Below are 56,973 nucleotides of genomic sequence, written 5' to 3' on the forward strand. Positions count from 1 at the left end.
CCCGCTGAACGCGCGCGCCGACAGGTAACTCGTCTCGGCCAGTTTCAACGCCGCCTCCGCCGCCGTCGCCGACGAGTACCCCCGGCCCGTGGTGACCATCCGCCGCACGAACCGCAGCCGGGCGACCGCGTCGTCCACCGGTTCGGCCAGCGCCCGCGCGGCCAGGTCCCCGATTCCCGCGACGCACGCGCCCGTGCCGCCGCGGATCGCGTCCACCAGCAGGTACAGCGCCAGCAGGCTCGCGGTGTAGGTCTTGGTCGCGGCCACCGCCCGCTCCTGGCCCGCGCCGATGTCGACCGCGAACTCGGCGACTGTCGCCAGCGCCGAGTCCGGGGTGTTGGTCACCGCCACCGTCACCGCCCCGCGCGCCCGCGCGGCCCGGGTCGCCTCGACCAGATCGGGCGACCCGCCGCTCTGGCTGACCGTCACATACAGAACGTCGGTGAGATCCGGGGTGGCCCCGTACAGCGTCGTGGTCGACGGCGAGGCCGATCCGGCGGGCAGGTGCAACAGCACCTCGGTGAGGTACTTCGCGTAGAGCGCGGCGTGATCGCTCGACCCACGCGCGGCGAACAGCGCGAACCGCGGCCGCCGCCGCACGACCCGCGCGGCCACGTCGGCGATCTCGGCACGCCGGGTGACGATCCCGGCCAGAACCCCGGGCTGTTCCGCGATCTCGGCCCGCATCAGCTCACCCTTGGTCATCACCACTCCTTGAGGTCTAGACCAATCTTACCAGCGCGGCCGTTCCACTGAGGGTGAACCAGTCGGGGTGTGATCGCGAGAACCACCCGGGGCAAGGCATTCTGTAGCTGTCGGGCAAGACTTCAGGAGGACGCCATGCTGGAGATGTCCACGGCCGACGGGCCGGACACGGTGGCGCGCGCGCAGCGGGAGCCCAAGTACTGGGGACTCAAGCGGCACCTGCTCGACCTGCTCGGGTCGCTGCCGCCCGGTTCGCCCATCCCCACCGAGCGCTCGCTGGCCACCGAGTTCGACGTGTCCAGGACCACGGTGCGCCAAGCGCTCGCGGAGCTGACCGTCGAAGGCAGACTGCTGCGCGTCCAGGGCAAGGGCACCTTCGCCGCCGAGCCCAAGGTCGCCCAGCGGCTGCAACTGTCCTCCTACACCGAGGACATGCGCGCCCAGGGCCGCGAGCCGTCGTCGAAGCTGCTGGAGGTCTCCGAGATCCCCGCCGAGGCCGACCTCGCCCGCCTGCTCGCCGTCCGCGCTGGCGCGAAAATCCTGCGCCTGCACCGCCTGCGCCTCGCCGACGGGGAGCCGATGGCCATCGAGACCACCCACTTGCCGCTGGGCCGTTTCCGCGGCCTGCGCCGCTACGTCACCGGCGGCGGCTCCCTCTACCAGGTCCTGCGCGAACGGTTCGACGTCGACATGGGCCACGCTGAGGAGACCATCGAGACCGCGCTCGCCGGTCCACATGAGGCGGAGCTGCTCGGCGCGGACGTGGGGATGCCGATGCTGCTGCTTTCCCGGCACTCGTTCGACACCGAGAAACGCCCGGTGGAGTGGGTGCGGTCGGTGTACCGGGGCGACCGGTACAAGTTCGTCGCGACGCTGAACCGCCCGTGACCACGGCGGCGGCCGACATCCGCTGGGGCAGTCCGCCCGCCAGGGGTGTCCTCGCCACCACGATCCTCGGCTCGGGCATGGCGATGCTCGACGGCAGCGTGGTGAACGTGGCGCTGCCCCGCATCGGCGCGGAGCTGAACGCCTCGGTCTCCGGTCTGCAATGGATACTCGACGGCTACCTGCTGGCGCTGGCCTCGCTGATCCTCATCGCGGGCTCCCTCGGCGACCGCTACGGCCGCCGCCGCGTCTTCCTCGTCGGCGTCGTCTGGTTCGGCGCGGCGTCGGTCCTGTGCGGACTGGCGCAGACCACGGAGATGCTCGTCGCCGCCCGCGTCCTGCAAGGCATCGGCGGCGCGCTGCTCACCCCCGGCTCGCTGGCCATCCTCCAAGCGGTCTTCCACCGCGCGGACCGCGCCCGCGCCATCGGCGCCTGGTCCGGCCTCGGCGGCCTCGCCGCCGCGGCGGGCCCGCTGGTCGGCGGCCTGCTGGTGCAGGCGTGGTCGTGGCGGCTGGCGTTCCTGGTCAACATCCCGGTAGCCGTCGTCTGCGTGTGGCTGGCCCTGCGCTTCGTCCCGGAAACCCGCGACGAGCAGGTCACCGGCCACCCGGACGTCCTGGGCTCGGTGCTCGGCGCGCTCGGTCTCGCGGGCCTCACCGCGGCCCTGGTCGAAGCCCCGGTGCGCGGCGCCGACTGGCTGGTCCTCGGCGCGGGCATCGCGGGCGCGGCGGCCCTCACCGCGTTCGTCATGCTCCAGCGCCGCCAGACAGAGCCGCTGGTGCCACCCACGCTGTTCGCCAACCACACCTTCGTCGTGTCCAACGCGCTCACGTTCGTCGTCTACGCGGCCCTGGGCGGCGTGCTGATGCTCATGGTCCTCCAATTGCAGACCTCCCTCGGCTACTCACCCACCGCGGCGGGCGTCGCGGGCCTGCCCATCACCCTGATCATGCTGCTGCTCTCGGCGAGATCCGGCCGCCTGGCCGTCCGCCACGGCCCCCGCTGGTTCCTGGTGACGGGCCCCCTGATCGTGGCCGCCGGAATGCTTCTGCTCCTCCGCGTCGAACCAGGAGCCTCCTACCTGGGCGCCGTGCTCCCCGCGGTCATCGTCTTCGGCCTAGGCCTGGCGGTAGTCGTGGCCCCCGTCACAGCCACCGTCCTGGCCGCCGCCCCCGACCGCTACGCGGGCGTCGCCTCCGGCGTCAACAACGCCATCGCCCGCACCGGCAACCTCCTGGCAGTGGCCGTCCTACCGGCCGCGGCAGGCCTAACCGGCGCCGCCTACGCCGACCCGGTAGCCCTAACCGCCAGCTGGCATACAGCCCTCTGGATCTGCGCAGCCCTGTCAGCGGTAGGCGGCCTCCTAGCCCTCAGCATCCGAGACAACGTCTTGGCCGACACCGCCGCGACCACCACCGAGTCACCGCGCCCAGGCGAGTGCCTGCACTGCGGCGTGGAGGGCCCGCCGACCCACGCCGTGCCCGCGAGAACCTGATCAGCGCCTCCCATCCACCAGACCCCCGGGCGGATACGGCAAGCGCCCACGCACATCGGACTGTTGATGTAAACGGCCAGTCGGCTTAATTCCATTCGTACGACTGCTTGAGCCGGAACCAATCGCGCTGAAGGTGCTAAGGTCAATCGTCTCGGATGCCTGGGGGGTTTCGGTGAACGACGGGGTTTTTTCGCCGCGTCCTGTGCGGGTCGCGGTTGCCGCTCATGGTGAGACGGCAGCAGCGGCCTTGGCCGCTCTCATCATGCGGTCTTCAGCAGTGGAATTAGTGGGATACGCCAGCACGTACGGCGAATTGCATCCACTCGTGACCAGTTGCCTGCCGGAGGTTGTGCTCATCGACTCCGGGCTTGCCTGTGCGCATCCCGAGATTGGGCTGGGTGAGTACGCGGGAGCGGTTTTGATGATCCTCTCCGCAGGTCACTGGCCGCCTGCTCAACTCACGTTGAAGACGACGGGATTGGCATCAATCTGGGATTCTCCCGCAGAGTTGACCGAAGCGATTCGTCACGTGCGCAGTGGCATCGAGTGGGTGTCTCCGAACGTGCTAACCAGGTCTGAGCGGCAGCGGGTCGGGGTCTCCAGTCGCGAGTCTGAAGTGTTGGTGTTGATCGCCGACGGAAACTCACTCACCGAGATTGCCAAGCGGTTATGGATCACCGAACGTACAGTCAAATATCATGTGGCCAGTCTGAAACGAAAGTTGTCCGCGCGTGACCGGGCTCACCTTGTTGCTCTCTCGTTTCAGGCGGGGTTGCTGCATGTCAACTGTCCGGAGAGACAGTGTCTTGCCCCTATTCGTTCCGTACGGTCTCCGAGGGCGTCCGCATCGAGTGGTGCGGATGTAATTCTGGAGGGAACATGAACATTTTCGCCAAGGCGGTCGTGCTGGTTGCGGGTGCCACTGCGGCCACGGTTCTGCTCGGCGCGCCTGCCAGCGCGGACAACGGTGACAATCAGCCGGGCTGTCAGAACACCGAAATCTGCTTCTGGTACGACACCTACAGCACTATCGAAAAGCAGTTCTGGAACACCAACTGGTCGCACTCCAATTACAAGTTCATGATCAACGGATCGAGCTATGTCGTCTCGAATCAGAACCTGCACGACAATGCGCACGACATCACCAACAAGGACACCCAGTGCTGGGTGTCGGTGGGCAACATCGACCAGTACGGCAACTGGGTGTGGCAGCATTACGCCAACGACTGGAGCAGACGCTTCCTCGGGGCGTTAGCCAACAAGAACGACGCCCACGTTCGAGACCACAACCCGAACTGCTCGTAGCAGACCCCGGAGGGGTCGATCACCGATCGGCCCCTCCGCCACCACTGTAGAGGTTCCTATGAAGGCAAGGCTGCTGACCGCGCTCGTGGTGACCGCGAGCGTCACGTGCGTGGGCTGCTCGACCGGGGATTCCCGCCCGGTCGGGGGTGACGTGCCGATCGTCGGGGAGAAGGTCGGTGTCGACGTGTTCCACGGCGACAAGTTCGACCTTGTCGACTACGTGACCAACAAGCTGATCGGCGACTGCATGGCCGGACAGGGCTACCCGCAACTGCGGGATGCCGGGATCACCCCGGGCAGTGGCGCGTTCTCCGGCCTCAACCTGAATGGGCCCGAGTTCGCCCGGGTGGACCTTGACCACGCCGAGCGCACCGGGTTCGGGCACGACCAGAAGCCGACCGGCCAGCGGGTGATCAGCAACGATCCCGGATTCGACAAGGCGAACGAGGCGTGCCGCGCCGAGGCCAACGGCAAGGTCGGCGGCGAGTACTTCACCGTCCTGGGACAGATGACCGACCTGTTCAATCAGATGTCCGGCGAGCACCAGAACCGGATGTCGTCCGGTGACAGCGCCGACGAACTCGCTCCCGTGCTCGACAGCCTCGTGAGCTGCCTTGAGCGGTCCGGCTTGCGGCCGGTGAAGCCGGGGGAGCGGACTCTGGCCGCTTTCCGCGTCGGCGTTCCGCAGGGCCATCTGACTGGGCCGGAGCCCGCCCAGCCCAAGCGCGTCCCGGGCACCGTCGAGGTCTTGCCGCCGCAGCCTGCGCGGAAATATGTGCCGACGCCGGAGGAGTCGAAGACCGCGGTGGCGGCCCTCAACTGCGCCAACGAGTTGGGTTACCGAGAGAAGGTCGCGAGCGTGCAGTCGCGTGAGCTGCGGCGGCTCATCGGTGCGAACGAGACCGCGCTGCGGGATTTGACGGCCAGAATCGACGGCATCGCAGGCGAGGCCGCCAAGCTGGTGAACGGGTGACCGGAAAGCCCGCCCGCCGACGCTGGGTCGTCGCCGCGGTTGTGATCACCGGTGTGGCGGCCCTGGCGATCACGGCGGCCGGGTTCGTCGGCCCGCTCGTCAAGTCGCCGCGGCAGGCCGCCGCCGACGCCGCGCCGCCCCCGGCCTCCCTGGTGACCGCCCGAGCCGAGTCCCGCGTGCTTTCCGAGACCGTGGTCCTGCGGGGAACGGTTGTCGAGGCGCCGTCGACCAAGGTCGCCCCTCCCACCGGGCTAGCGGGCCCGGACGCGGTGGTGACCGACGTCTTCATCCGGCCGGGCGACGTGCTGCGGGAGGGCAAAGCGTTCCTGGAGGTGGCGGGCGCGCCGTTGTTCGGGCTGGTCCTGCCGTTTCCGCTGTACCGGGACATCACCGACGGAATGAGCGGGCCGGACGTGCGCGAACTGCAGAAGTCCCTCGCCAGGCTGGGATTCGCGACCGCCCAGGACGGCGTCTTCGGCGTCGCCACGCAGAGCGCCCTCGCTCGCTTCTACCAGGCGCGCGGTTACGAGTCGCCCACGTCGGCCGCCGCGGCCAAACCACCGGCCGCCGACGCGCCCGTGGTCACTCCGCCCGCCGACAAACCGACCGTGCGGCGTGCCCACATCGTGCGGCTCGACCGCCCGGACCCCGTCGTCTCCGCGGTCTCGGTCGCGGTGGGCGACGTGCTCGCCGATCCCGCCGCCCCGGTCGTGGAACTCGACGCGGGCACCACCACCATCACCGCGCTCGCCACCGCCGTCCAAGCGGCCCAGGCCACCCCGGGCACTCAGGCCAGGATCACCGACGACGTGCGGGGCCTTCAGGCCAAGGCGGCGGTGCGATCGGTCGGGACCGAACCGAAGCAAACCGAGGCGGGAACCGGACTTGAGGTGCTTCTGGTGTTCACCGAGGCGCCCATGGCGCCCACCGCCAACCACACCGTCCGCGTCACGCTCGGCGAGTCCGAAGACGCCACGGCGGTGCTGGCTGTGCCGGTGACGGCGGTCTACTCCCGCCCGGACGGGAGCCGTTTCGTCACCGTCGCCGCCGACGCGGGCAACGTCGCCGATGTGGCTGTCCGCACCGGCCGCGCCGCGGGAGGCTGGGTGGAGATCATCGCTGAGCAGGGCGGGGTACAGCCGGGCGACGACGTCGTCGTCGGGTCCGAACTCGCCTCTGGCCCGGCCAAGTGAGCGCGGCGCTGCTGACCTTGACCGGAATCGCCAAGTCCTACCACGACGGCGCCCCGGTGCACGCCCTGCTGCCGACCGACCTGCGGGTGGACGAGGGCGACTACGTGAGCGTCACCGGGCCGTCCGGGGCGGGGAAGTCGACGCTGCTCAACGTGCTCGGGCTGCTCGACCTCCCCACCGAGGGCTCTTACGAGGTCGCGGGCGTCGAGACGGTGCGCGCGGCGGAATCGCTGCGGGTGGCGATCCGCGGCCAGTGGTTCGGCTTCGTGTTCCAGTCGTTCGCGCTGCTGGCGGGACGCACGGCGGTGGAGAACGTGGAACTGGGCATGCTCTACCGGGCGATCCCCGCCAGGCGCAGGCGCGCGCTCGCCATGGCCGCGCTCGACCGCGTCCGCTTGGCGCACCGGGCGCACGCCGACCCGCGGACGCTGTCCGGCGGCGAACGCCAGCGGGTCGCGATCGCGCGGGCGATCGCGGCCAGCCCGCGGGTGCTGTTCTGCGATGAGCCGACCGGCAACCTCGACAGCGGCAACACCGACAACATCCTCGACCTCATCGGCGACCTGCACGCCGACGGCCAGACGGTCGTGGTCGTGACGCACGACAGCAAGGTCGCCCGCCGCGGCGTCCGGCACGTCCACGTCGCGGACGGCATCGTGCGCGAGGCGCCCGCCGCCCAGCGTCACCAGCGGGGGAGGTGAGGCGTGGGCCGCGCCGAACTCGGGCTTGACCGCCCCAGGCTCACCGTCGCCGACCTGCTCCGGGAAGCGTGGCTTTCGCTCGCCGGGCATCCGGCGCGGTCCTTGCTCACCGCTCTGGGGACGGTGCTCGGCGCGGCGGCGTTCGTTGCGACGCTCGGGCTTTCCTCGACCCTGGCCCACCAGGTCGCCGACTCCTTCGACGTGCGGCGCGCGACCGAGGTCACCGCGCGCGGTGCGCGGGCCGACGCCCCGTCCTGGCAGGAGCCCAGCGCGCTGGCCAGGCTCGGCAGGCTCAACGGGGTGCGCGTCTGCGGGGCCCGGGTGATCCTGCCGGAGCGGCCGGTTTCGCGGTCCCTGGGCGAGGGGGCGACCCCGCTTCAAACCCAGGTTTCCGGGGTGGACGCAGGGGCGCTGGCGGTGATCTCTCCCCGGGTGGTGCTCGGCCGCGCCTTCGACAGCTACCACGACACCGACGCCCAGCCCGTGGTGATGCTGCCCGCCGCGGTCGCCCGCGGCCTGGGCGTGCACCGGGTCGGGGTGGCCGTGTTCATCGAGGACCGCCCGTACACGGTGATCGGCATCTTCGACGACGTGGCGCGCAGGCCGGAAGCGCTGGTGTCGGTCCTGGTGCCCTACGCCGTCGCGCAGCCCATGGCAGCCCTGTCCAGCGGCGAGGTCAAGCGGGACGTGGTCATCGAGACCGAGCCGGGGGCGGCGCAGTTGGTCGGCGCGCAGGCCGCGTTGGCGCTCGCGCCGGAGGACCCCGCCAGGGTCGAGGTTGTCGTCCCGCCCGATCCCCGCACGCTGCGCCAGGAAATCGAGGGCTCGGTCGCCCGATTGGCGCTGGTCCTGTCCCTGGTGGCGCTGGGCATCGGCACCGTGTCCATCGGCAACGCCGCCACGGCGGGCATCGTCGCCCGGACCGCGGAAATCGGCCTGCGCCGGGCGGTCGGAGCGCGTCCCCGGCACATTTTCAGCCAGCTCATCGCCGAGACCACGCTGCTGGGCACGCTTGGCGGCTTCCTGGGCGCGGTGGGCGGGATCGTGATCACCGTGGTGGTGGCACTGGCCAACGGCTGGCAGCCGGTGGTGGACGTCACCACGGCGCTGTCCGCCACGGCCGCGGGCGCGGGCGCGGGTCTGCTGGCCGGACTGCTGCCCGCCTGGCGGGCCACCCGAATCCAGCCCGTGGTGGCGATCGCGCGTTGAGCGGACCCTGCTTTCCGTTCCGGTGAAGCGCTGGCCGAAGCACGTGGCCGCCGCCGCGATCCGGGTGGCGGCGGGCGGCCCGACCGGCTCAGCCGCCCAGCACGCCGCCGTGCTTGGGCCGCGCCTTCGCCGTGGCCCACTGGGTCAGGCCAGCAGCGCGGCGAGGGCCGCCGGGTCGACGTTGCCGCCGGAGACCACCGCCACGGTCCGCCCCCGAGGCAACTCGCCAGCATGGTGCAGGTAACCGGCCGTAGCGACCGCCCCACTGGGCTCAGCGACCAGATTCGCGCGATGAGCGAGCACGGCGACGGCGTCCCGGATCTCGTCCTCGGCGACAGTCACGATCCCGTCCACGAGCGCCCGCTGGTGCGCGAACGTCAGTTCCGATGGCTGGCTGCGCAGCCCGTCGGCGATCGTGCGGTCGCGGTCCTCGACCGGCCACGACACCAAGTGACCAGCTCGAAGGCTAGCCGCGGTGTCCGCCGCGAGCTCCGGCTCAACCGCCCACACCTGGGCCCCCGGCCGCAGCCCCTTCATCGCCGCCGCGACCCCCGAGATCAGCCCGCCGCCGCTGACCGGCACGAGAACCAGGTCCACCTCGGCCAGGTCGGCCACGATCTCCAATCCGATGGTCCCCTGCCCGGCGATCACGTCGGGGTGGTCGAACGGCGGGATCAGCGCCGCCCCCCGCTCCGCCACGATCTCGTACGCCCGCGTTTCCCGCTGTCCCGCCGCGACCAGCACGACTTCGGCCCCCAAGGCGCGCGTAGCATCGACTTTGACCTGCGGTGTGCCCTCCGGAACCACGATCCACGCCCGAATCCCGAACTCCCGCGCCGCGTAGGCCACCGCTTGGGCGTGGTTGCCGCTGGAGTAGGCGACCACCCCGCGAGCGCGCTGCTCGTCGGTGAGCCGGGCCACCGCGTTGTACGCGCCCCGGATCTTGAACGCCCCGACCGGTTGCAGGTTCTCCGGTTTGAGCCACAGTGGACGGTCTGGGTCACCCCACAGGCACGGCACCAGCGGCGTGCGCACGGCCACACCCTGGATCCGCGCCGCGGCGGCTTCGATGTCGTCGACGGTAACGAGGTTCACAACCCCAGTGTGCACCAGATATGGAAGTCCAATGTGGACGGCAGGTGTAACGGCAGGCACTTCTGGTCAACCCCTGCGGGTGCCACGCGTCAGCCGGTATGCCAGACCAGTGACAACAGAACGGAATCATGAGCGAGGAGAAGAAGACCGAAGGCCTGCGGCTCAGCCAGGTCGTCGCGGGAGCGCTCGCGGCCGCCACGGCCGCCGTCCTCGGGTCCACCTTGGGAGTCGCGGGCACCGTGATCGGCGCGGCCGTCGCCAGCGTCATCAGCACCGTCGGCGGCGCGCTGTACCTCAAGTCGCTGGACCGCACCCGCGAAACCCTGGTTTCCCGTGTCGTGTCTCACAAGGGCACGGTGGTGTCGGTGCGTCAACCCGACGACCTCCCCGAAACCGCGCCTGCCACGGACCAACCGGCCGCTGACCACGCAGGCGCCCCAGGGGACTCCGACGACCCGGCCACCACCGACCAAGCCGTCCCTGAACCTGCCGAACACCGGCGGGTCGTCGCGCTGGTCGCGGGCGGGGTGCTCGTCTTCGTCCTGGGCATGGCGGTCGTCACCGGCCTCGAATGGGTCCGCGGCGAACCGCTGTCCGGCGACGGCCAGGGCACCACCGTCGGCGCCCTGGTCAACCGCCCCGCTCGGCAGCAGCCCTCCCCGGCCCCGCCGACCACCACGGTCACGGTCACCCCGCCCACTGCGTCGACTCAGCCCGCGACCCCGCCCGCGTCGACCACGCCTGAGTCCCCAGCCCCGACCACCACCGACTCGGCGTCCCCGACGACGACAACCACCACGACCAGCGCCCCGCCCCCGGCCACGGTCAGCACGACGCCGCAACTCTCGGTCACGCCGACCCCCGCCGAGCCGCGGCCCACGGGGTGACTGAGACCGGCTCAGCCGCGCAGCGCGGCCGACAGGGCCTCCGCCGCCGCCTTCGGGTCCTCGGCCTCGGTGATGGCCCGCACGACGACCACCCGGCTCGCCCCGGCCGCGAGCACCCGCGGCAGCCGCTCGGCGTCGATGCCGCCGATGGCGAACCACGGCCGTCCCGGCGCGCTGTCCGCGGTCGCCCGCACCAGGTCCAGGCCCGGCGCGGCGCGGCCCGGCTTGGTCGGCGTCGGCCAGCACGGGCCGGTGCAGAAGTAGTCCACGCCCGGCTCGCCCGCCGCCGCCGAGGCTTGGGCGCGGTCGTGGGTCGAGCGGCCGATGACCACGTCGTCGCCCAGGACGCGGCGGGCCAGTGGCACCGGCAGGTCGTCCTGGCCCAGGTGCAGCACGTCCGCGCCAGCGGCCAAGGCCACGTCCGCGCGGTCGTTCACCGACAGCAGCGCGCCGTGCGCCGCGCAGACCTCGGCGAGCGCCGCCAGCGCCCGCAGTTCCGGCCCGGCTTCCAGGCGCTTGTCCCGAAGCTGCACGATGTCGACCCCGCCCGCGAGCGCGGCGTCGGCGAACTCCGCCAAGTCGCCCCGGTCGGCGCGCGCGTCGGTGCACAGGTAGAGCCGCGCGTCGGCGAGCCTGCGCCTGATCTGGTCCCCGTCGAGTCCTGGCATGGAGGTGACGCTAGCGCCTGCGCTACGGTGGAAGCCGGTCGCACGGGAGTCCGGGCCACGGGCTGAGAGGGAGCTGGAAGCGCTCCGACCGTCGAACCTGATCCGGGTCATGCCGGCGCAGGGAGCGTGATGATGTGGTGACAGAAGTGGCGGACGGGCGCGTCGCCGTCGTGGGCGGCGGCGTCATCGGCCTGTCCGTGGCGTGGTGGCTCGCCGAGGCGGGCCACGAGGTGGTCTTGGTCGACCCGGCCCCGGCGAGCGGCGCGTCCTGGGTTGCTGGCGGCATGTTGGCCCCGGTCACCGAGTCCTGGCCGGGGGAGGACGACGTGCTGGCCCTGGGGCGGGCGTCGCTGGCCCAGTGGCCCGCGTTCGCCGCCCGGCTGGCCGGGGTCGGCGGCGATCCCCGGCTGCGCCACGACGGCACCCTGGCCGTGGCGGTGGACTCCGCGGACGCGGGCGCGCTGGACGTCCTCGCCGCCTACCTGCGCGAACACGGCCAAGATGCCGCCCGCCTCACCGGCCGTGAGCTGCGCGCGCTGGAACCCGGCCTCGGCCCCGGTGTCCGAAGTGGACTGTCGGTGCCCGGCGACCTGGCCGTCGACACCCGAGACCTGCTGCGCGCGCTGATCGCCGCCGCCGAGAAAGCAGGCGTGCGGTTCGTCACAGCCAAAGCCGTTGCCGTGCGGACCGGAGCCGTGGAACTCGAAGGGTCCACTGTGGACTGCTCGGTCGCGGTCATCGCCGCGGGAGCGTGGAGCGCCGCCCTGCACCCCGCCCTGGCCCGGCTGGTCCGCCCGGTGAAGGGCGAGATCCTGCGCCTGCGCGCCCGCCCGTCCGCGCTTGCGCCGCCCACCAGGACGATCCGCGCCCTGGTCGAGTCCCGCCCGGTCTACCTGGTCCCCCGCGAAGGCGGCGAACTGGTCCTCGGCGCCACCCAGCACGATGTCGGCTTCGACACCGAGGTCACCGCGGGCGGCGTGCGCGACCTGCTGGCCGACGCCACCCGCGTCCTGCCCGGCATCGCCGAGTACGCCCTGACCGAGACCGCGGCGGGCCTGCGCGCGGGCAGCCTCGACAACCTGCCGCTGATCGGCCCCGTCGCCCCCGGGGTCGTCGCGGCCACCGCCCACCACCGCAACGGCCTGCTGCTGGCCCCCGTCACCGCCGCCGCCGTCCTGTCCCTGCTGCGCGGCGAGCCCCTGCCCGCGCACGTCCGCGCCGCCGACCCCGCCCGCTTCCACCGCCATTCCCCGACGAGCCAGGAGGTGCCGCGATGATGATCGAGGTCAACGGCGAGCAGCACGAGGTCGCCGAGGGAGCCACCGTCGCCGACGTGCTCGCCGCGCTCACCCTGCCCGCGTCCGGGATCGCGGTGGCCCTCGACGGCGAAGTCGTGCCCCGCGCCGAACACGCCGAAACGCCGGTGCCAGCCGGGGCGGCGCTGGAAGTGCTCACCGCGGTCCAGGGAGGCTGACACATGGACGACCCACTGGTCATCGCCGACCGGGAGTACACTTCCCGGCTCATCACCGGCACCGGCGGCGCGGCGAACCTCGCCGTCCTCGAACGCGCGCTGGTGGCCTCCGGCACCGAGTTGACCACCGTGTCCCTGCGCCGCGTCGACACCCAGGGCGGCTCCGGCGTCCTGGACATCCTGCGGCGCCTGGGAATCGACCCGCTGCCCAACACCGCGGGCTGCCGCACCGCCGCGGAGGCCGTCCTCACGGCGCGGCTGGCCCGCGAGGCGCTGGGCACCAACTGGATCAAGCTGGAGGTGATCGCCGACGACCGCACCCTGCTCCCGGACCCGGTCGAACTCCTCGACGCCGCCACCACCCTCGTCGCGGACGGTTTCGTGGTGCTGCCCTACACCAACGACGACCCCGTCCTGGCCCTGCGCCTGGAGGAAGCGGGCTGCGCCGCGGTCATGCCGCTCGGCTCGCCGATCGGCACCGGCCTGGGCATCCGCAACCCGCACAACATCGAACTGATCGTCGCCCGCGCGGGCGTCCCGGTGATCCTCGACGCGGGCATCGGCACCGCGTCGGACGCCGCCCTGGCCATGGAACTGGGCTGCGCCGCAGTCCTGCTGGCCACCGCCGTCACCCGCGCGACCGACCCGGAGAAAATGGCCACCGCCATGCGCGCCGCGGTGGTCGCGGGCCGCCTCGCCCGTTCCGCGGGCCGGATTCCGCAGCGTTTCTGGGCGCAGGCCTCCAGCCCGCCCCGCTGACTCCGCCGCCCCCCTGAGCTTTCCCCGCCCGCCAATCGCGGCGCGGCGTCGCGTGCCTCGGTGGTGGGGAGTGCCTCGCCCGCTCCGCCGACCCGGAGCCTTCCGGCGCGGTCGCGCCGCCCCGCTGGGCTCGGCGACCAGGTTCGCCCGGTGCCCGAGCACGGCCACGGCGGGCCGGATCTCGTCCTCGGCGACGGTCACGGTGCCGTCCACGAACGCCCGCTGCCTGCGGCCTCGCGCGTTCCGCGGGCCGGATTCCGCTGAGCGTGGAGCCCTCCCCGTCGCACTGCCCTGCCATCCCGGCACAATGAGGTATGACGACCTCGGCCACCGAGCCCGCCGTCGGCGACGTCCCCGCCCGCCTGTACCTCGCGATCGGGCGCCTGTCCCGGTCGCTGCGCCGCTCCGGGAGTCCCGGCCTCGGCCACGGTTCCATCTCCGCCCTGTCCACCCTGGTGGGCTGCGGCGAACTGCGCCTGGGCGACCTCGCCGCCAAGGAGGGCGTGGCCGCCCCCACCATGTCCCGCATCGTCGCCAGCCTCGTCGAATCCGGCTACGTCCGCCGCGAACCCGACCCGGCGGACCGCAGGGCCTGGCTGGTCATGGCCACCGACGACGGCACCCGCATGGTCTCCGGCGTCCGCTCCACCCGCGTCCAGGAACTCGGCCGCCGCCTCGACAGCCTCTCCCCAGCCGACCGCGCCCTCCTGGTCGAGGCCATCCCGGTCCTCGAAGCCCTCCTCGCCGAGGAGCCAAAGCCCAGGGAACCAGCCACCCGCTCCTAGCGTCCGCTTATACCGACGAAGCCACTCACGCGCACTGGATCATCCACATACCCCGAAGTCGTCCACAGATTTCGCGCACCCCTTCCCCCGCCCCCAAGCGCCGATAGACTGGAGCGGGGCAGCCCCCCGGGAAGGGTGGGGGCATGTCGCCTGCGCGCGCGAGAGTGTTTCCGCAGGTCGCGTCAGGTTTTGGGAGTGAGGAACGTGGCGGCATCGGGCAGGCGCCACAGCGGGGACACCGGGCCAACGCCCTGGCCGAGCGGGTAGGCGGCGCGCACCGACTCGATGATGAACGCCTTGCCCGCGCGCACGGCGCTCACCATGTCGTTGCCTTTGGCCAGTGCCGCGGTGATCGAGGACGCCAGGGTGTCCCCGCTGCCGTGGGTGTGCCGCACGTCGAACCGGGGGCCGACGAACTCGGTGAACTCCTGTCCGTCGTAAAGGAGGTCGAGGCACTGCGGGTCGTCCCACAGGTGGCCGCCCTTCACCAGCACCCACCGCGGCCCGTACTCGGCGAGGGCCTTCGCCGCGTCGCGCTGGTCGGCGTGCGAGCGCACCTCGATCCCGGTCAGCAGGCGCACTTCGTCCAGGTTCGGGGTGATCAGGGTCGCGCGGGGGAACAGTTCGCCGCGCAGGGCGTCGAGGGCGTCGTCGCGCAGCAGCGGGTCCCCGTGCATCGACGCGGACACGGGGTCGACCACCAGCGGGACCCCAGACTGTCCTATGTGGACTCGATCGCAGGCGCGGGCGACCGCGGAGATGATCTCCGCGGTCGCCAGCATCCCGGTTTTCGCCGCCTGCACGCCGATGTCGGTGGCCACGGCCTCGATCTGGGCGGCCACAACCTCCGGCGGGATGGTGTGCACCCCGGTGACGCCCACCGAGTTCTGCACCGTCACCGCCGTGACCGCGGTCATCCCGTGCACCCCGCAGGCGAAGAACGCCCGCAGGTCGGCCTGGATTCCCGCGCCGCCGCCGGAGTCGGACCCGGCGATGGTCAGCGTGCGAGGCGGCGTGCTCACCGTTCGACCACCGGGAGGTAGACCTGGTTCCCGTTGCCCGCGAACTCTTCCGACATCTCGGCCATGCCAGCCTCGATGGCCTCCACTGAGGACAGTCCGCGTTCCTCGGCGTACTTGCGCACGTCCTGAGTGATCTTCATCGAGCAGAACTTCGGCCCGCACATCGAGCAGAAGTGCGCCGTCTTCGCCGGTTCCGCCGGCAGTGTCTCGTCGTGGTACGAGCGGGCGGTGTCCGGGTCGAGGGCGAGGTTGAACTGGTCGGTCCAGCGGAACTCGAAGCGCGCCTTGGACAGCGCGTCGTCGCGCTCCTGGGCGCGCGGGTGGCCCTTGGCGAGGTCGGCGGAATGCGCGGCGATCTTGTAGGTGATCACGCCCACCTTGACGTCGTCGCGGTTGGGCAGCCCCAGGTGCTCCTTGGGGGTGACGTAGCAGAGCATCGCGGTGCCCAGCCAGCCGATCTGCGCCGCCCCGATCGCCGAGGTGATGTGGTCGTAGCCGGGCGCGATGTCCGTCGCGAGTGGACCGAGGGTGTAGAACGGGGCCTCGCCGCAGAGTTCCTCTTCGAGCCGGACGTTCTCGGCGATCTTGTGCATCGGCACGTGCCCGGGGCCCTCGATCATCACCTGCACGTCGTGCTCGCGGGCGATGTGCGTCAACTCGCCCAGCGTCCGAAGCTCGGCGAACTGCGCCTCGTCGTTGGCGTCGGCGATGGAGCCGGGGCGCAGGCCGTCGCCGAGGGAGAAGGTGACGTCGTAGGCGCGCAGGATCTCGCACAGCTCGGCGAAGTTGGTGTACAGGAAGCTTTCCTTGTGGTGCGCGAGACACCACGCCGCCATGATCGACCCACCCCGCGAGACGATGCCGGTGACCCGCTTCGCCGTCAGCGGCACGTAGCGCAGCAGCACGCCCGCGTGCACGGTCATGTAGTCGACGCCCTGCTCGCACTGCTCGATCACGGTGTCCCGGTAGACCTCCCAGGACAGCTTGGCCGGGTCCCCGTCGACCTTCTCCAGCGCCTGGTAGATCGGCACCGTGCCGACCGGGACGGGCGAGTTGCGCATGATCCACTCACGGGTCTCGTGGATGCGCTTGCCGGTGGAGAGGTCCATGATGGTGTCCGCGCCCCACCGGGTCGCCCACACCATCTTGTCCACCTCGTCCTCAATGGACGATGACACCGCCGAGTTGCCGATGTTCGCGTTGATCTTGACGTGGAACTTCTTGCCGATGATCGCTGGCTCGACCTCGGGGTGGCACCGGTTGACCGGGATCACCGCCCGCCCGATCGCGACCTCCGAGCGCACGAACTCCGGGTCCACGCCCTCCCGCGCGGCGCAGAACCGCATCTCCTTGGTGATGATCCCGGCCTTGGCGTAGGCCAACTGGGTCACCGCGCCGTTCACGGGCTCACGTTCGGTGATCCAGCTCTCGCGGAGCCGGGGAAGTCCGGAATGGACGTCGATCACCGCGTTGTCGTCGGTGTACGGTCCCGAGGTGTCGTAGAGGTCCAGGTGCTCCCCATTGGTCAGCTCGACCCGTCGGACGGGGATGCGCAGACCGTCCCCCACATCCTGGTATTCCTTGCGGGAACCGGAAATCGGCCCCGTGGTCACCGTAGGCCGCACGGAACGGTCGTCAAGAGCGGTCACGAAATATCCTCCCTACGCCGGCATTACCCGGTCAGGTTCATCCGGTCGGCGGCACCGGGTCCGGAAAATGGACACCAGCCGCCCTCTCAGCCCGCCAAGGCGCGAGCTCCCGCGATCGGTTTTCAGTTGTCCAGCCGACCATAGCCGGCGGCGGCGAGACTGCCAAGTGAGCACTATGGTTCCCACCATGGCGCAGCCGTATCCGCCAGGAGGCAGGCTCCCGGCCAGACCCGACGCGGCCAAACCGTGCCCGGCGTGCGGTGACCTGGTCGGCCGCGGCTATCCGACCTGCGTGACCTGCGCCGATCGCGTCGACACCTACTGGCGGGCGGACTGGGCGGCGCTGCTGGAGGGCGAGGGCGTCACCGAGGGCGCCCCAGAGGAACGCGAACTGGCGACTCTGGTCTTGGCCGATGACCTCGGCGCCCACCCGTGGACCTGCCTGGACTGGGCGATGCGCCTGGTGACCTGCCCGCTCTGCCGCACCGAACTGGGCACCGGCAACCCCGGCTGCATGAGCTGCGCCAACGCCGACCAGAACCGCTGGGCCTGGGACCACGCCGCCGTCCCCAAGACCATGACCCGCAACGAACACGCCCTCCGCCTGGCCGTGGCCACTCTGCGCGCGGCCCGCCACCGGAGGAAAAGCGTCGTGGCTTTCTGGCACTTGTCGTTACCGTTCGTGCTGGCCGGAGCCACCCCCACCGCCCGCCAGGCCAGACGCATCCGCACCCACCTACTGGCCAACCGCCACGAAGACCTGGCCGAGGCGGACAGCCTCACGGCCATGGCCATCCTCCCCGACCTCCCCTGGCGCACCCCCACGCCCTGACTCCCGAGCGCCTGACTTTCCACTGGCTAACTTCCCACTGCCTAACTTTCCCACTGCCTAACTTTCCAACTGCGCGCCTGATCCCCAACCCGATCAACACGGCCCCGGACACCCGCTCCAACCGCACGCGCACGCTGGTGTGGCGGCACTCTCCCTGACCTGCGGTGTCACCCACCAAACAGCGGATTCACTCCGCGAACGGATCGCCGATCTCCGCGGGGTTCCAGGACAGCCCAGGGACGCCCCACTTGTTGGCCTTGAGCATCCGCTTGGCGTCCCGCTGGTTCCGCCCCACCAGGCGGTTCAGGTAAAGGAAGCCGTCCAAGTGGTCCGTCTCGTGCTGGAGGCAGCGGGCGAAGAAGCCGGTGCCCTCGACCTCGATCGCCGCGCCTTCCAGGTCCTGCCCGGTGACCTTCGCCCAGCTGGCGCGGCCCGTCGGAAAGCTCTCACCCGGGACCGACAAGCAGCCTTCGTGGTCGTCATCCGGGTCCGGCATCCCCTCGGGGATCTCCGAGGTGGTCAGGATCGGGTTCACCACCACCCCGCGGTGCCGAACGCCCTCGTCATCCGGGCAGTCGTAGACGAAGACCCGCTGGTCGACACCGATCTGGTTGGCCGCGAGGCCGACACCGTTCGCGGCGGCCATGGTCTCGAACATGTCGGTGACCAGGGCGCGCAGTTCGTCGTCGAAGCGCTCGATCGGTTTCGTCGGGTGGTGCAGGACGGGGTCGCCGACGATGCGGATCGGGTGAACTGTCATAGGGGCAGGGTAGAGATTGTGTACCCCGGACGCGCCGTGGCCATGACGATCACCAGAAGCGGTGACGTGGTGTAATGGCGCGGGAGAAGCACACCTGTGTGATTCTGTCGTAGGAGCACGGATCCAACCCGTGAGGCGAGGAGCCAGATGGACGCCGCTGAGTTGCCCTCTCGGCCTGACAAGCCGACCTCCCGTGGCCCGGCGCACGCCGCGCGGCCAGGTAGTGGGCTCAGTGAGCGGGAGCGGGCGATGCTCGCTTTCGAGCGGCAGTGGTGGAAGTACGCGGGGTCCAAGGAACAGGCCATCCGCGAGCTGTTCGAGATGTCCAGCACCCGCTACTACCAGGTGCTCAACGAACTCATCGAGAAAACCGAGGCCATGGAGGCCGACCCGATGCTGGTCAAACGGCTGCGCCGGTTGCGTGCCACCAGGCAGCGCGCCCGCTCGGCCCGGCGGCTGGGAATGGACCCGCGATGACCACCGATCCCTCGGGACCCGCCCGCCCCGGCCGGGTTGTCGGCTTGGCGCTGCTCGGCGTGGCCGCGGCCGCGACTGTCGCCGGAGTGGTGACCCTGATCAGCGATGACGGCGACGTCGTGGGACTCCCCACGGACGCACCCTCCGTCACCGCCACCGCCGCGCCGCCGCCCAGCGGCGACCTCACGAGCATCCCCGCGCCGCCACCGGAGACCAGTTCGCCGCAGGCGAGCGCCGAGCCGCCGCAGGCGCCGCCGCCGTCGCAGCCCACCACGACAGCGCCCCCGGCGGCGAGTTCCGCGCCCGCCCAGTCGTCGGCCCCGGCCCAGCCGGGCGCGGGCGGACCAGGTCAGGGTCAGTCCGGCCCAGGCGGCGGACCGACCACCAGGGACCAGCCGGTCCGCGTCTACAACAACAGCACCATAAAAGGCCTCGCCGCCACCGCGGGCCAGGACATGGCCGCCCGGGGCTGGCAGATCGCCGAGACCGGCAACTACGCGGGCGGCAAGATCCCCACCACGACGGTCTACTACGAGCCGGGCGCCCCCGGGCAGGAAGCCGCCGCGCGGCAGTTGGCCACCGAGTTCGGTATGCGGGTCGAGGAGCGCTTCGAGGGCATCAAGCACTCCAGCCCCGGCCTGATCGTCATCGTCACCAACGACTACAAGGGGCCCGTGGGCAAGCAGTAGCCGCAGCACCGGCCGCGCTGAGTGGCGACCGGTCGGCCTGCTGGCGGGCACGCCAAGGACCGGCAGCGACAGCGCGGAACCACCGGCGGCTGCCAGATGACGCGCTGTCACCGCCGCCGGAGCGCTCGACCGAGGTCAAGCCGCCCGCGGGCCAAGGAAGCAGTCCGCGACGCCACTGACAAAGCAGGCGACGCGTGCCCCGAAACCGGCAGGCGCAGTTGCCGTGCCCCGATACCGGCACCGCCGCGATGCCGCCGTCACGAGCACGGGCGGTTCCAGTCCTCCCTGCTCGACGCCGTCGGCGGCGCCCCGCACCGGTCGGGAGGGCTACCGGTCGGAAGGGCTGGAGCCCGCCCGGCGGGGAGACAGGGCAGCACGACTTCGGCCCCGTGCGCGCTTGACTGCCCGACACCCCCAGTGGTCGCCTCGTCGGTGCCCGGTGCCCGGTGCCCGGTGCCCGGTGCCCGGTGCCCGGTGCCCGGTGCCCGGTGCCCGGTGCCCGGTGCCCGGTGCCCGGTGCCCGGTGCCCGGTGCCGGTGCCGGTGCCGGTGCCCGGTGGGGCCTGCGCCAACGACCTGTGCCCGGTTGACGCTGGTCCCGTGCCCGTGCCCGTGCCCGTGCCCGTGCCCGTGCCCGTGCCCGTGCCCGTGCCCGGTGGCGGTGTGGCGGGTGCGGGTGGCGGTTGGCGGGTGGGCGCTCTGGGGGTTGTGGCCAGTTGCGTGGGTCAGGGTTGGCGGGAGTGGGCATAGGCCTCCAGGGTGGCTAGTTGGGCTGGGTCGAGGGAGGGGCGGACGTTGTGGCGGGCGGCTTCGAGGTGGGCGGCGGTGACTTCGGCGGCGGCTAGGGACTCGCGCATGGCGGTCAGGGCGGCTTCGCGGATCAGGGCGGCGCAGTCGGCGGCGGAGTAGCCGTCCAGGGAGTGGGCGTAGGTGTCCAGGTCGACGTCGGGGGACAGGGGGGTGTTGCGGGCGGTGGCGCGGAGGATGGCGGCGCGGGCCTCGGCGTCCGGGGGTGGGACGTAGATCAGGCGTTCCAGGCGGCCGGGGCGGAGTAGGGCCGGGTCCACCAGTTCGGGGCGGTTCGTCGCGCCCACGACGATGACGTCGCGGAGGGGTTCGACGCCGTCCAGTTCGGTGAGGAGGGCGGCGACGACGCGGTCGGCGACGCCGGAGTCGGATGACTGGCCTCTGCGTGGCGCCAGCGCGTCGATCTCGTCCAGGAACACCAAGGCTGGAGCGGCTTCGCTTGCCCGGCGGAACAGTTCGCGGACGGCGCGTTCGGACTCGCCGACCCACTTGTCCATCAGTTCGGCGCCCTTGACCGACAGCACGTTGAGTTGGCCGCTGCCCGCCAACGCGCGTACCAGGAACGTCTTACCGCCACCGGGTGGCCCGTAGAGCAGGACCCCGCGCGGCGGCGCCACCCCGAGCCGGGCGAACGAGTCCGGGTAGCGCAGCGGCCACAGCACCGCCTCGGTGAGTGCCTGCTTGGTCTCGGCCATGTCGCCCACGTCGTCAAGGTGGATGTCGCCGGTCCGCAGGGTGTCCGATGTGGACATCGACGTCGGCCGCACGGTCGCCAGCGCGTCGAACAGGTCCGCGGCAGTGATCTTGGGGTCGTCGGCGTCGCCGTGGCGCAGGGCGGCGCGGATGGCGGACTCGCGGCGCAGCGCGATGAGATCGGCCGCGACGAACCCCGGGGTTCGCTCGGCCAGCGCGCCGAAGTCCACACCGGACTCCACCGGCAGGTCGCGGAACAGCACCCGCAGCAACTCCGTGCGGGTCTTGCCGTCGGGAAGCGGCAGCCGCAGTTCCCGGTCGACCAGGTCGACGCCCCGCAGGCGCGGGTCCACCGCCTCCGGGTGCGCGGTGGTCACGACCAGCGCCACCCGGGGAACGGCGATCGCGGCCCGCAGGGTGTCGAGCACGACCGTCGCCACCGGCGGCGGCGACGTCGCGGGCAGCAACGCGTCCACGTCATCGATCAACAGCACCGCCGCGCGTCCCGCCGCCGAATGCGCGCGCACGGCATCCACCGCGGCGTTGACCCGGCCCGCCGCCGCGTTGGCCTCCAACACCGCCACCGTCGGCCCCACCAGGTCGACCACCGCCGCGTCCACCGAGTGCGCCACGGACCGCACAACGCTGGCCTTGCCCACACCCTCCGGCCCGCTGATCAGCACGCCGAGCCGGGGCGCCGCGCCGAGCCGTTCGAGCAGTTCGGGCCGGGTGAACGCCAACTCGAACCACTCGCCCAGTGTCCGCGCCGCATCTTGGGCGCCCACCAGGTCGGCGATCGGCGCGGGCAGCGGCGCCTCCTCGTCCACGACGACCGAGGTCGCCGCCACCGGCCCCGGCGAGGACTGGACCACCGGCGACCCGCCCACCGGGACCGCCGCGCGCTCGCCCGTGCGCGCGCCGTCCCGCCATCCGACCACAGTGGACGGGTGGACCGTGACCGCGCCCGGCGGGTCCACCGCGGTCACGGTCAGCAGTTCGTTGGTCCACGTCATCCCGATGGCCCTGGACAGCTTCCCGCGCACCGTCGACACATCCGACCCCGGCGGCGGCGCCAAATCCTGTGGCAGCAGCGAGACCGCGTCGCCGACCGTCAGCACCTTCCCGATCAACGCCGACCGCACCGTCTCCGGCGGCAGCGACGCGCTGGCCAGCCGCGACCCCGCCACCGTCACCGACCGCGCCGCCGCGACCTCCACCGGGGCGACGACCACTTCGGACCCCTCGGTCACCCCGAGGTTCGACATGGTCACGTCGTCGAGCAGCACCACGCCGGTCGGCCCGGCCTGGTCGCCGGCGGCGGCCAGCGCGGCGCTGACCCGCGCGCCGGTCAGCCGCACGGCGTCCCATTGCCGCAGTCCCAGGGCGTCGAGGACTTCGGGGTGCAGCCGGACCACCCCGCGCCGGGTGTCGATGGCGGACGGGGTCAGTCGGGCGGTCAACGTGATCTGTGCGTTCACCTCACCGAGATTAGAGGCTCAGCGAGGATCGGGTCGGAAGTTATCCACAGGCTCCGGCGAGTCAGTTGTCGCCTCGGTTGTCGGCCTGGTTGCGCCGCAGTCCCGTGCGCCGCCAGTTGCGCCTGCGCAGCCCGGCGGGCCGGGGGTCGGCGGGCAGCGTGATCGGCTCGGCCGCCTCCACGGTGCGCGCGGGCCGACGCACGGCCCACCCGGCGACACCGCGCAGCGGCGGCCGCAGGCCCAGCCTGCCCCGGGACCCGTGCGCCCGCCGGATCGCCCTGCGCTCCCTCGGCGGCACGTCCCAGGCCTCCGGGTGGTTCGCCAGCCAGTGCTTGCGCCGCACCGCGTACGGGATGTGCGCCAGATACGCGACCAGCGCCACGGAAAGCGCGATCATCGGGTAGGTGATGACCGCCGCCGCCAGCAGCGCGACGCCGACGAGCAGCGGGGCGACCGCGCGCGCGGGCACCCGGAACGTCTTCACCGACAGCGTCGGGATGCGGCTGATCAGCAGGGCGGCGATCGCGACCGTCCACAGCATCACGACCGGCTTGGACTGCCACCACTGGCCGTGGTCGCCGTACTCGATGGACAGGATCATCGGCAGCAACGCCAAGAGCCCGCCCGCGGGCGCGGGGACGCCGACGAAGAACTCCTTGGTGTAGACGGGTTGCTCCACGTCGTCCAAGAGCGTGTTGAACCGCGCGAGCCGCAGGATCATGCAGACCGCGAAGATCAGCGCGACCACCCAGCCGACCCGGTCCCCGCCGAAGCGCCATGTGTAGAGCACCAGGGCGGGCGCGACGCCGAAGGAGATGGCGTCGGCCAGCGAGTCCAGCTCGGCGCCCATCTTGCTGGTCGCGTCCAAGAGGCGGGCGATACGCCCGTCCAAGCTGTCCAGCACCGCTGCTACCGCGATCGAGGCAATCGCCGCGGCTGGCTGGCCTCTTAGCGTGAACTGGACCGCGGACAGACCGGCGCACATCGCCAAAACCGTGATCGCGTTAGGCAGCAGCCGGACAGCCGGCGCGGTCGACGCCATCGGTCAGCTCCCCGCGGGCAGTTCGGCCAGGACGGTCTCGCCGCCGATTGTCCGCTGGCCGGGCTCGACCAGGACGCGGCTGCCGACCGGCACGTACAGGTCCACCCGGGACCCGAACCGGATCAGGCCGTAGGTCGCGCCTGCGGCCACCTTGTCGCCCTCGGTGACCTGACAGACGATCCTCCGCGCCACCAGGCCCGCGATCTGCACGACGGCGAGGTCGTGGCCGTCGTCGGTGCGCAGGCGCAGGCTGTTGCGCTCGTTGACCTCGCTGGCCTCGTCCAGGTCGGCGGAGAGGAACTGCCCGGCCTTGTGCACCGCGCGCACGATCTGGCCCGGGGCCGGGATGCGCTGCACGTGGACGTCGAACACCGACAGGAAAGCGCTGATCCGCAGCATCGGCTGGTCGCCCATGCCGAGCTCCGCGGGCGGGACGGCCTCGATGACGTGCGAGACCGTGCCGTCGGCCGGGGCGACGGCGATCCCGGGCCGCTGCGGGGTGACCCGCTTGGGCTCGCGGAAGAACCAGGCCAGCCAGGCGGTGAGCACGGCGCTGGCCACGCCCGCGCGGCGGGAGGCCCGGCGCACGGCCAGGGTGGCCCCGATGGCGCCGAGGACGAACGGACGTCCGCCGGGGTGGATCGGCGGGATGATGCTCTTGGTCAGCTCGACGGCGTGCTGGAGCGCGCCGGACTTCGGGGCGGCGGTCATCAGGTGGGTGGTTCCTCGCGTGTCGACCGGATTTCCGCACACGCTACGCCAGCCGCGCCAAGCTCCGGGAAGGCAGCCACCACCTGGACGAACGCGGGGCACCCGGGCAGCGTGTGCGCCCCCCGACGCGGCGCACACGCCGCTCGGATGCCCCGTCACCGGAGCGACGTCAAGTGTACGCGCGCAATGTCTTGTGGATCAATGGCCGGTTACCGTGGGCTGGTTAGCGCGGATTTCCGGTCCGTCCCTGAGCGAGGCGCAAGAGGCCGAGCAGGACGATCGCGCCCAGCGCCGCGACGCCGAGGCTCTGGAAGTCGAACTCGAAAGTCATCTCCTCGCCGGTCAGCAGCCGGTAGAGCAGACCACCGAGCGCGGCGCCGACCACGCCTACCAGCACGCTGACCAGACAGCCCTGCCGTTGGCGGTTGCGCCCGCCGATCACCAGGTTGGCCGCCCAGCCCGCGATCGCGCCGAACACGATCCACGCGAAGAAACCCATGCGCTCAGCCTACGGCTCAGTCGAGCAGGATCAGGTCGACCTCGGCGCCTGCCAGGATCTCGACGACCCCCTCCGGGATCTCGATGAGACAGTTGGACGCGGCGAACGAGGCCAGCAGGTGCGAGCCAGGCCCGCCGACCGGCACGACCTCGACCATGCCCTCGTCGTGGCGGCCGCGCCGGTACTGCACGCGGTTCGCGGGGGAGGTCATCGTCGCCGCGGCCTTCGCGCGGGCGCGCGGGCGGTCGACCACCGGGTGACCCAGCGCGCCGAGCAACGCGGGCCGCACGAACAACTCGAACGACAGCGCCGCGCTTACCGGGTTGCCGGGAAGCGTCACTACCGGCAGCCCGTCCATCCGCCCCAGGCCCTGCGGCCCGCCCGGCTGCATGGCGACTCGGACGAAGTCGACGCCGTGCCCGGTCAGTGCGTCCTTGACCACCTCGTACGCCCCCGCGCTCACCCCGCCGGAGGTGACCAGCAGGTCCGCGTCGGCGGCGTGCTCGGCGATCGCGGCCCGGAACCGCTCGACGTCGTCTGGGACAAACCGCAGCACGGTCGCCTCGCCGCCGATCTCTTCGACCGCCGCGGCCAAGAGCACGCTGTTGGACTCGTAGATGTGCCCGGGGGGAAGCGGTTCGCCCGGCGCGACCAGTTCCGATCCGGTGGACAGCACCAGCACCCGCGGCGGCCTGCGCACCGGCAGATCGCCGACCCCGACAGCCGCGGCCAGACCAAGCTGCGGTGGGTGCAACACCGTGCCCGCCGGGAGCACGACAGTGCCCTCGGCGACGTCTTCGCCCAGACGACGAATGTGCAGACCCTGTCTAACGGCCGCGTCTATACGGACGTTTTCCGTGCCGCCGTCAGTCAGCTCGACTTGCACTATCGCGTCCGCGCCCGGCGGCAGCGGCGCGCCCGTCATGATCCGGTGCGCCGTCCCGGGCGCCAGCGGCCGCACGTCCACCCGGCCCGCCGGGATGTCGTCGGCGACGGGCAGCGTCACCGGGTGTTCCGCGCTCGCCGCGGCCACGTCCGCGGCCCGGACCGCGTAACCGTCCATCGCGGAGTTGTCGAACGGCGGCAAGGAAACCCCCGCCGTCACGTCTTCGGCCAAGACCAGTCCGAGACACCGCGCCAACGGCCGCGACACCACCGGCAGCGGCGGCACCAGCGCCGCTACCTCGGCCCGGTACTCCTGCGCGGTGAAGATCCGCTTCGCGAGGTTCGCCACGCGGACATCCTGCCCTGTCCGGCCACCAACCGACCGCGGGCCGTGCCAGACTTCCGTCGCACCAGGCGGGCGGGGTCGGGCCGCTCGCCGCGGGGGAATGAGGGACGGCGTGCAGGTCCGGACACGGCACACGCCCGCGTTCGGGGTGGCCAGGCTGGTGCTGGCCCCGGGTGAGGCGGTCCAGGCGGAATCCACGGCGATGCTCGCCACCAGTTACGGCGTGCACGTCGAGGCGCGCGGCCGGGGCAGGGGCAAACTGCGGCCCGCGGTGTTTACCGCGCCGCCGGAAGGCGGGTGGGTCGACGTCGCGCCCGCGCTCCCCGGCGAAGTCCACGCGCTCGACCTGGACGGGACCGCGGCGTGGTGCGTGCGCGGAGGCAGCTGGCTCGCGGTGGCCAGCACGCTGCGCTCGGACTCGCAGTGGCCCGGCTTCCAGGCCCTCTTCGGCGCAGAGCGCGGCTTCCTCGAACACGTCTCCGGGCACGGCACGATCGTGCTGGCCTGCTGCGGCGCGCTCGACATCGTGGTGCTCGCCGCCGGTGAGCTGATCACCGTCGACCCCGCTCACCTGCTCGCCTACACCGACACCACGCAGTCGCGGCTGCGCGCGGTGGACCCGTCGGCCGCGCAGTCGGTGCGCACCGGCGAGGGGCTGCTGCTCGACTTCGCCGGCCCCGGCACCCTGCTCACCCAGACCCGCACCCCGCGCACCATGGCCGCCTGGCTCGGCCGCTGACTCCAGCGTCGGTCTCGATCAAGCCGCCATCTGGTCGAACCGGACGCGGGAGACACCGGGCGGACGTTAGGCTCCCGATCGTGTCGGAGGACCTCACTGGGCGTCGCCTAGGGCATTACCGGATTGATGGCGTGCTCGGTAAGGGCGGAATGAGCGTGATGTACCGCGCCACCGACATAAGACTGGGCCGGAAAGTGGCCCTCAAGGTCATCGCAGAACACCTCACCGAAGACCCTGAGTTCCGCGAGCGCTTCGTGGACGAGGCCCGCAACACCTCGGCCATCGACCACGCCAACGTCGTGCCGCTCTACGACTTCGGCGAGGTCGACGGCCTGCTCTACATCGCGATGCGGCTCGTCGACGGCTCCGACATGGCCAGCCTGATCAAGGACGGCCCGCTCTCCCCGCAGCGCACGCTCAGCCTGCTCAGCCAGGTCGCCGAGGCGCTGGACAACCTGCACGAGCTTGGCCTGGTGCACCTCGACGTCAAGCCCGCCAATGTGTTGGTCACCTCGCGTGAGTCGGCGGGCGAGCACATCTACGTCGCGGACTTCGGTCTCACCCGCCGCGGCGCCACCGGCCACCGCACGCGCGGCGGCGACTTCCTCGGCTCGCCCACCTACGCCGCCCCCGAACACCTGCGCGGAGAACCGGTAGACGGTAGGACCGACGCGTACTCGCTTGCCTGCGTGCTCTTCGCGTGCCTGGCCGGGCGCCCACCGTTCCAAGGGCAGGTCCCCGAGGTCATCCAGGGGCACCTGAACCGCGAACCGCCGTCGCTGACCGAGCAGGTAGCGCTGCCGCCCGCTATAGACGAGGTCATCCGGCGCGGCATGGCCAAGAACCCGGGGCAGCGCTACGGAAGCTGCCGTGAGCTGGTCGCCGCCGCCCGGCAGGCCCTGTCGAGCGCCCCCCGGCCCACCGTCCCCGCGCAGCGCGGGCCGTTCGCGCCCCAGCCGACCCAGCACCAGCCGACCCAGCACCAGCCAAGCCAGCACCAGCCAAGCCAGCACCAGCCAAGCCAGCACCAGCAGCGCCCGCAGGGGCCGCAGCCGTCCCCGGCCGAGCCGATGCGGCTGCGCCCGCCTGTGCCGGTCGGCAGCACCGCCTTCGGCGCGGAGAAGCGCGGCAACCGGTGGGTCGCGCCGGTCGTCGTCGGCTTGGTGGCGATCGGGTTAATTATCGCCGCGATCGTGTACTTCGGCGGCGGGTCCGGCGGCGGCCAGCCAAGCGACCCCAGCACCCAGCCCACCGCGCCATCCATCCAGGTCGGGGGCGGGGAATCGGCCGGTCAGGAGTCCAGCGACGCCCCGCGCACGACCTCGCGCAGGCCGCTTCCGACGATCTCGATCGTGCCCCAGCCCTGACCTGCGTTTCTTGCACTCCGGTGCCCCGAGTGCTAAACACGACTTAGCACTCGGGGTCTCCGAGTGCCAGAAGGTCGGGACGGTGAGGCCGGCGCGTGCGCTGGTCGTCCGTCGCGGGCACCGAGCCTGGCCGCGCTACGTGTATCCATCCGATGGAGGACCACACCGCAATGGCCAAGTTGATCGCGTTTGACGAGGAAGCGCGTCGCGGTCTCGAGCGCGGACTGAACATCCTCGCCGACGCCGTCAAGGTGACGCTCGGCCCGAGGGGCCGCAACGTCGTGCTCGAGAAGAAGTGGGGCGCGCCGACCATCACCAACGACGGCGTCTCGATCGCCAAGGAGATCGAGCTCGAAGACCCGTGGGAGAAGATCGGGGCCGAGCTCGTCAAGGAGGTCGCCAAGAAGACCGACGACGTCGCCGGTGACGGCACCACCACCGCCACCGTGCTCGCCCAGGCCCTCGTCCGCGAGGGACTGCGCAACGTGGCGGCAGGCGCCGACCCGATGGCGCTGAAGCGGGGCATCGAGCAGGCCGTCGAGGCCGTCATCGAGCAGCTCCACAAGTCCGCCAAGGAGGTCGAGACCAAGGAGCAGATCGCGGCCACCGCGTCCATCTCCGCTGGCGACACCACCATCGGCGAGCTGATCGCCGAGGCCCTCGACAAGGTGGGCAAGGAAGGCGTCATCACCGTCGAGGAGAGCAACGCGCTCGGCATGGAGCTTGAGCTCACCGAGGGTATGCGCTTCGACAAGGGCTACATCTCCGGTTACTTCGTGACCGACCCCGAGCGTCAGGAAGCGGTCCTGGAGGACCCCTACATCCTGCTGTTCGGCTCCAAGATCTCCTCGGTCAAGGACCTGCTCCCGCTGCTGGAGAAGGTCATGCAGTCCGGCAAGCCGCTGCTGATCATCTCCGAGGACGTCGAGGGCGAGGCCCTCGCGACCCTGGTCGTGAACAAGATCCGCGGCACGTTCAAGTCCGTCGCCGTCAAGGCCCCGGGCTTCGGCGACCGCCGCAAGGCGATCCTGCAGGACATCGCCATCCTCACCGGCGGCCAGGTCATCAGCGAGGACGTCGGCCTCAAGCTCGACAACGCCGACATCGCGCTGCTGGGCAAGGCCCGCAAGGTCGTCGTCACCAAGGACGAGACCACCGTGGTCGAGGGCGCAGGCGACGCCGAGCAGATCCAGGGCCGGGTCAACCAGATCCGCGCCGAGATCGAGAAGTCCGACTCCGACTACGACCGCGAGAAGCTCCAGGAGCGCCTGGCGAAGCTCGCGGGCGGCGTGGCCGTCATCAAGGCCGGTGCCGCCACCGAGGTCGAGCTCAAGGAGCGCAAGCACCGCATCGAGGACGCGGTGCGCAACGCCAAGGCCGCCGTCGAGGAGGGCATCGTCGCCGGTGGCGGCGTGGCCCTGCTGCAGGCCGCCGAGGCCGCGTTCGCGGGTCTCAAGCTCGAAGGCGACGAGGCCACCGGCGCCAACATCGTCAAGGTCGCCGTCGAGGCGCCGCTCAAGCAGATCGCGATCAACGCGGGCCTTGAGGGCGGCGTCGTGGTGGAGAAGGTCAAGGGCCTCCCGCAGGGCCACGGCCTCAACGCCGCGACCGGCGCCTACGAGGACCTGCTCGCCGCAGGCGTGCCGGACCCGACCAAGGTGACCCGCTCGGCGCTGCAGAACGCCGCGTCGATCGCCGCCCTGTTCCTCACCACCGAGGCCGTCGTGGCCGACAAGCCGGAGAAGGCCTCGGCCGCCCCGGCAGGCGGCGACCCGACCGGCGGCATGGACTTCTGATCCAGGCCAGGTAAGAGGCGCGGGTAGAAGCGCAGACGAAGGCCCGGTCCGCACCAGCGGACCGGGCCTTCGTCATGTCCGCGCAGAGAACGCCGGTGGCTGAACACGTGTGCGAATCCGCTGGCACTACTCTGAAACGATGTTGTGCAGCGCCGGTCCGCCTGGTCCGGAACCCGCGTCCCTGGCGTTCGCGGACGAGTCGTTTATGGAGCTAGCCGGTGGCGGCTTCTACGTGCTGGCTGCGGCAGTGTTCGCGCCGGTGGACCAAGGTGCCGCACGGGCAGCGATGCTGGGCTTGCGGGGGACTCGCGATACCCGGAAACTGCACTGGAACGAGATGGACATCCGCCAGCGGGTTTCCGCAGCCCGAGAAGTCGCGGCTTTGGGCGGGCTGCATGTGGTCACTGTGGGGGCACCCGTGCCGAACACTCGGCAGGAGCGGGCGCGGGCGATGTGCCTGGAACGACTGGTGACGGAACTTCACGGCTATGGTGTGGTCGAGCTGTTTGTGGAAAGCCGCACGAAGGAACTCGACGAGCGCGATGTCAAAACGATCATTGGAGCTCGCTTCCACCTGCCCAAAGGTTCCAGGTTCCACGTCGATCACGCTCGCGGTGCGGATGAGCCCTTGTTTTGGGTCGCTGACATCGTCGCGGGCGCGGTGCGCGCACACCACATCGGAGACCCTACTTACCGGCGCCTTCTTGACGACTGCGTCTACGAGATCGATGTGCTCACCGGATGTTGACCGGGCATGCGTAAGGCCAGGGTCCCGGTCTGCCCCAGGTGCACCTGGCCTTGCGACTTGCCCACCACCCACGATGGTGGACTCCAGTACAGCTTAGCAGATGACGAACCGAGTTGACCCGGTTCGCTTCGTCAAGAGCGGCAGCTCGGGGACGACTGGACGGCCCGGAGACGCCTGGCTCACCTGCTGGGCGCGGGACAAGTGTGTCGGGACGCGCTATATTGAACGGTCTGCGCACAAAAAAAGACGCCTTGATAAGGCGTCGCAAAATGAATTGTATGGCATGTGGAGGCCGATTGTCAACCGAGATCGACGTGGAGCAGGAATACGTCACCATGCTCTACGCGCACCTCGATGAACTGCGCGCGGACACCGACACGCGGTTGGCCAGGACGCTGCGGGAGACCAGTAGCAACCCGCAGGCCATGACGCAGCGGGACGCCGCGACGGCGCACTACAGCGAGCAGTTGGCGCAGTACGGGGCGGTGGAGAACGGGCTGTGCTTCGGCAGGCTCGACTTCGCCGACGGGGAACGCAGCTACATCGGGCGCATCGGGCTGTTCGACGACGAAGGCGACTACGAGCCGCTGCTCATGGACTGGCGCGCGCCCGCCAGCAGGCCGTTCTACCTGGCCACGGCGGCGTCGCCGGATGGGGTCCGCAGGCGCAGGCACATCCGGACTTCCCAGCGGAAGGTCACCGGGCTCGATGACGAGGTGCTCGACCTCGGCGCGGGGGAGCAGGACGTCCACCAAGGCCTCACCGGTGAGGCCGCCCTGCTGTCCGCGCTGAACGCCTCGCGCACCGGGCGGATGAGCGACATCGTCGAGACGATCCAGGCCGAGCAGGACGAGATCATCCGATCCGGGCTTAACGGTGTGCTGGTAGTGCAGGGTGGTCCGGGCACCGGTAAGACCGCCGTGGCGCTGCACCGCGCCGCTTACCTGCTTTACACCTTCCGCCAGCAGCTTTCCCGGCGCGGCGTGCTGATCATCGGTCCGAACGCGACCTTCCTCAAGTACATCGGGCAGGTTCTCCCGTCGCTCGGTGAGACCGGTGTCCTCCTGCAGACCGTCGGCGAGCTGTACCCCGGCGTGCGCGGTACCCGGCCCGAGCCCGCCCGCGCCGCCGAGATCAAGGGGCGCATCGACATGGTGGACGCGCTCAAGAAGGCCGTGCGGGACCGCCAAGAGGTACCGGACGAGCCGATAGTGCTGACCGTCGAGCGTGAGGAACTCGTCCTCGACCCGGCGATGGTCAAGGCAGCCCGCGCAAGAGCCCGCCGGTCACGCAAACCGCACAACGAGGCGCGGCCTTTGTTCGCAGAAGAGATCGTCGCCGCGTTGGCGCGGCAAGAGGCCGAGCGGTTGGGCGCGGAGTTCCTCGACGGGGACGACCTGGCCGACATCCGCCGGGAAATGGCCGAGGACGACGTCGTCCAAGCCGCCGTCGAGCGGCTCTGGCCCCTGCTGACCCCGCAGCGCTTCCTGTCCGACCTCTACGCCTCCGCCGACCGGCTCGCCTTCGCGCTGCCGCACCTCGCCGACGACGACCGCGCCCTGCTGCTGCGCTCGCCCCGGCTCGGCTGGACCGCCGCCGACGCCCCGCTGCTCGACGAGGCCGCCGAACTCCTCGGCGTGGACGACCGCGCCGAGCGCGCCGCCGCCGAGCGCCGCCGCCGCGACGAGCAGGACTACGCCCAGGGCGTCCTCGACATCCTGCAGATGGAGGACGACGCCGACCCCGACATCCTCACCGCATACGACCTGATCGACGCGGGCCGCCTCGCCGAGCGCCACGACGACGAGGACTACCGCACCGCCGCCGAGCGCGCGGCGGCCGACCGGACATGGACGTTCGGGCACGTCATCGTGGACGAGGCGCAGGAACTGTCCGCGATGGCCTGGCGGGTCCTCATGCGCCGCTGCCCGTCCCGCTCGATGACCCTGGTCGGCGACGTCGCCCAGACCGGCGCCCTGGCAGGCACGGACACCTGGGCGGCCATCCTCGCCCCCTATGTGGCCGACCGCTGGCGGCTTGCCGAGCTGACGGTCAACTACCGGACACCAGCCGAAGTGATGGCGGTGGCCGCGGACGTCCTGGCCGAGCTGACAACGGACCTGGCCCCACCCAGTTCGGTCCGCGAAACCGGCATCGAACCATGGCGACTCCGCGTGCCCGAGACCGAGCTGGCAGGCACCCTGGCCAAGCTGGCCGCCACCGAAACGGGGCAGGGCACACTCGCCGTGCTGGTCCCGGAGTCACTGGCCGACGAGGTGGGCCGCGCCGTCGCCGAGGCCGTCCCGGACGCGGCATTGGGGGAGCGCCCCGAACTGGAAAGCCGCGTGGTGGTCCTCACGGTCCGCCAGTCGAAGGGCCTGGAGTTCGACGCCGTGCTCCTGGCCGAGCCAACCCGGGTGATCACCGAGTCAGCACGCGGCATGAACGACCTCTACGTCGCCCTGACCCGCGCCACCCAACGCGTCGGCGTAGTCCACGCCGCCGATTTGCCACCGATGCTGGCCCGCCTCGCCCCACGCTGACCGGTCGCCCGCTTGCGCCCCACAGCCCCCCCACAACAAACCCCACTGGGGCCGAGGGTGCGGTAATAGCCGGTCAGCCCTCTGGAGCTGGCCCTTCGGGATGGGAAGACAGCATCTAAACGCCCGAGGCGGCGCAGCCGGAACATCCCCGCGTGCGCGGGGAAGACACTTGTTGACCTGCGGGGACTACAGCACAACGGTAGGAGTGACGACAGTCTTGGGCCTGGCCCCGCCAGTCATCCGAACCAAGATCTGAGTAGTGCCTCTAGGCACCTCGGTAAGCACAAACCGCCCACCCTCATCAGCCGTCGTGGCGGAAGAGCCGTGGTCGGCGACCCGAACCTCCACAGCGTGCTCGCCAGCGGGAACCAGCCAGCCGTCTATCCGCTGGCGTTCACCTGTGCGGGTGACGTTGACCATGACGGTGAGGTCACCCACGAAGAACGTGATGGTGCCGGGGGCGCCGCCGCGGACGCCGACCAGGGGACGCTGATCGGCCCACCGGGCGGCTTCGAGTTCGACCTCGGCGTCGATGTCCTCGATGGCGATGGCGAACTGGGAGCGCTCGACGAGCCCGTCCGGAACCGGGTCGAACTCGTCCATCAGCCTGGCTACCTGGGCCAGCCAGAAGTCCTGCTCGGCCGGTTCCATCTCGTAGTCGTCCATGGTCCTCATCTGCCACCATCCCCATCGTCGTACAAGGCGCGCAAGGAGTTGAGGCAACGTCCTCGTGTCGGCCCGATGCTGCCGTGCGGCATCCCCATCGCCTCGGCGACGATGCGGTACTCGGCACGACCGGCCAGGACGGTCAGGCGCAGCAGCTCCTGACAGCGCTGGTCCAACTTGTGGAACGCCGACCACAGCCGGTGGTCGCGTTCACCGCGCAGGGCTTCCGCCTCGGGCATCGGCTCCGTGCTGGGCACGTGCTCGGCCACTTCCGGCGACAGCTCGACCTGCGCGGCCCCTCGCTGACGGGTTCGGATCGCTTCGCGGCGGGTGGTGGTGATCAGCCAGCCGACCAGGGCTCTTGGCTCGGCGAGCCGGTCGACGTGGCGCAGCAGCGCCAGCCAGACCGTCTGCACGACGTCCTCGGCCGTGGACCGGTCGATGCCGGTCCCTCTGGCCACGTGCCAGACCAACGGCGTGAGTTCGGCGACCAGCACGTCGAGCGCGCTCCGGTCGCCTTCCCGCGCCGCGATCATGCACGCCGCGTGGCGCTCCGACCCTTCCAGCCCCTCCCATGGCGGGTTGGTCCTTACCGTTCGGAGCTCGGTCACCGCTCCCACCCCATCCTTCATATCCCGGGGTTGTGCATTCTGGTGGCACTGGCTACATCGTCCGACCGCGGCATGACGCGTCTTACCGCGGCATCCCTCACTCGAACAGGTGAAGCTGTCCTCCATCAGTGTCCCTTGAGCGCATACGGCACGCAGGCGAGTGCCTGCCCTTCGCCGTGCTGGGCTAGGTCGACCGGATCGCCCCGGTGCGATTCGATCGCCTAGTCGGCATCCTCCGCCGACGGACGCCGCGACGCCATCCCTGGCTCCTGTTCGGGTCGAAGAATCACAAAATATGTGGCGGCCGGACCGGTCCCCTGCACCCGTCCGGCCGCCACGGCCCCGTGGTCTCACTCGAATGCCCGGTGGACGTCATCGGCGGCGAGCGCCGGGTGCACCGGAAAGTCTTGGGTGTCACGCCGCTGGACGCGGGCGGTGGTGATCTCCGGCGGGTGCGGCCGACCAGGACACATGCTTCCCTCCGGAGCGGAAGAGTATTTTTACTCTGACACTGGTAAGAGGGGCGTCCGCGACCGTGGATACGTCCTGGCCCGGCGGCTTCGCGCCGTGGCACAGATGTGCCAAGCCGGTTTCAGACTGTCAGCAGCACCAGCATGGCGCCGACGGCGAGCAGTGTGCCGACCACGAGGGTTCCGCAGCCCAGCAGGACTGTCCGGCGGGTCGTCAGCGCGCGGATGGCCAGCACGACGGCGGTGGCCACGGTGAGCAGGGTGATGGCCGAGTACGCCACCGCCGCGGCGACCGGTGAGCCGTGCCCGCGGACCAGCGCCGGTCCGAAGACCACGAGCAGGAAGCACACCACCCCGCCCGCGGCGAACAGCGCGGCCGACGCGAGCAGCACGAGCGCCTTCGCGGTCCCCGTCCGCGACACCGGCTGCTGGTCGGCCACGCGCCGACCTTAGTGCTCGTCTTCCGGCAGGAGAATCCAGCAGGCCAGGTAGATCAGCGCGCCGCTGCCGAAGCCCAGCAGGGTCGCGGCGACCAGGATGATCCGGATCAGGGCGGCGTCGGCGCCGAGCATCCGCGCGGCGCCCCCGCAGACCCCGGCGACCATGCGGTCGGTGCGGCTGCGGCGGAGCTTGCGGGTTTTGATGTCGTTCGTCATGACTCAAGGCTCGCGCTCGCGCGGCAGGCGCGCATCGGGGTCGCACCCTGAAAACCGGGTCGGGGTCGTCCCCGGGTGAGCTGGGCCACGACGATAAATCAGTCGCGATGCCGGGGGCGCGAGCGCATCATTGACCTCGGGAAACCAAGCCGGAGTCACCGCCAGACGGTGCCCGCTGGAGGGGTTCCCGGCGCGGGCGCGTGGCGGTGTCCGAGCCGGGGCCGGGACAGCGGTAGCCCGAGCAGGGCTGCTCCGGTCCCCACGCCACACCGACGCTTCCCGCGCCCGGCTCGACGCTACCGGCCGCGCGTGCTGCGGGAAGCCCGCCTGGCGCCGGTCAGTCAAGGGGAGAGTGACCGGCGCCAGGCGCGCCAACGGTGCTCTCAGAGCGGTGGCAGGGCGGTGTCGAACAGCCAACTGGTGAAGAACTCCGTCAGCGGTGACGGCGCGTGCCGCTGCGCCAGCGCGGTGAACTGCTCGGTCGTCACCAGCCCGTGCCGGTGCGTCGACGCCCACTCGACCAGGAGCGTGAAGAACGCCGCGTCGCCCAGCCGCCGCCGCAGCGCGTGCAGGGTCAGCGCACCGCGCAGGTACACGCGGTCGTCGAACAGGCGGGTGGCGCCGGGGTCGGCGAGCCGCAGGTCCTGGGGCGCCGCGGCCACCGTCCGCCACGCTCTGCGCGCGTGGGTGTCGGTCGGGTCGCCGCCGGACGCGGCCGACCACAGCCACTCGGCGTAGGTCGCGAAGCCCTCGTTGAGCCAGATGTGCCGCCACTGGGCCACGGTCAGGCTGTTCCCGAACCACTGGTGCGCCAACTCGTGCGCCACTAGGTGCTCGGAGCCGCGCTCACCGTCGACGTGGTTAGCGCCGAAGACCGACAGCGACTGCGCCTCGACCGGGGCGTCGAGGTCCGCGTCGACCACGACGACGCCGTAGCGGTCGAACGGGTACGGGCCGAACAGCCGGGAGAACTCGGCCAGCATCATCCCCTGCCTGCCGAAGTCGTGGTCGAACGGCGTCAGCAGCCGCGCGGGCACCGTGGCGTGCATGACCCCGGCCAGGTCCAGCGACAGGTACCGGCCGATCTGCACGCTCACCAGGTAGCTGGACGTCGGCTGCGGCAGGCGGTAGACCCACGTCGTGGTGCTCGCCGACGACCGGCGCGACTCCAGTGCCCCGGTCACCACTACCTGGTAAGCGGCGGCCGTTGTTACCGCGATCCGGTAAGTGGCCTTGTCGCTCGGGTGGTCGTTGCACGGGAACCAGGAAGGCGCGCCGATCGGCTGGCTCGCCACGAGCACGCCGTCGTCCAGGTAGTCCCAGCCCAGCTCGCCCCAGTTGCTGCGGATCGGCGTCGGCGAGCCCGAGTAGCGGATGTCCACGGCGAACTCGTCGCCCGCTGGCACCGCCCGCTGCGGGGACACGTGCAGCTTCCGGCCGCGCTGCGCGTACCGCACCGCCTTGCCGTTGACCGTGACGCGGTTGACCCGCAGCCCGGCGAGGTCGAGGCTGAACCGGGACAGCGCGTGCTCGGCGACGGCGGTGATCCGTGCGCGCCCGTCGAGCCTGCCGGGGCCGACGCGGTAATCCAGGTTCAGGTCGTAGTGCGCGACCCGGTAGCCGCCGTTGCCGTGCGCCGGTAGGTAAGCGTCCGACGACGTGCTCGCGCCAGGTTTGCCCGCGCGCACCGGATCAGCCATGGGCACATTCAACAGGACGGTCATCAGCGCTTGACCGGCCACGCGGCGATCGGGTTGCCCAGCCAGCGGGTGGCCGCGGGCACCGACTCGCCGCGCATCACCAGCGACGCCGGGCCGACCGTGGTGCGGTCGCCGATCGCCGCCCCGGGCAGCACGATGCCGTGCGGGCCCAGCGTGCCGCCGTCGCCGACGGTCACCGTGTCCATGCTCATGATCCGGTCGTGGAACAGGTGCGTCTGCAGCACGCAGCCCCGGTTGACCGTCGCGCCCGACCCGATCCGCACCAGGTCGGCCTCGGGCAGCCAGTACGTCTCCACCCACGCGCCGCGCCCGATCCGCGCGCCGAGCCCGCGCAGCCACACCGCCAGCAGCGGCGTGCCCTGCGCGGAGGTGGCGAGCCACGGCACGGCCAGCATCTCGACGAACGTGTCGGCAAGCTCGTTGCGCCACACGAACGAACTCCACAGCGGCCTCTCGATCGCCCGGAAGCGGCCCACCAGCGCCCACTTGGCCAGCACCGAGACCGCGCCAGCCAGCACGCCTGCCGCGGCGAGTAGGACGCCGCCGAGCGCGAGCGACAGCCAGAAGCCCACGGCCGTGCAGCCTGCCGCGACCAGCACGGCCAGCGCCGCCGATGCCATCACCGGCACGACCCGGCACAGCTCGACCAGCGCGCGGGCGACCATGAGCCGGGTCGGCGGGTCGAACGTGGTGCTCTCGTCGGCGGCCTCGACAGTGCGCGGCAGCTTTATCGGCGGCATCCCGAGATAAGAGGACCCCGCCTTGGCCTTCTTAGGCGTCGAAGACAGCACGCCTACCAGCCCACGCTTAGGCACAGCCCGACCCGGCGCGGTCATCCCGGAGTTGCCCAGGAAGGCGCGCTTACCGACGCTCGCTTTCGCGATCCGCAGCCAGCCGCCGCCCAGCTCGTAGGAGCCGATCATGGTGTCGTCGGCGAGGAACGCGCCGTCGCCGACCGTGGTCATGCTCGGCAGCGCCAGCACTGTGGACGCCTCGACGCGCCTGCCGACCTTCATGCCCAGCGCCCGCAGCCACACCGGGGTGAACAGGCTCGCGTAGAGCGGGAACAGCCCCACCCGGGCGAGGTCCATCAGCCGCTCGGTCGCCCACGCCTGCCAGGCGACCCGGCTGTGCACCGCGTGCTGCCCGGCGCGCAGGCCGATCGAGAGCGCGCGCACCGACACCAGCACCAGCAGCGCGTAGGCGGCCATCCAGGCCACGGTCGCGGCGGGCACGCCGAGCAGCGCGCTCGCCAGGCCAGCGCCGAGGGTGGCCGAGCCGTCGAGGAACGCGGCGAGCACCAGCAGCGCGGGGACCGCCGCCGCGACCGGCAGCAGGCTCAGCGCGAACGAGGTGGCCGCGTAGACCGCGACCCAGCGCTTGCGCCGCGCCGGTCGCTTGCCGCCGTGGCTCGCCTTGCCGGTGCGGGTCGCGGGCGCGCCCGACCAGCGCTGACCGGCGGGCACCGCGCCCACGACGGCCGACCCGGGCGCGACCTCAGCGCGCTTGCCTACCCGCGCGCCGGGAAACAGCGCGCTCCGCGCGCCGACAGTGGCGTGCGCGTCGATCCGGACCCGGCCGATGTGCAGGATGTCGCCGTCCAACCAGTGCCCGGACAGGTCTACCTCCGGCTCCACCGCCGCGCCCCGGCCCAGCCGGAGCAGGCCGGTGACCGGCGGCAGCGAGTGCAGGTCGACGTCGTCGCCGATCCGCGCGCCCAGCGCCCGCGCGTAGTGCGTGATCCACGGCGCGCCCGCGAGGTTCGCCGCGCCGGTCAGCTCGACCATCCGCTCGGCGGCCCACAGCCGCAGGTGGACGCCGCCGCCGCGCGGATAGGCGCCCGGCTCGACGCCGCGCAGCAGCAGCCGCGCCGTGCCCGCCGCGAGCGCCATCCGGCCCCACGGGCTCAGGAAGACCAGCCAGCCCGCGAGCACCAGCCACCACGACACTCGGGGCATCCACGGCAGGCCGAGAAGGTTGTTAAGAGCGGCGACGGTGACCGCCCACCGCGCGCCGACGACGGTCAACATCGGCACGGTAAGCAGCGTCTGCACTACCTGCGCGCGGACAGGCGTGGGCGTCACGACCCGGTCGCTCTGCACGCTCGCCGACGCGGCGTCGATCCGCGCGGCCAGCTTGCCCAGCGTCGGGTGCTGGTAGAGGTCGGCAACGGCGATGCTCGGGCACGTTTCGCGGACCCGGGTCACGAGCTGCGCGGCCGAGAGGCTGCCGCCACCGTTGGCGAAGAAGTCGGCGTCGGGGTCGGTGACGTTGACACCGAGCAGGTCGCGCCACAGCTCGGCCAGCCGGCGCTGGGTGTCGGTCAGCGCGGCGGTGTCGACAGCGCTGGTGTCCAGCGGCAGCGGCCAGGGCAGCGCGTGCCGGTCGACCTTGCCGGACGTGCGGGTCGGCAGCGTGTCGACCACGGCGATCAGCGGGACCAACGCGGCGGGCAGCGCCGCCCTCAGCCGGTCGACCGCGGCGGTCGCGTCGAAGCCCTCTTGTGCCACGACGTAGCCGACCAGGAGCTGGTTGCCAGCCTTGGTCGCGCGTACCGCGGCGGCGGCGCCCGCGACCCCGGGCAGCGCCTGCAGCGCGGCGTCGACCTCGCCCAGCTCGATGCGCCTGCCGCCGAGCTTGATCTGCTCGTCGGCCCGGCCCAGGAACAGCAGGCCCTCCGGCTCGGCCTTGACCAGGTCGCCGCTGCGGTACGCGCGATCCCAGGACAGCGCGGGCAGCGGGGCGAACTTCTCGGCGTCCTTGTCCGGGTCGAGGTAGCGGGCCAGGCCCGCGCCGCCGATGACCAGCTCGCCGGTGCCGCCCATCGGGACCAGCTCGCCCGCCTCGTCCACCACGGCCAGCTCCCAGCCGTCGAGGGGCAGGCCGATGCGGACCGGGCCGTCGCCGGTCATCAGCGCAGCGCAGGCCACCACGGTCGCCTCGGTCGGGCCGTAGGTGTTCCACACCTCGCGGCCCGCGACGGCCAGCCGCTCGGCCAGCTCCGGCGGGCAGGCCTCGCCGCCGAAGATCAGCAGCCGCACGTCGTCCAGGGCCTCGGCGGGCCACAGCGCGGCCAGGGTCGGCACGGTCGAGACCACCGTGATCGCCCGCTCCACCAGCCAGGGGCCCAGGTCGACGCCGCTGCGGACCAGCGCGCGCGGGGCGGCCACCAGGCACGCGCCGGTGCGCCAGGCCAGCCACATCTCCTCGCACGAGGCGTCGAAGGCGACCGACAGACCCGCCAGCACGCGGTCAGCGGGGCCGATCGGCTCTTCTGGCAGGAACAGGTCGGCCTCGGCGTCCACGAACGCCGCCGCCGAGCGGTGGCTCACCGCGACGCCCTTGGGCTTGCCGGTGCTGCCGGAGGTGAAGATGATCCACGCGTCGTCGTCGGCCGTCGGCTCGCCCGGCGTGCCCGTGGGGGCGTCGAGCGGGGTGATGGCCCGGTCCGCGCCGAGCACTGCGCACACCCCGGCTTCGCCGAACACCAGGTCGGCGCGCTCGTCGGGGTCGTCGAAGTCGACCGGCACATATGCCGCGCCCGCGGCGAGCACGGCCAAGATGCCGACGTAGAGGTCTGTCGTGCCCGAGGGGACCCGGATGCCCACCCGGTCGCCGCGGCCGATGCCCGCCGCGGCCAGCCGGGCCCGGAGGATGTCGATTTCGCTAAGCAGCGCCCGGTAAGTCAGGACCGTCGTGCCGTCGTCCACCGCGTCGGCGTCCGGGTGGCGGGCCGCGGTGGCGGCGAGGATCTCCAGGAGGGTGCGGGGCGCGCTCTCGGGTCCGGCGCGAAAGACCGCGAGACCGCGCTCAGCCGCGTCGGCGAGCGGGTCGACGGTGTCGAACAGGGATAGCGAGTGGTCGACCATCGTCATTTGAGCGAACGCATTTCTCACCTTTTCGGTGGTTCTTCAACGCTGTGACCAGGGAACATTACCCGTGGTCATGTCGGCCTGTCGCGTTGAGACGAAGTTCCGGTGGCGTGTTTCACACTCTCGTGTCAGCCGTAACATCAACGAATATCGGACATTCGCTGATATCGCTTCGCGATAGCAAGGCTCCTTTCCTTGTGTGGCAATGGTCATTTCTCGCTTGCGAATCAGATATCGGTTCGCGATATCGTGGGCCGATGGATGTCGTCCGGGAGTTCAGGAACGGCGCGCTGCGCCTGCTCGTGCTGCGGCACGCCACCGACGCCGAGGTCCACGGCGCGCTGCTGAGCGAGTGGCTGGCCGCGCGCGGCCACCGCGTCTCGCCGGGCACGCTCTACCCGCTGCTGCACCGCTTACAGGACGCGGGGCTGCTCAAGTCCCGCATCGAGGTGGTCGACGGCCGCCGCGTCCGCCGCTACCGCACGACCAAGCGCGGCAAGCGCGCCCTCGCGGAGTGCCGGGCGGTCCTCGCGGAACTGGCCGCGGACGTCGCATGAGCGAGCTAGTGAGCGAATCATTCCTTGCGAGCGAATCATTGACACAGTGCGCAAACCTGCGAGGCACTCGAACGGGTGAGGTTGGCTGATGAGCGCCACACTGGGGCCATGAGGGACGTGCTGGACGAGCTCAGCCGCCGCTGCGCCGCCGGGGAGCCGGTCGCCGTGGGCACGGTGGTCGCCACGTTCTCCTCCGCCCCGCGCGCCGCGGGCGCGGCCATGCTGGTCGCCGCGGACGGGACGGTCACCGGCAGCGTGTCCGGCGGCTGTGTCGAAGGCGCGGTCTACGAACTGGGCCGGGAGGTCTTAGCCAGCGGTAGGCCTGTCTTGCAGCGTTACGGCGTCACCGACGACGACGCCTTCGCCGTGGGCCTGACCTGCGGCGGGACCATCGACGTCTTTGTCGAGCGGATCGACCGGGAGTCCTTCCCGACGCTGTCCGACCTGGCCGAATCGGTCCGGGCCGAGGTCCCGGTCGCGCTGGCCACCATCGTCGCCCACCCGGACCAGGACCGGCTGGGCCGCCGCCTGGTCGTCTGGCCGGACCGGTCGGCGGGCACCACCGGGTCCGACCGGATCGACGCGGCCGTGGTTGATGACGCCCGCGGCCTCTTGGCGTCCGGACGCAGCGCGACCATCGGCTACGGCCCGGACGGGGAGCGGCGCGGCGAGGGCATGACTGTCTTCGTCAGCGCGTTCGAGCCGCCGCCCCGGATGCTGGTCTTCGGCGCGATCGACTTCGCCGCCGCCATGGCGAGCATGGGCTCTTATCTCGGCTACCGGGTCACGGTCTGCGACGCCCGCCCGGTCTTCGCCACCACCAGCCGCTTCCCCGGGGCGCACGAGGTCGTGGTCGACTGGCCGCACCGCTACCTGCGCGCCGAACTGGCGGCGGGCCGGGTGGACGAGCGCACCGTGGTGACCGTCCTGACCCACGACCCCAAGTTCGACGTCCCGGTCCTCGAGGTCGCGCTGCGCGGCAAGTTCGGCTACGTGGGCGCGATGGGCTCCCGGCGCACCCACGACGACCGGATGGCGCGGCTGCGGGAAGCGGGCCTCACCGAGGACGAGCTGTCCGCGCTGTCCTCGCCGATCGGGCTGGACCTGGGCGCCCGCACCCCGGAGGAGACGGCGGTCTCGATCGCCGCCGAGATCATCGCGCTGCGCTGGGGCGGCAAGGGGCAGCGGCTGACCGGGCTGACGGGCCGCATCCACGGCTAAGAGCCGCCCGTTGGCGTGCGCCAGGCCACTTACCGGGCGGCACTAGGGTTGGGGCGCACCCAACAGTCCAGGCAGGAGAGACAGTGCGGGACATCGCCTTGTTCAGCGGCAGCGCCCACCCCGAGCTGGCCGCGGAGATCGCCGCGCACCTCGGCGCTCCGCTGCATCCGGTGCTGGTGCAGCGCTTCGCCAACGACTGCCTTGAGGTGCAGTTGCAGGCGAACTGCCGGGAGCGGGACGTCTTCCTCATCCAGCCGCTGGTCCGGCCGGTGCAGGAGAACCTGGTCGAGCTGCTGCTGATGATCGACGCCGCGCGCGGGGCGTCCGCGTCGCGGATCACCGTCGTCATGCCGCACTACGCCTACGCGCGCTCGGACAAGAAGGACGCGCCGCGGATCTCGATCGGGGGACGGCTGGTGGCCGACCTGATGGTCGCGGCCGGGGCCGACCGGGTGCTGACCATGACCCTGCACTCGCCGCAGGTGCACGGGTTCTTCAGCGTGCCGGTGGACCACCTGCACGCCCTGCGGGAACTCGCGGGCCACTTCCGGCAGCACGACCTGTCGAACACGACCGTCGTCTCACCCGATCTGGGTAACGCGAAAGAGGCGGCGAAGTTCGCGCGGCTGCTGGGCGTGCCGGTGGCGGCGGGCGCGAAGCAGCGGTTCGCCGACGACCGGGTCACCATCACCTCGGTCATCGGCGAGATCGAGGGGCGCGACGTGATCGTGCTCGACGACGAGATCGCCAAGGGCAGCACCGTCATCGAACTGCTCGCCCGGCTGCGTGAGCGCGGCGCCCGGTCGGTGCGGGTGGCCTGCACGCACGGGCTGTTCGCCGGGGGCGCGCTCAAGCGCATCGGCGACGCGCCGGAGGTGCTGGAGATCGTCTGCACCAACACCGTGCCGATCCCGGACGGGGAGCGCACCGACAAGCTGACCGTCCTCTCGGTCGCGCCCGCCCTGGCCGAGGCGATGCGGCGCATCCACAACGGAGAGTCGGTCAGCGCGCTGTTCGACGCGCCGTAAACCGTGCGCGAGGTTAGGGTGCGCGGGTGTGGAGTCGCCTGTTCTCCCTGGTCAGCGGGGTTCTGCTCGCGGGCTGCCTGGGCGAGCCGACGGTCGGGCAGCCCACGCCTGCCGCCGAGCCGCCGCCCAGCGCCCCGGCGTCGTTCACCGTGGTCGCGGGCGGCGACATCCTCATCCACCCGGCCCTGACCGCGCAGGCCGAGGCGGACGGCGGGGGAGCCCGCGACTACGCGCCGCTGTTCGCGGGCGTCAAACCCGTCCTCGACCGGGCCGATGTCGCGGTGTGCCACCTGGAGGTGCCGATCGCCGACGCCGCGGGCCCGTTCCGGGGCTACCCGAGGTTCAACGCCCCGCCGGAGTTGGCGGCCGGGTTGGCGGCCAGCGGGTTCGACACCTGCTCGACCGCGTCGAACCACACCCTCGACCAGGGCCCGGCAGGCGTCGCGAAGACCCTCGACGCGCTGGACGCCGCGAAGATCACCCACACCGGCTCGGCCCGGTCCGCGCGGGAGGCCGCCACCCCGCTGATCCGCGAGGTCGCCGGGGCCAGGGTCGGGTTCCTGTCCTACACCTTCGGCCTCAACCAGGGCACCACGCGGCCCGCGGCCAGCCCCTGGCTGGCGAACCTGCTCGACCCCGCCGCCGTCCTGGCCGAGGCGCGCGCCGCCAGGGCGGCCGGGGCGGAGATCGTGGTCGCCAGCCTGCACTGGGGCGCGGAGAGCAGGCACGAGCCCACCGCGGACCAGGTGCTCATCGCCAAGGCCCTGCTGGGCGACCCGGCCGTCGACCTGATCATCGGCCACCACGCGCATGTGGTGCAGCCGTTCGAGAAGGTCGAGGGCAAGTGGGTCGCCTACGGCCTGGGCAACCTGGTCGCCAAGCACGAGCAGCCCAAGGGTGTCACGGAAGAGGGCGTGCTGGCCCGCTTCCGGTTCACCAAGTCCGGTGCGCGGTGGACGGTCGACAAGGCCGAGTACATCCCGACCCTGGTGGACCTGGGGCCGCCGATCCGCTTGCGGGACCTCACCAGCGACACCACCAGCGACACCACCGTCGCCGCCGACCGCAAAGCCGATGCCCTCGCCCGGACCGAGGGGATCGTCCTCGGCCGGGGCGCTGGCGCGGCGGGTCTCACCCGCCCGTAGCGGCTACTTCTGGTGCGGCGCCACGTAATCCCTGGCTTCGGCGGCCTCGAACAGCGGCTTGACGTACCGCACGCCGCCCTCGGCGCCCGGGTCCGGCTGCGCCACGTACACCTGGCGGGTGGCCGGGGCGCCGGGCTTGGAGAAGTCCAGCGCCGCCACCAGGTTCTCGGTGCCCGCCGACGTGGTTTCCTTGAGCGCCTTGGCGATGCCGTCGCGGGTGAGGTCCTTGTTCTCGCACGCCTTCTTCAGCACGGTGCCCCACACCTCGCCCACCGCGTAGCCGTAGGGGACGCCGCCGTTGGCCGGTTCCCGGTACGCCGCCTTGTACTTCGCCGCGACGTCCTTCGCCTTGGGCAGGTCGGCGGAGAACGGGACGCTGCTGGCGACGATGTGCAGCTTGTCCAGCGCGCTCGCGGCCGGGCTCTTGAGCAGCGCCGGGTCGAACACCGGGTTGTTGCCCAGCAGCGGCACGTTCAGGCCGAGCGCCTTGTTCACCGCGGCCACGGAACCGGTCTGCGGCGGGGAAGTGGTCAGCAGGATCGCCTTCACGCCGTCGCCCTTGAGGCCGGTGACGATGTTGGTCAGGTCCGTGTCCGTCGAGGTGATCTTGACCTCCTTGACGGTCAGATTGTGCTTGCCCGCGTAGTGTTTCGAGCCGCGCAGGCCGTTCTGGCCGTACTCGCCATCGATGTAGATGTGGCCGATGGTGTCGCCGTCGGCGATCAGGTTCTTCTCCTGGAGGTAGGACAGGCCGTCGATCATCTCGACGTCGTAGGTGGTGCCGACGATCATCACGTACGGGTTGTCCAGCAGCTCGGACGACCAGGACGCGGGCGCGGCGACGGCCTTGTCCGAGAGCAGGTTCTGCTTGAGCGCGGCCACCACCGGCGAGCCGAGCATCTGCACGAAGCCCGCCACCTTCGGCTCGATCTGCGGGTACAGGGTCTTCGCGGTGTCGGCCTTGTAGCCGTGGTCCACGGTCTCCAGCCGCACCTGCCGCCCGCAGACGCCGCCCGCGGCGTTGATGTCCTTGGCCCACAACTCGTTTCCCTGCGTGATCCCGAGGCCGAGGTTCTTGAACACCCCGGTCTTGTCGGTCATCACGCCCAGGGTGATGTCGGTCGCGGTCACCCCGCTCCCGGTTCTGACTCCCTCGGCGTCGGGGCCGGACGAACCCGAGCCCCCGCCCTTGGTGCCGCACGCGGACAACACGAGGGCGGCGGAAAGCGCCGCGCAGGCGGCGAAGCGCGTCGGAGTGCTGGTCATGACGGGTCCTCCTCGGGGGGTTTGCGGGAAAGCCCGCGACTGGTGATCCGGCGGCCGATCGCGGCCAGTCCGCCGGGTTCGAACAGCACGACGAGCACGATCGCCGCGCCGTAGACGAACGAGCTGATCAGCGCCGGGGTCAGCGCGCTGCCGCCGGTCTCGCCGAACAAGCCGAGATCGGCCGAGTACAGCGCGAGGGCCTGCGGCAGCCCGTGCACGATGAGCGCGCCCACCAGCGCGCCCGGGATGGAGCCGAGCCCCCCGATGATCACCATCGCCAGGAACGCGATGGACACGTTGATGCCGTAGGTGCCGTACTCGCTCTCGTCGGGTTTGAGGATGTCGAACCACAGCGCGGTCATCACCCCGGCCAGGCCCGCGTACGCCGAGGACACCGCGAACGCGCCCGCCTTGGCCCGGGTCACGTCGACGCCCATCGCGGTCGCCGCGGCCTCGTTGTCCCGCACGGCCCGCCACGACCGGCCGACCCGGCCGCGCACCGCGCCGCGGGCCAGCAGGAACGCGACCGCGGTCAGGACGAGGAACAGGTACCAGGTGCGCTCCGCCTGCCGGAACGGCACGCCGAGCAGCTCGATCTCCGGGCCGCCATTGGAGAACGGGAAGCCGAACAGCTCGAACGCGGCGGGCGTGCGGCCGGTGGACGTGCCGCCGGTCAAGGCCTCCGCTGACTGTCCCAAGTAGAGCCCGAGGAACACCAGGGACAACGACGCGACGCCAAGGTAGATCCCGCGCAGCCGCCCGGCGACGGGCGCGAAGGCGAGTCCGAGCAGCGCCGCGGTCAGCACCGCCCCGACGAGCGCCAGCCCGGGGTCGAGGCCGAGCCCGAACACCCGCTCGTCGTCGGCCGGTCCGGAAAGGACGGTGTAGCCGGTCGCGCCGACCAGCAGGAAGAACGCGTGCGCCAGCGACAACTGGCCCGCCTGCCCGACGAGCATGGTCAGCCCGATCGCGCCGACGCCGCCGATCATCACGTACTGCCCGGCCTTGAGCCACGCCGCCTCCAGGTACAGCGGCAGCGCCGCGAGCACCAGCAGCAGCGCGACCCACGCCAACCGCCGCACCCACCGCCCGCGACCGGTTTCCCGAGCGGGCGAAGGAATCTTCGGGGGCGCGGCCTTCTCTGCGACGACGTCAGACACGGGTGCTCTCCCTCGTCCCGAACAGCCCGGACGGCCGCAGCGCCAACACGACCAGCATCACCAGGAACACCGCGCTCTTGGAGAAGTCGAACGAGATGTACTGCGCCGACAGCGCTTCGGCGAGCCCGACGACCAGCCCGCCCACGACCGCGCCCGCCGTCGAGTCGAGGCCGCCGAGGATCGCAGCCGGGAACGCGGCCAGCGCGATCGAGTGCGTGCCACGGGAAAGCCCGGCTCCGGAGAAGTCCTGCGTGGCGATGAACAGCACCGCCACCCCCGCCAGCGCGCCCGCCACCAGCCACGCCGTCGCCGTGACCCGCGACGACCGGATGCCCATCAGCGCCGCCGCCTCGCGGTTCTCCGCCTGCGCGCGCATCGCCACGCCCCAGTCCGAATACCGGAACGCCAGGAAGAACGCGGTGATCAGCACCGCGCTCACCGCCAGCGCCACCAGATGCGTGCGGAACAGCGTGATCCCGCCGATCTGGATCGGCTGCGCGTCCCACGCCTCGCCCAGGAACGGCAGCGTCACGCCGAGCCTGCGCACGACTTCCTCGGTGATGATCACGTCGAGGCCGATCGTCAGCAGCGCCAGGCTGTTCGCGTCGGCGGACCGGGCCCGCGCCAGCAGCAGCCGCTCCACCGCGAGCGCCAGCAGCGCCGCGCTGAGGATGCCGACGAGCGACGCCCCGACCCAGCCCAGTGACTCGCGGGTGACCACGACGAGGTAGCCGCCGAAGAGGACCAGCGAGCCGTGCGCGAAGTTCACGACCTCGGTCGCCTTGAAGATGACCACGAATCCCAGGGCCAGCAGCGCGAACACCGCGCCTTTGCCCAAGCCGTTGACGACCAGTTGCAGGAAGGTGTTCACGCCGGTTCCTCCGCGCCAAGGTAGGCCCGGATCACGTCCGGGTCGGACCGCACCTCGGCGGGACTGCCGTCGGCGATGCGCTTGCCGAAGTCGAGCACCGTCACCCGGTCGGCGATGCCCATGACCAGGCTCATGTCGTGCTCCACCAACAGAACCGAGATGCCGAGCGCGGCCCGCAGGTCGCCGATCGTGGCCGCCATCTCGGCGGTCTCGGCGGCGTTCATGCCCGCGGCGGGCTCGTCGAGCAGCAGCAAAGTCGGCTCCACGGCCAATGCCCTGGCGATGTCGACCCGTTTCGCCGCGCCGTAAGGGAGTGCGGCCACCGGCACGTGCAGCACGTCGCCGATGCCGAGGAACGCGCAGATCTCCGCCGCCCGCGCGAGGTGTCTCCGTTCCTCGCGGGCGGTCAGCCGCAGGCCGTCGGTGAGGAAGCCGCCGCGGGTGAGCACGTGCCTGCCGAGCATCACGTTGTCCAGCACCGTGGACCGCGTCGACAGCGCCGTGTTCTGGAACGCCCGCCCCACCCCGATCTTCGCCAGCTTGTGCGCGCGCAACCTGGTCAACTCGGTGTCACCGAACAGAACCCGGCCAGACGTCGCCCGGTAGACGCCGCTGATCACGTTGAAGCAACTGGACTTCCCCGCCCCGTTCGGCCCGATCAGCGCGTGCACGGTCCCCGGAGCCACGGTGAACGACACGTCGTCCAGGGCGCGGATGCCGCCGAAGGTCAGGGTGACGTTCTCCACCCGCAGCGGCGCCAGGCTCATCGCTCCCACCTCGCCAGCGTGCGGCCCCCGTGCCGCCAGTGCGCCTCGCTCCAGGATTCGGCGTGTCCGCCCAGGTAGAGCCGCTGGACGTCGTCGCTGGCGGCCAGTTCGGCCGCCGTGCCGCGCAACGCGACCCGCCCGACCTCCAACACCGCCGCGTGCTCGGCGACCCGCAGCGCCATCACCGCGTTCTGCTCGACCAGCACCACCGCCGTGCCCTGCGCGTGGATCTCCCGGATGATCTCGCCGATCCGCGCCACCACCTTCGGCGCCAGCCCCAGCGACGGCTCGTCCAGCAACAGCAGGCGCGGCCCGGACATCAGCGCCCGCCCGATCGCCAGCATCTGCTGCTCGCCGCCGGACAGCAGACCGGCCCGCTGCTTGGCGCGCTCGGCGAGGACCGGGAACAACTCGTGCACCCGCGCCCTGGCCGCCGCCCGCCGCGTCGCGTCCCGCGCGCCGATCCCGCCCGCCCGCAGGTTCTCCTCGACGGTCATCCGCGCGAAGACCTGCCTGCCCTCGGGCACCCCCACCACCCCGAGCCGCACGATCGCCGCCGGGTCCGCCCGGTCGATCCGCCTGCCGTCGAACTCGACCGAGCCCGCCACCACGGACCCGCGGTGCAGCCGCAGCGTCCCCGAGACGGCCCGCAACAGCGTCGACTTGCCCGCGCCGTTGCTTCCCAGCACGGCGAGCACGCCATCGGCGGGGACGTCGATGTCGACGCCATGCAGCGCGGCCACGGAACGCCCGTAGCGCACCTGAAGGTTGCGCACGCTCAGCACACGGCCTCCTTGCCTCCAGGTGACCTGGGCCACTCGGGCTGGAACGTGGGCGCAATCGTGGTGGGGGACCGGGCGATTTGTCACCCCCGAGTGCGGAGGCAGCACCGAATCGTGGGGATTCGTGACAACGCCAGCGGCTGTCCTTGGCGCATTCGTTACTAAAGGACGCCGTCCGTGTCGCGGGTCGACCCCGTGGTCTCGGCTATCTCCGGGTTGGTCTGTTCCTGCGCGGACAGGCGCGGGACCAGGTACCCGGGGCGGGTGAGAGCCGCATGATCCGAGGACTGGTGACGCGTGCGCCGCGCAGCGCCGAGACCAGGCACGGTGGCGCGGTTGGGTGCCGTTGTCGCCCTTGCCGGGGCAGGTTGATGGGGGTCTTGATCCTGGTTGTTTCGGCGATGAAGCGGGTGGTGGCCGAGGTGGCGGCTTGTGGTCTCGCAGGCCACGCGCGGCACCGGCCACGGCACGGCGTTGGTCGGGGTTGGGCTGAGTCCGCGGCCGGGCGGCCTGCCTTGTTGGGGAAGGGTCACTCGGCCAGTGCGGACACCCGGGAGAGGCGGGCCAGCCAGTGGTCGCGGGTGGCGGGGTCCGCCGCGGCGTCGAGAGTGGGTTCGGGGGCGGTCCGGGGGACAGGCAGCCAGCCGTCGACCGGGCGCAGGGACGGGGTGGCGGCGTCGGCGGTGAGCAGGGACAGGGTGCCCAGGCCGCACGCGTGGTCCAACCGCGGCAGCGCGCCCGCCAGGGCCAGACCCGCGGCCAGGCCCACGCTGGTCTCCACCGCGGAGGACACCACGCACGGCAGCCCGCACGCCAGCGCCACCGCCAGCGCCCGCCGGACCCCGCCCAGCGGCGCGACTTTCAGCACCGCGATGTCCGCTGCCCCCGCCACCGCCACCCGCAGCGGGTCTTCCGCCCGCCGGATCGACTCATCCGCCGCGATCGGCACGTCGACCCGCCTGCGCACCGCGGCCAGCTCTTCGATCGTGCGGCACGGCTGCTCGACGTACTCCAACCCGCCCGCCGCCCTGTCCAGCGTCCGGATCGCCACCACGGCCTCGTCGACGCCCCACGCCCCGTTCGCGTCGATACGGATCAGCCCACCCGGGCCCAGCGCGTCCCGCACGGCCGCGATCCGCTCGTAATCCTGACCGAGCGAGGTCCCCGGGTCGGCGACCTTCACCTTGGCCGTGCCGCACCCCGAACCGGCCACGATCTCCGCCGCCCGCTCCGGCGCCACCACCGGCACCGTGCAGTTGATCGCCACCCGGTCCCGCACCGGCTCGGGCCACCCGACGTCGGCGGCCTCCCGGGCGCACGCCAGCCACGGGACCGACTCGGCGTCGGAGTAGTCGCCGAACGGGCAGAACTCGCCCCACCCCACCGCACCACGCAGGAATAAGCCCTCACGGACCGTGATCCCGCGAAACCGGGTGCGCAGGGGAATGGCGTAGACCAGTGGCCGCTCGGAAAACACAGGTGAATCGTGTCAGATCGGCGGTTACCGTGCCCACGTGTCCCACCACCCGCGTCTGGCCGACCTACTCGCCCGCCCCACCACAGACTTCCTGTTCTTCTGGGGCCACCGCCCCACCCCCGACGGCAGCGTCGGCAAGTCCTGCCTAAGCCAATGGTGGCCCTCCCCCACGGTGATCGACGGCGAGCGCTACCTAACCGCCGAGCACTACATGATGACCGCCAAAGCCCGCCTCTTCGACGACGAGGCCACCGCCGAGGCCGTCCTGGCCAGCCACACCCCCGAAGAGGCCAAGGCCTTGGGCCGGAAGGTGCGCGGCTTCACCGAGCCCCGTTGGCGCGAGCACCGGTACGACATCGTGGTGCGCGCCAACGAGGCCAAGTTCAGCCAACACCCCCGCCTCGCCGCGTTCCTGCGCTCCACCGGGACCGCGGTCCTGGTGGAAGCCAGCCCCGTCGATCCGGTGTGGGGCATCGGCCTCGCCGCCACCAGCCCCGACGCCCGCCGCCCATCAGCGTGGCCCGGCCTGAACCTGCTGGGATTCGCCCTGATGGACGTGCGCGACCGCTTGCGCCGACAGGTCGCAGGCGGATAAGCGCTTGCCCGCGCCCGCGCCCGCTGCCCGGACCGGGCCAGGATGCCGGGCAGCGATGGCACGGCGGAGACAGCCGCTTTCCCGCTGGTTTCGGCTGGGGGAGAGGGACACCCCGGGTGGCTGCGTGGGTTCGCTTCTCGTTGGAGGGTCGAGGCGGCAGGCTGTGGACTGAGGCAGGGCGGCAGGGCACATCGTGGCCCGGCTGCCGGAGCGCGGTCTTCGGCGTTCCGGTGCTCTGTTCGGAGTTGGGCAGCGCTTGAACCTTTGCCTGCTCCCGAAGAAGGTCGTTCCCCGCGCCAGGCAGCGTGGTCGAGCATCGGCTGGCGCGGGAGGAATGGGCGATGGTCGGGTGGCGGGAAAAGGAGCGGTTGGGGTCGGGAGACGTTGTGCGGTGGATGCCCTTCTGGTTGAGGTGGGCGAAGTGGGTCGGTTGGGTGGGCTGGGTCGGTGGGTGCGCTGGGTCGGTGGGGGCGTGCGCCGGCTGGGTGAGGTGAGTCCGTGGGGTGCGGCGGTCAGTCCGGGGTAGGTGAAGGGGCGGCTGGGTGAGGCTGGGTGGAGGTGCGGGGATTCTGGCGCTAGGGAAGGCTCGGTGCCATGCGCGCGATGGATCGTTCTGAGTGGCTGGAGTTTGTTCTTCACGGGACCCGGACCGGGAAGCTCGCGACCGTTCGGGCCGACGGCACCCCGCATGTGGCGCCGGTCTGGTTCCTGGTCGACGAGGGGGACTCGGGCGATCGGATCGTGTTCAACACGGGGGCCGACACCGTCAAGGGGAAGGCGCTGCGTCGGGACCCCCGGTTCTCGCTGTGCGTCGACCTGGAGGCGGCGCCGTTCGCCTTTGTGCAGTTTCAGGCTGAGGCCGAACTGTCGGAGGACATGGACCAGATGCTGCACTGGGCCACCCGGCTCGGGGCCCGCTACATGGGCGAGGACGCCGCCGAGGCGTTCGGGAAGCGCAACGCGGTGCCGGGGGAGTTGTTGGTGTTCGGCCGGATCACCAAGACCGTCGCCCTGGCCGACATCGCCGACTGAGGGCTCTCGTAGGGTCGAGGTATGCGGAGCCTTGCAGCGGTGCGCCAGTGGCCGGTCGACGATGTGGCGGTGGCGGTCGTCGCTGCGGACGGGACCGTGGTGGGGGCGGAGGGTGATCAGGAGCGGGAGTTCCGGCTCGCGTCGGTGACCAAGCCGTTGGTCGCCTACGCGATGCTGATCGCGGTCGAGGAAGGCGCGGTGGAGTGGGAGCAGCCCGCCGGTCCGCCGGGGTCGACGGTGCGGCACCTGATCGCGCACACCTCGGGGCTCGGGTTCGACACCACCAGCGTCCAGGCGCGGCCGGGCGCCCGGCGGATCTACTCGAACACCGGGTTCGAGGCGTTGGCCGACCTGGTGCACCTCGCCTCCGGCATCCCGTTCGACCAGTACCTCGCGGAGGCGGTCTTCGAGCCGCTGGGCATGACGGCGTCGCGGTTGGCCGGGTCGGCTGGCGCGGGCGCGGTGTCGACATGCGGCGACCTCGCGTTGTTCGCCGCCGAGTTGCAGGCGCCCACGCTGGTGTCGGCGCAGACCATGGCCGAGGCGACCACGGTGGCGTTCCCGGGCCTGAACGGCGTCCTCCCCGGCTACGGGATGCAGAAGCCCAACGACTGGGGCCTGGGCTTCGAGATCCGGGCGACCAAGAGTCCACATTGGACTGGCAAGGCCAGTTCGCCCCGGACCTACGGCCATTTCGGCCAGTCCGGCACGTTCCTGTGGGTGGACCCCGACGCCGGAGCCGCCTGTGTCGCCATGGCCGACCGCGACTTCGGCGACTGGGCGGTCCAGGCCTGGACGCCCTTCACCGACGGCGTGCTCGCCGAACTCGCGGGCACGTGACGCGTCCCGTGACCGTGTGATATCCCGAGCGCGGCGAAACCGCTGACAGAGAAAGGAAAGCGCTCTCCACGGCCATGCGCGGCTCGGCGGTCTCGGGGAACCACGGCCAGATCGGGGATCGGCATGGTCGTGTGGCGGGTGGCCGCCCTGGTTCGCGGGCGTCCGTGTCGTTCGGGGACTCGTGTCTGATCGCATGGTTCGACGCTAGGAACGGGCACCGACAATTTCGGTCCCCTGGAGCGCCAAGGCGGATCGGTTCACCCGAAAGTGGATCAGGTCGGCCGCTGGGCGGGCGGGTCGGCGTCCGGGACCAGGTCGGGGTGGGTCTTGGCCACCTCGCGGGCGGCCTTCTTCGCCTCGTCTATGCGTTCGCGGGATTCTTCGGCTCGCTCGCCGTTGTCTCGGATGGGCTTGTCCGGGGTTTCGGTCACGGGGGATCCTCCTGTCCGTTGTCCGGAAGGAGGGTGCCCGGGCGCGGCGGCGTGAAACTCAGCCGATCTCGGGGATCGGCGGGCCGAGCAGGTCGTCGGCGTCGCAGATGCGGTACGCGTACCCCTGTTCGGCCAGGAAGCGCTGGCGGTGGGCGGCGTACTCGGTGTCGAGGGTGTCGCGGGAGACGACCGAGTAGAAGTGGGCCTGGCGGCCGTCGCCCTTGGGGCGCAGCAGCCTGCCCAGGCGCTGCGCTTCCTCCTGGCGGGAGCCGAAGGTGCCCGACACCTGGACCGCCACCGACGCCTCGGGCAGGTCGATGGAGAAGTTGGCGACCTTGGACACCACCAGGGTCCGCAACTCGCCGCGGCGGAAGGCGTCGAAAAGCTCTTCGCGTTCGCGGTTCTTGGTGGCGCCCTGGATGACCGGGGCGTCGAGGGCTTCGCCGAGTTCCTCCAACTGGTCCAGGTAGGCGCCGATGACCAAGGCGGGCTCGTCGGGGTGGCGGTCGAGGATCGAGCGGACAACGGCGATCTTCGTGTGCGCCGTCGAGCAGAGCTTGTACCGCTCCTCCGGCTCGGCCGTGGCGTACTGCAGGCGCTCGTTGTCGGTCAGCGTCACCCGGACCTCGGTGCACTCCGCGGGCGCGATCCAGCCCTGCTGCTCGATGTCGCGCCACGGCACGTCGTAGCGCTTGGGGCCGATCAGGGAGAACACGTCGCCCTCCCGGCCGTCTTCGCGTACCAGGGTGGCGGTAAGGCCGAGGCGGCGGCGGGACTGGAGGTCGGCGGTCATCCGGAACACCGGCGCGGGCAGCAGGTGGACCTCGTCGTAGACCACCAGGCCCCAGTCGCGGGAGTCGAACAGTTCGAGGTGGCGGTACTCGCCTTTGCTCTTGCGGGTGATCACCTGGTACGTGGCGATGGTGACCGGGCGGATTTCCTTGCGTTCGCCGGAGTACTCGCCGATCTCTTCTTCGGTGAGGGACGTGCGCGCGATCAGCTCGCGTTTCCACTGCCTGCCCGCGACCGTGTTGGTCACCAGGATCAGCGTGGTGGCCTGCGCCTGGGCCATCGCGGCCGCGCCGACCATCGTCTTGCCCGCCCCGCAGGGCAGCACGACGACGCCGGAGCCGCCCGCCCAGAACGACTCGGCGGCCATCCGCTGGTAGTCGCGCAGCTCCCAGTCGTCCTCGACCAGGGCGATCGGGTGGGACTCGCCGTCGACGTAGCCCGCCAGGTCCTCCGCGGGCCAGCCGACCTTGAGCAGCAGCTGCTTGAGGCGGCCGCGTTCGCTCGGGTGCACCACGACGGTGTCGTCGTCGATGCGCTCGCCCAGCATCGGGGCGATCTTCTTGTTGCGCCGCACCTCTTCGAGCACCGCGCGGTCGATGGTGGTCAGCACCAGCCCGTGCACGGGGCTGTTCTGCAGCGTGAGCCTGCCGAACCGGCCCATGGTGTCCACGATGTCGATCAGCAGCGGCTGCGGCACCGGGTAGCGCGAGAACGTCGACAGGGCGTCGACCACCTGCTCGGCGTCGTGTCCGGCGGCGCGCGCGTTCCACAGCGCCAGCGGCGTCACCCGGTAGGTGTGCACGTGCTCCGGGGCGCGCTCCAGCTCCGCGAACGGCGCGATCGCCATCCTGGCGTCGGTCGACCGGGGGTGGTCGATCTCCAACAGCAGGGTCTTGTCGGACTGCACGATCAGCGGGCCATCGGTCACTTGTCCCTCGCTCCTGCGCTCGGCTGCGCTCCAGTGTCCCAAACGACGTACCGGCCGCGGTTAGTCCCACCTTTGGCGCAGCCCACACCGACCGACGGCACCTGGATAGCACTGACCGGGCTGCGGTAGGCGCGGGCCGAGCCGATACCGTCCACGTGGCCCCACTCACTCGCCGGAGGCGCCGCATGACCACCTCTGAACCCCGGCCGCGCAAGCTGCTGCCGACCTGGGCGGTAGCGCTGATCGCCGTGCTCATCGCGGGCGTCGGCTTCGTGCTCTTCCGGTACGTCCTGGCCGACTCGCCGGGCGCGGCGGAGTGCGCCTCGGTCACCGGCTCGGACGACGCGGCCACCGTGGCCACGGCGGACTGCGGCGACGAGGATGCCACTTTCCGGATTGCTGTTAAGAAGGACCTCTCGGAGACGGGTTGTCCTGACGGCGCTTACCGGGAGCTGTGGACCGGTGAGAACCTCTTGTGCCTGATGCCCAACTTCCGCGCGGGCAACTGCTACGCCGAGGACGACAAGAACCAGTCGTTCCGGGTCAGCCCATGCGAGGGCCCGGACACTATCCGCATCTCGCAGGTCATCGACGGCACCACCGACCCGTCGCCGTGTCCGAACGGGAGCGGCCTGGGGTACCCGGAGCCGCCGACGGTGTTCTGCATAGAGACCCCCGGAGTGTCCTGACCGCACGGTGCTGTGTGGATCACGGTCAGTAATCCACACAGGGAATCCCCCATTTCCCCGTCTGGCTGTCGCCCGATCGGGTTAGATTGCGGCGCCGCATCGGACGCGGCCACAGGGGGACGGCGCCCGGACCCCTCTTCAGGAACTCCACGAGGTGCACGATGTCCCACCCGCAGCAG

Annotated in this window: 55 protein-coding genes and 1 riboswitch (2 of these 56 running past the window's edge); of the genes, 30 read left to right on the forward strand and 25 right to left on the reverse strand. The window is 71.4% G+C overall.

All coding sequences use genetic code 11. The features are described from left to right. Positions 1-705, reverse strand: the 5' portion of a protein-coding gene (locus tag BLS56_RS18825) for an SIS domain-containing protein (protein ID WP_091452617.1). Its footprint begins 321 nt before the window's first position; only the first 705 of its 1,026 coding nucleotides appear in the window; the start codon lies at positions 703-705; its stop codon lies beyond the left edge, outside the window. A gap of 135 nt (positions 706-840) precedes the next feature. Between BLS56_RS18825 and BLS56_RS18830 the strand changes: the two genes are divergently transcribed. The 8 genes from BLS56_RS18830 (at position 841) to BLS56_RS18865 (ending at position 8,467) form a co-directional block, all read left to right on the forward strand. Next, positions 841-1,593 (forward strand): GntR family transcriptional regulator, encoded by a 753-nt coding sequence (locus tag BLS56_RS18830; RefSeq protein WP_091452620.1) that lies wholly within the window; start codon positions 841-843, stop codon positions 1,591-1,593. Further along, the gene (locus BLS56_RS18835; protein ID WP_091452624.1) at positions 1,590-3,086 is read left to right on the forward strand and encodes an MFS transporter; all 1,497 of its coding nucleotides are present in this window, start codon (positions 1,590-1,592) and stop codon (positions 3,084-3,086) included. The genes BLS56_RS18830 and BLS56_RS18835 overlap by 4 nt, the downstream gene beginning before the upstream one ends. A 172-nt stretch (positions 3,087-3,258) precedes the next feature. Continuing rightward, complete coding sequence (locus BLS56_RS18840; protein ID WP_139190814.1) at positions 3,259-3,969, forward strand: response regulator transcription factor; 711 nt, start codon at positions 3,259-3,261, stop codon at positions 3,967-3,969. Continuing rightward, positions 3,966-4,391, forward strand: a complete 426-nt coding sequence (locus BLS56_RS18845) for a hypothetical protein (RefSeq protein WP_091452629.1) — start codon at positions 3,966-3,968, stop codon at positions 4,389-4,391. Before BLS56_RS18840 ends, BLS56_RS18845 begins: the two co-directional genes overlap by 4 nt. Positions 4,392-4,449: 58 nt before the next feature. Then, positions 4,450-5,364: a hypothetical protein gene (locus BLS56_RS18850; protein ID WP_091452631.1), complete on the forward strand. Its 915-nt coding sequence runs from the start codon at positions 4,450-4,452 to the stop codon at positions 5,362-5,364. Continuing rightward, a complete protein-coding gene (locus tag BLS56_RS18855) occupies positions 5,361-6,557 on the forward strand; it encodes a peptidoglycan-binding protein (RefSeq protein WP_091452633.1) in 1,197 nt (398 codons plus the stop codon). Before BLS56_RS18850 ends, BLS56_RS18855 begins: the two co-directional genes overlap by 4 nt. Then, entirely contained in the window at positions 6,554-7,258 is a 705-nt protein-coding gene (locus tag BLS56_RS18860; RefSeq protein ID WP_228771752.1) for an ABC transporter ATP-binding protein, read from the forward strand. Before BLS56_RS18855 ends, BLS56_RS18860 begins: the two co-directional genes overlap by 4 nt. A 3-nt stretch (positions 7,259-7,261) precedes the next feature. Next, on the forward strand, positions 7,262-8,467 hold the full coding sequence (locus tag BLS56_RS18865; RefSeq protein WP_091452636.1) for an ABC transporter permease: 1,206 nt from the start codon (positions 7,262-7,264) through the stop codon (positions 8,465-8,467). 144 nt (positions 8,468-8,611) lie between these two features. Here the strand turns inward: BLS56_RS18865 and BLS56_RS18870 are convergent, their stop codons facing one another. Further along, positions 8,612-9,562, reverse strand: coding sequence for a threonine ammonia-lyase (locus tag BLS56_RS18870; protein WP_091452639.1), 951 nt, complete (start codon positions 9,560-9,562; stop codon positions 8,612-8,614). A 128-nt stretch (positions 9,563-9,690) separates the two neighbouring features. On the opposite strand from BLS56_RS18870, the gene BLS56_RS18875 reads away from it, so the two are divergent. Next, positions 9,691-10,449: a hypothetical protein gene (locus BLS56_RS18875; protein WP_091452642.1), complete on the forward strand. Its 759-nt coding sequence runs from the start codon at positions 9,691-9,693 to the stop codon at positions 10,447-10,449. A gap of 11 nt (positions 10,450-10,460) precedes the next feature. Here the strand turns inward: BLS56_RS18875 and thiE are convergent, their stop codons facing one another. Continuing rightward, on the reverse strand, positions 10,461-11,117 hold the full coding sequence (gene thiE, locus BLS56_RS18880) for a thiamine phosphate synthase (RefSeq protein WP_091452644.1): 657 nt from the start codon (positions 11,115-11,117) through the stop codon (positions 10,461-10,463). 32 nt (positions 11,118-11,149) lie between these two features. Next, positions 11,150-11,258, forward strand: a riboswitch (TPP riboswitch). 5 nt (positions 11,259-11,263) lie between these two features. Here thiE and thiO point away from each other — a divergent pair. The 4 genes from thiO (at position 11,264) to BLS56_RS18900 (ending at position 14,135) form a co-directional block, all read left to right on the forward strand. Beyond that, positions 11,264-12,394 (forward strand): glycine oxidase ThiO, encoded by a 1,131-nt coding sequence (gene thiO / locus BLS56_RS18885; protein WP_091452646.1) that lies wholly within the window; start codon positions 11,264-11,266, stop codon positions 12,392-12,394. Then, positions 12,391-12,591 carry a sulfur carrier protein ThiS gene (gene thiS, locus BLS56_RS18890; RefSeq protein WP_091452648.1) on the forward strand — a complete coding sequence of 67 codons (201 nt, stop codon included), beginning with the start codon at positions 12,391-12,393 and terminating at the stop codon, positions 12,589-12,591. Before thiO ends, thiS begins: the two co-directional genes overlap by 4 nt. A gap of 3 nt (positions 12,592-12,594) precedes the next feature. Beyond that, the gene (gene thiG / locus BLS56_RS18895; protein ID WP_091452651.1) at positions 12,595-13,350 is read left to right on the forward strand and encodes a thiazole synthase; all 756 of its coding nucleotides are present in this window, start codon (positions 12,595-12,597) and stop codon (positions 13,348-13,350) included. A gap of 314 nt (positions 13,351-13,664) precedes the next feature. Then, positions 13,665-14,135, forward strand: coding sequence for a MarR family winged helix-turn-helix transcriptional regulator (locus tag BLS56_RS18900; protein WP_091452652.1), 471 nt, complete (start codon positions 13,665-13,667; stop codon positions 14,133-14,135). 182 nt (positions 14,136-14,317) lie between these two features. Here the strand turns inward: BLS56_RS18900 and thiD are convergent, their stop codons facing one another. Together thiD and thiC are read right to left on the reverse strand one after the other, a co-directional pair. Then, positions 14,318-15,157, reverse strand: coding sequence for a bifunctional hydroxymethylpyrimidine kinase/phosphomethylpyrimidine kinase (gene thiD, locus BLS56_RS18905; protein WP_091452655.1), 840 nt, complete (start codon positions 15,155-15,157; stop codon positions 14,318-14,320). Then, positions 15,154-16,806: a phosphomethylpyrimidine synthase ThiC gene (gene thiC / locus BLS56_RS18910; RefSeq protein WP_091453128.1), complete on the reverse strand. Its 1,653-nt coding sequence runs from the start codon at positions 16,804-16,806 to the stop codon at positions 15,154-15,156. The genes thiD and thiC overlap by 4 nt, the downstream gene beginning before the upstream one ends. A gap of 187 nt (positions 16,807-16,993) precedes the next feature. Between thiC and BLS56_RS18915 the strand changes: the two genes are divergently transcribed. Then, positions 16,994-17,638, forward strand: a complete 645-nt coding sequence (locus BLS56_RS18915; RefSeq protein ID WP_091453133.1) for a hypothetical protein — start codon at positions 16,994-16,996, stop codon at positions 17,636-17,638. A 187-nt stretch (positions 17,639-17,825) separates the two neighbouring features. Here the strand turns inward: BLS56_RS18915 and BLS56_RS18920 are convergent, their stop codons facing one another. Further along, positions 17,826-18,398, reverse strand: a complete 573-nt coding sequence (locus tag BLS56_RS18920) for a peptide deformylase (protein WP_091452658.1) — start codon at positions 18,396-18,398, stop codon at positions 17,826-17,828. Between the two features lie 147 nt (positions 18,399-18,545). On the opposite strand from BLS56_RS18920, the gene BLS56_RS18925 reads away from it, so the two are divergent. Together BLS56_RS18925 and BLS56_RS18930 are read left to right on the forward strand one after the other, a co-directional pair. Further along, the gene (locus BLS56_RS18925; protein ID WP_091452660.1) at positions 18,546-18,875 is read left to right on the forward strand and encodes a DUF3263 domain-containing protein; all 330 of its coding nucleotides are present in this window, start codon (positions 18,546-18,548) and stop codon (positions 18,873-18,875) included. Further along, entirely contained in the window at positions 18,872-19,564 is a 693-nt protein-coding gene (locus BLS56_RS18930) for a LytR C-terminal domain-containing protein (RefSeq protein ID WP_091452663.1), read from the forward strand. The genes BLS56_RS18925 and BLS56_RS18930 overlap by 4 nt, the downstream gene beginning before the upstream one ends. Before the next feature lie 724 nt (positions 19,565-20,288). Here the strand turns inward: BLS56_RS18930 and BLS56_RS18935 are convergent. The 5 genes from BLS56_RS18935 to moeA all read right to left on the reverse strand — a co-directional run bounded on the left by BLS56_RS18935 (position 20,289) and on the right by moeA (position 26,006). Beyond that, positions 20,289-22,541, reverse strand: coding sequence for an AAA family ATPase (locus BLS56_RS18935; protein ID WP_091452666.1), 2,253 nt, complete (start codon positions 22,539-22,541; stop codon positions 20,289-20,291). 61 nt (positions 22,542-22,602) lie between these two features. Then, the gene (gene pssA, locus BLS56_RS18940) at positions 22,603-23,583 is read right to left on the reverse strand and encodes a CDP-diacylglycerol--serine O-phosphatidyltransferase (RefSeq protein WP_091452667.1); all 981 of its coding nucleotides are present in this window, start codon (positions 23,581-23,583) and stop codon (positions 22,603-22,605) included. Positions 23,584-23,586: 3 nt separating this feature from the next. Further along, positions 23,587-24,294: a phosphatidylserine decarboxylase gene (locus BLS56_RS18945; RefSeq protein WP_091452670.1), complete on the reverse strand. Its 708-nt coding sequence runs from the start codon at positions 24,292-24,294 to the stop codon at positions 23,587-23,589. 223 nt (positions 24,295-24,517) lie between these two features. Then, positions 24,518-24,793: a GlsB/YeaQ/YmgE family stress response membrane protein gene (locus BLS56_RS18950; protein ID WP_091452672.1), complete on the reverse strand. Its 276-nt coding sequence runs from the start codon at positions 24,791-24,793 to the stop codon at positions 24,518-24,520. Between the two features lie 16 nt (positions 24,794-24,809). Beyond that, on the reverse strand, positions 24,810-26,006 hold the full coding sequence (moeA, locus tag BLS56_RS18955) for a molybdopterin molybdotransferase MoeA (RefSeq protein WP_091453136.1): 1,197 nt from the start codon (positions 26,004-26,006) through the stop codon (positions 24,810-24,812). A 130-nt stretch (positions 26,007-26,136) separates the two neighbouring features. Here moeA and BLS56_RS18960 point away from each other — a divergent pair, with 130 nt between their 5' ends. The 5 genes from BLS56_RS18960 (at position 26,137) to BLS56_RS18980 (ending at position 33,217) form a co-directional block, all read left to right on the forward strand. Continuing rightward, complete coding sequence (locus BLS56_RS18960; protein ID WP_091452675.1) at positions 26,137-26,763, forward strand: AIM24 family protein; 627 nt, start codon at positions 26,137-26,139, stop codon at positions 26,761-26,763. A gap of 80 nt (positions 26,764-26,843) precedes the next feature. Continuing rightward, complete coding sequence (locus BLS56_RS18965; RefSeq protein ID WP_091452677.1) at positions 26,844-28,130, forward strand: serine/threonine-protein kinase; 1,287 nt, start codon at positions 26,844-26,846, stop codon at positions 28,128-28,130. Between the two features lie 170 nt (positions 28,131-28,300). Further along, complete coding sequence (gene groL, locus BLS56_RS18970; protein ID WP_091452680.1) at positions 28,301-29,926, forward strand: chaperonin GroEL; 1,626 nt, start codon at positions 28,301-28,303, stop codon at positions 29,924-29,926. A gap of 205 nt (positions 29,927-30,131) precedes the next feature. Further along, positions 30,132-30,674, forward strand: a complete 543-nt coding sequence (locus BLS56_RS18975) for a hypothetical protein (RefSeq protein WP_228771753.1) — start codon at positions 30,132-30,134, stop codon at positions 30,672-30,674. Between the two features lie 335 nt (positions 30,675-31,009). Continuing rightward, positions 31,010-33,217 (forward strand): HelD family protein, encoded by a 2,208-nt coding sequence (locus BLS56_RS18980; RefSeq protein WP_407640539.1) that lies wholly within the window; start codon positions 31,010-31,012, stop codon positions 33,215-33,217. 186 nt (positions 33,218-33,403) lie between these two features. Here BLS56_RS18980 and BLS56_RS18985 read toward each other — a convergent pair whose 3' ends face one another. The 6 genes from BLS56_RS18985 to BLS56_RS19010 form a co-directional block, all read right to left on the reverse strand. Further along, on the reverse strand, positions 33,404-33,883 hold the full coding sequence (locus BLS56_RS18985; RefSeq protein ID WP_091453142.1) for a hypothetical protein: 480 nt from the start codon (positions 33,881-33,883) through the stop codon (positions 33,404-33,406). A 5-nt stretch (positions 33,884-33,888) separates the two neighbouring features. Continuing rightward, positions 33,889-34,494, reverse strand: coding sequence for an RNA polymerase sigma factor (locus tag BLS56_RS18990; protein WP_091452686.1), 606 nt, complete (start codon positions 34,492-34,494; stop codon positions 33,889-33,891). Between the two features lie 592 nt (positions 34,495-35,086). Next, positions 35,087-35,404 (reverse strand): hypothetical protein, encoded by a 318-nt coding sequence (locus BLS56_RS18995; RefSeq protein WP_091452689.1) that lies wholly within the window; start codon positions 35,402-35,404, stop codon positions 35,087-35,089. Positions 35,405-35,413: 9 nt separating this feature from the next. Beyond that, positions 35,414-35,620 (reverse strand): PspC domain-containing protein, encoded by a 207-nt coding sequence (locus BLS56_RS19000; protein WP_091452692.1) that lies wholly within the window; start codon positions 35,618-35,620, stop codon positions 35,414-35,416. Between the two features lie 383 nt (positions 35,621-36,003). Next, positions 36,004-37,320: a M1 family metallopeptidase gene (locus tag BLS56_RS19005; protein ID WP_091453144.1), complete on the reverse strand. Its 1,317-nt coding sequence runs from the start codon at positions 37,318-37,320 to the stop codon at positions 36,004-36,006. 23 nt (positions 37,321-37,343) lie between these two features. Beyond that, a complete protein-coding gene (locus BLS56_RS19010; RefSeq protein ID WP_091452695.1) occupies positions 37,344-41,216 on the reverse strand; it encodes a Pls/PosA family non-ribosomal peptide synthetase in 3,873 nt (1,290 codons plus the stop codon). Positions 41,217-41,470: 254 nt separating this feature from the next. Between BLS56_RS19010 and BLS56_RS19015 the strand changes: the two genes are divergently transcribed. The 4 genes from BLS56_RS19015 to BLS56_RS19030 all read left to right on the forward strand — a co-directional run bounded on the left by BLS56_RS19015 (position 41,471) and on the right by BLS56_RS19030 (position 45,164). After that, positions 41,471-41,770 carry a PadR family transcriptional regulator gene (locus BLS56_RS19015; protein WP_091452698.1) on the forward strand — a complete coding sequence of 100 codons (300 nt, stop codon included), beginning with the start codon at positions 41,471-41,473 and terminating at the stop codon, positions 41,768-41,770. 108 nt (positions 41,771-41,878) lie between these two features. Beyond that, a complete protein-coding gene (locus BLS56_RS19020; RefSeq protein WP_091452701.1) occupies positions 41,879-42,991 on the forward strand; it encodes an XdhC family protein in 1,113 nt (370 codons plus the stop codon). Positions 42,992-43,074: 83 nt separating this feature from the next. Next, the gene (locus tag BLS56_RS19025) at positions 43,075-44,019 is read left to right on the forward strand and encodes a ribose-phosphate diphosphokinase (protein ID WP_091452703.1); all 945 of its coding nucleotides are present in this window, start codon (positions 43,075-43,077) and stop codon (positions 44,017-44,019) included. Positions 44,020-44,045: 26 nt separating this feature from the next. Next, on the forward strand, positions 44,046-45,164 hold the full coding sequence (locus BLS56_RS19030; RefSeq protein WP_091452705.1) for a CapA family protein: 1,119 nt from the start codon (positions 44,046-44,048) through the stop codon (positions 45,162-45,164). A 3-nt stretch (positions 45,165-45,167) separates the two neighbouring features. Here BLS56_RS19030 and BLS56_RS19035 read toward each other — a convergent pair whose 3' ends face one another. From BLS56_RS19035 to BLS56_RS19060, 6 genes are all read right to left on the reverse strand, one after another. Next, entirely contained in the window at positions 45,168-46,430 is a 1,263-nt protein-coding gene (locus BLS56_RS19035; protein WP_091452708.1) for an ABC transporter substrate-binding protein, read from the reverse strand. Beyond that, the gene (locus BLS56_RS19040; RefSeq protein ID WP_407640535.1) at positions 46,427-47,590 is read right to left on the reverse strand and encodes a branched-chain amino acid ABC transporter permease; all 1,164 of its coding nucleotides are present in this window, start codon (positions 47,588-47,590) and stop codon (positions 46,427-46,429) included. Before BLS56_RS19040 ends, BLS56_RS19035 begins: the two co-directional genes overlap by 4 nt. Next, complete coding sequence (locus BLS56_RS19045) at positions 47,583-48,461, reverse strand: branched-chain amino acid ABC transporter permease (RefSeq protein ID WP_091452710.1); 879 nt, start codon at positions 48,459-48,461, stop codon at positions 47,583-47,585. Before BLS56_RS19045 ends, BLS56_RS19040 begins: the two co-directional genes overlap by 8 nt. Beyond that, positions 48,458-49,228 carry an ABC transporter ATP-binding protein gene (locus BLS56_RS19050; protein ID WP_091452712.1) on the reverse strand — a complete coding sequence of 257 codons (771 nt, stop codon included), beginning with the start codon at positions 49,226-49,228 and terminating at the stop codon, positions 48,458-48,460. Before BLS56_RS19050 ends, BLS56_RS19045 begins: the two co-directional genes overlap by 4 nt. Then, positions 49,225-50,013 carry an ABC transporter ATP-binding protein gene (locus BLS56_RS19055; RefSeq protein WP_091452714.1) on the reverse strand — a complete coding sequence of 263 codons (789 nt, stop codon included), beginning with the start codon at positions 50,011-50,013 and terminating at the stop codon, positions 49,225-49,227. The genes BLS56_RS19050 and BLS56_RS19055 overlap by 4 nt, the downstream gene beginning before the upstream one ends. A 526-nt stretch (positions 50,014-50,539) precedes the next feature. Then, the gene (locus tag BLS56_RS19060) at positions 50,540-51,487 is read right to left on the reverse strand and encodes an o-succinylbenzoate synthase (protein WP_091452718.1); all 948 of its coding nucleotides are present in this window, start codon (positions 51,485-51,487) and stop codon (positions 50,540-50,542) included. 37 nt (positions 51,488-51,524) lie between these two features. Here BLS56_RS19060 and BLS56_RS19065 point away from each other — a divergent pair, with 37 nt between their 5' ends. From BLS56_RS19065 to BLS56_RS19075, 3 genes are all read left to right on the forward strand, one after another. Beyond that, on the forward strand, positions 51,525-52,082 hold the full coding sequence (locus tag BLS56_RS19065) for an NADAR family protein (RefSeq protein WP_091452720.1): 558 nt from the start codon (positions 51,525-51,527) through the stop codon (positions 52,080-52,082). A 594-nt stretch (positions 52,083-52,676) separates the two neighbouring features. Beyond that, positions 52,677-53,114: a PPOX class F420-dependent oxidoreductase gene (locus BLS56_RS19070; RefSeq protein ID WP_091452722.1), complete on the forward strand. Its 438-nt coding sequence runs from the start codon at positions 52,677-52,679 to the stop codon at positions 53,112-53,114. A 21-nt stretch (positions 53,115-53,135) separates the two neighbouring features. After that, positions 53,136-53,954, forward strand: coding sequence for a serine hydrolase domain-containing protein (locus tag BLS56_RS19075; protein ID WP_091452725.1), 819 nt, complete (start codon positions 53,136-53,138; stop codon positions 53,952-53,954). Between the two features lie 272 nt (positions 53,955-54,226). Here BLS56_RS19075 and BLS56_RS31600 read toward each other — a convergent pair whose 3' ends face one another. Together BLS56_RS31600 and BLS56_RS19080 are read right to left on the reverse strand one after the other, a co-directional pair. Continuing rightward, the gene (locus BLS56_RS31600; RefSeq protein WP_175482924.1) at positions 54,227-54,385 is read right to left on the reverse strand and encodes a hypothetical protein; all 159 of its coding nucleotides are present in this window, start codon (positions 54,383-54,385) and stop codon (positions 54,227-54,229) included. Positions 54,386-54,443: 58 nt separating this feature from the next. Then, the gene (locus tag BLS56_RS19080; RefSeq protein WP_091452727.1) at positions 54,444-56,105 is read right to left on the reverse strand and encodes a DNA repair helicase XPB; all 1,662 of its coding nucleotides are present in this window, start codon (positions 56,103-56,105) and stop codon (positions 54,444-54,446) included. A 185-nt stretch (positions 56,106-56,290) separates the two neighbouring features. Here BLS56_RS19080 and BLS56_RS19085 point away from each other — a divergent pair, with 185 nt between their 5' ends. Together BLS56_RS19085 and BLS56_RS19090 are read left to right on the forward strand one after the other, a co-directional pair. Further along, positions 56,291-56,794, forward strand: a complete 504-nt coding sequence (locus tag BLS56_RS19085; RefSeq protein ID WP_091452731.1) for an LppU/SCO3897 family protein — start codon at positions 56,291-56,293, stop codon at positions 56,792-56,794. A gap of 161 nt (positions 56,795-56,955) precedes the next feature. Next, on the forward strand, positions 56,956-56,973 hold the start of the coding sequence (locus tag BLS56_RS19090) for an LppU/SCO3897 family protein (RefSeq protein ID WP_228771754.1). It continues 906 nt past the right edge of the window; only the first 18 of its 924 coding nucleotides appear in the window; the start codon lies at positions 56,956-56,958; its stop codon lies off the right edge, out of view.

It is taken from the genome of Actinokineospora iranica, assembly GCF_900101685.1.
Taxonomy (GTDB): domain Bacteria; phylum Actinomycetota; class Actinomycetes; order Mycobacteriales; family Pseudonocardiaceae; genus Actinokineospora; species Actinokineospora iranica.

Bases quoted from the DNA above. Each gene is read 5' to 3' on its own strand.
- BLS56_RS18920 (WP_091452658.1), bottom strand. From the start codon at position 18,398: ATGACAGTTCACCCGATCCGCATCGTCGGCGACCCCGTCCTGCACCAC.
- pssA (WP_091452667.1), bottom strand. From the start codon at position 23,583: ATGGCGTCGACCGCGCCGGCTGTCCGGCTGCTGCCTAACGCGATCACG.
- BLS56_RS19005 (WP_091453144.1), bottom strand. From the start codon at position 37,320: ATGGCTGATCCGGTGCGCGCGGGCAAACCTGGCGCGAGCACGTCGTCG.
- BLS56_RS19020 (WP_091452701.1), top strand. From the start codon at position 41,879: ATGAGGGACGTGCTGGACGAGCTCAGCCGCCGCTGCGCCGCCGGGGAG.
- thiS (WP_091452648.1), top strand. From the start codon at position 12,391: ATGATGATCGAGGTCAACGGCGAGCAGCACGAGGTCGCCGAGGGAGCC.
- BLS56_RS18980 (WP_407640539.1), top strand. From the start codon at position 31,010: ATGCTCTACGCGCACCTCGATGAACTGCGCGCGGACACCGACACGCGG.
- BLS56_RS18830 (WP_091452620.1), top strand. From the start codon at position 841: ATGCTGGAGATGTCCACGGCCGACGGGCCGGACACGGTGGCGCGCGCG.
- BLS56_RS18950 (WP_091452672.1), bottom strand. From the start codon at position 24,793: ATGGGTTTCTTCGCGTGGATCGTGTTCGGCGCGATCGCGGGCTGGGCG.
- BLS56_RS19035 (WP_091452708.1), bottom strand. From the start codon at position 46,430: ATGACCAGCACTCCGACGCGCTTCGCCGCCTGCGCGGCGCTTTCCGCC.
- BLS56_RS18915 (WP_091453133.1), top strand. From the start codon at position 16,994: ATGGCGCAGCCGTATCCGCCAGGAGGCAGGCTCCCGGCCAGACCCGAC.
- BLS56_RS18900 (WP_091452652.1), top strand. From the start codon at position 13,665: ATGACGACCTCGGCCACCGAGCCCGCCGTCGGCGACGTCCCCGCCCGC.
- BLS56_RS18985 (WP_091453142.1), bottom strand. From the start codon at position 33,883: ATGGACGACTACGAGATGGAACCGGCCGAGCAGGACTTCTGGCTGGCC.
- BLS56_RS19000 (WP_091452692.1), bottom strand. From the start codon at position 35,620: ATGACGAACGACATCAAAACCCGCAAGCTCCGCCGCAGCCGCACCGAC.
- BLS56_RS19050 (WP_091452712.1), bottom strand. From the start codon at position 49,228: ATGAGCCTGGCGCCGCTGCGGGTGGAGAACGTCACCCTGACCTTCGGC.
- BLS56_RS19075 (WP_091452725.1), top strand. From the start codon at position 53,136: ATGCGGAGCCTTGCAGCGGTGCGCCAGTGGCCGGTCGACGATGTGGCG.
- groL (WP_091452680.1), top strand. From the start codon at position 28,301: ATGGCCAAGTTGATCGCGTTTGACGAGGAAGCGCGTCGCGGTCTCGAG.
- thiG (WP_091452651.1), top strand. From the start codon at position 12,595: ATGGACGACCCACTGGTCATCGCCGACCGGGAGTACACTTCCCGGCTC.
- BLS56_RS18945 (WP_091452670.1), bottom strand. From the start codon at position 24,294: ATGACCGCCGCCCCGAAGTCCGGCGCGCTCCAGCACGCCGTCGAGCTG.
- BLS56_RS19010 (WP_091452695.1), bottom strand. From the start codon at position 41,216: ATGACGATGGTCGACCACTCGCTATCCCTGTTCGACACCGTCGACCCG.
- BLS56_RS18930 (WP_091452663.1), top strand. From the start codon at position 18,872: ATGACCACCGATCCCTCGGGACCCGCCCGCCCCGGCCGGGTTGTCGGC.
- BLS56_RS18845 (WP_091452629.1), top strand. From the start codon at position 3,966: ATGAACATTTTCGCCAAGGCGGTCGTGCTGGTTGCGGGTGCCACTGCG.
- BLS56_RS18850 (WP_091452631.1), top strand. From the start codon at position 4,450: ATGAAGGCAAGGCTGCTGACCGCGCTCGTGGTGACCGCGAGCGTCACG.
- BLS56_RS18975 (WP_228771753.1), top strand. From the start codon at position 30,132: ATGGAGCTAGCCGGTGGCGGCTTCTACGTGCTGGCTGCGGCAGTGTTC.
- BLS56_RS19085 (WP_091452731.1), top strand. From the start codon at position 56,291: ATGACCACCTCTGAACCCCGGCCGCGCAAGCTGCTGCCGACCTGGGCG.
- BLS56_RS19015 (WP_091452698.1), top strand. From the start codon at position 41,471: ATGGATGTCGTCCGGGAGTTCAGGAACGGCGCGCTGCGCCTGCTCGTG.
- BLS56_RS19070 (WP_091452722.1), top strand. From the start codon at position 52,677: ATGCGCGCGATGGATCGTTCTGAGTGGCTGGAGTTTGTTCTTCACGGG.
- BLS56_RS18925 (WP_091452660.1), top strand. From the start codon at position 18,546: ATGGACGCCGCTGAGTTGCCCTCTCGGCCTGACAAGCCGACCTCCCGT.
- thiE (WP_091452644.1), bottom strand. From the start codon at position 11,117: ATGCCAGGACTCGACGGGGACCAGATCAGGCGCAGGCTCGCCGACGCG.
- BLS56_RS18875 (WP_091452642.1), top strand. From the start codon at position 9,691: ATGAGCGAGGAGAAGAAGACCGAAGGCCTGCGGCTCAGCCAGGTCGTC.